Raw genomic sequence first — 55,532 nt, 5'->3', positions numbered from 1 at the left:
ATCGAGTTCAGCTCGGAGTACTCCGGAACCGCGAGGGTGAGCTTGGCGTTCTCGTAGTACTTGCCGAGGTCTTCGATGTCGTCACCGTACTTCTCCATGTAGGAGGCGTGGGTGAGTTCCGGCCACGCCGAAGGATAGATGTCGACGTCGCCCTGGGCGAGCCCGGTGTAGAGCGGGCCTGCCTCGGTGAGCGTCTTCATCTCGACCGTGTAGCCGATCTTCTCGAGCTGGTCCTGCAGCAGGTAGGCGGTGCTCAGCCCATCGGTCCACGAGGGCAGGAAGCCCAGCGTGATGGTGCCCTTGTCGTCGCCGCTGCCGTCGCCGCCGCCCGTGCCACCGGCGCCGTCGCTGCTGCAGCCCGCGAGGGTGAGCGCGGCTGCGGCGCCGAGTGCGGTGATTGCGAGGATCTTCTTCTTCATGTGATTTCTCTCTCTTGCGTTCCGTATGGGTGTTGTTCCGTAGGTGATGGGACTCAGTGCACGAGTTCCGGGTTCGCGGCGTCCTGCTGCGCGGACGTCTCGGGAGCGGGAGCGGATGCTGTTCCGCCACCGTTCCCGCGCGGGGTGCGACGCCGTGCGAGCATGCCGAGCAGCGACGAGCGGTTCTCGCCCGGAGCTCCCAGCGCCGCGGTGACCCGGTCGAGGAAGACCGCGATCAACACGACACCGAGGCCGGCCTCGACGCCCTTGGGGATGTTGATGGTCGAGATCGCCTCGACCACCATCTTCCCGAGGCCGTCAGCTCCCGCCATTCCGGCGATGACCGCCATCGACAGGGCGAGCATGATGACCTGGTTGACGCCGGCCATGATGGTCGGCATCGCGAGCGGAAGCTGGATGCCGCGGAGGATCTGGCCCGGCTTCGCGCCGAACGCCTGACCGGCCTCGACGGTCTCGGAGTCGACACCGCGGATGCCCAGCTCGGTCAGACGCACACCTGGGGGCAGGGCGAAGATCACGGTCGCCACGAGGCCGGGCACCACGCCGATGCCGAAGAACACGATCGCCGGGATCAGGTACACGAAGGCCGGCATGGTCTGCATGAAGTCGAGCACGGGCTTGAGCACGGCGCGGACGGTGGCGTTGCGCGCCGACCAGATGCCCAGCGGCACGGCGATCAGCACCGCGATGATGGCGGCGACGAGCACGAGCGCCAGGGTCTGCATCGCGGGAACCCACAGGTCCATCCCGACGATCAGTCCGAACGACACGACCGTGCCGATCGCGAGCTGCCACGAGCGCACGACCCAGGCGATGAGCGCGGCGATCACGATGATGACCACGAAGTTCGGGGCGAGCAGGATGCTCGTGAGGCCGTCGACGAGGAAGCTCATCACGAACGAGATCACGTCGAGCAGACCGTCGAGGTTGTCCTTGACCCAGTCGACGACGGACTCGATCCAGGTTCCCACGGGGATGCGGAAGCCATCCATCAGCGCACCTCCTCCGTCTCGACCTGGGCTCCTGAGCTTGTCGAGGGGCCCGGGTCGGCGGTCCACCCGTCATCGAGCACCGCATCGATCTCGGCCTGCGGCATCGGCATCAGCGGAAGCGTGATCTCCTCGGTCGCGCCGGGCCCGGGGCCGAGGGCGGCGAGCAGCGTCACTCGCGGGATCACCCCGACCAGACGGCCTTCGGCATCCGTGACCGCGAGCGGCAGGGGAGACTCGACGGCCGGCACGAACAGGTTCATGAGCACGTCGTCCTCGCGCACGCTCTGCAGCACGGGCTTGATGATCGAGTCGAGCGTGGTCGCACCGTTGCGCACGAGCTTCACCGCGTCACGGTCGGTGACGACACCGATGAGCTGCCGGTCCTTGCCGACCACGTACGTGGCCGACATGTAGGCGTCGCGCATCTGACGCAGGGCGGTGCGGGGTCCCGCGGTGTGCGGCACGACGGGGCGCGGGCGCTCCATCACGTTGGCCGCGGTGAGCACGCGGGCACGGTCGACGTCCTGCACGAACTGCTCGACGTAGTCGTTGGCCGGGTCCATCAGGATGTCTTCGGGTGTGCCGATCTGCACGATGCGGCCGTCGCGCATCACGGCGATGCGGTCACCGAGGAACATGGCCTCGTTCAGGTCGTGCGTGATGAACACGATGGTCTTCTGGAGCTTCTGCTGCAGTTCGAGCAGCTGCTCCTGCATCTCGCGCCGGATCAGAGGGTCGAGGGCGCTGAACGCCTCGTCCATCAGCAGGATGTCGCTGTCGGCGGCGAGCGCACGGGCGATGCCGACGCGCTGCTGCATGCCACCCGAGAGCTCGGACGGGAGCTTCTCACCCTGGCCCTCGAGCCCGACCAGCGAGAGGATCTCCTCCGCCTTCGCCAGGCGCTCGGCCTTCGGGGTGCCCTTGAGCTCCAGCGGGTACGCGACGTTCGCGGCGACCGTACGGTGCGGCAGCAAAGCGAAGTGCTGGAACACCATCGAGATGCGGTCACGACGGATCTCGCGAAGTCGCGACGACGGAATGCCGGTGATGGGATCGCCGTTCACGGTGACGGTGCCGTCGGTGACGTCATGCAGCCCGTTGAGCATGCGGATGATGGTGGACTTGCCGGATCCCGACAGGCCCATGATGACGAAGATCTCCCCGCGATTCACGGAGAAGCTGGCGTCGATGACCGCGGCGGTGCCGGCATCCGCGACGGCGGTTCGGCTCTCACCGGCCTTCAGCCGACGGACGGCGGCGTTCGGATTCTTACCGAAAACCTTGTACAGATTGCGCGCTTCGAGAGCGATTTCGGACACGTTTCCCCTGCGGCTCGCCTTCGGGTGGCTGAGCCTGCTTCGGTTACGCCCGGGTGATCCCCTCAAGGCCGTTCGACATGTCTGCTGTGGCGGCACGGACGGCGGATTTCGGATCCACCGCGATAGAGCATCGACCGTACGTCCACGCCTCTTCGCAGCACAGCTCATCGAAAGAAGGACGTGGTCGCGGACTGGTCTTCGGGCCGTCAGGCCCACAGACCAACGTAACGAAATGGCCGATCAGGGGCAAATCCCGGTCGCGCGGGGTGGCCTCGTTTCGGTGGCTGACCGGGGGATTGCACGGGTATTCAACAATCCCTCCCGCGGTGGTTCCGCGGTCAGGAATCCGAGGTCTGCGCGCTCCGGATGCTGCGTGTGACGGTGAATTTCGGGGTGCGTTCGACCTGCTCGGTCGACCCCACCAGCCGGGTGAGTTCAGGGCGATAGGCGAGGGAGGAGTTGTACACCGTGAAGAGTTCTCCGTCGGGCCGGAGCACACGCGCCGCGGCCTCGAACAGCCGCGTCGCCGCTCCCGTGTGCACGCTCGCGCCGAGGTGGAACGGCGGGTTCAGGAGCACCACGTCGAAGGAGGCATCGGGAAGCGCGGAGCCGGCGTCGTCGTGGGTGACCGTGACCCTGTCGGCGACTCCGTTCGCAGCCGCCGTCGCGCGGGCGGATGCCACTGCAGCGGCAGACCGGTCGGTGGCCGTCACCTGCGCTTCGGGGTGCGCGAGGGCATAGGACACGGCGAGCGCACCGGTGCCGCAGCCGAGGTCGAGCACACGTCGGGACGCAGCGTCGTGAACGACTCCGGAAGGACGTCCATCTTCCCTCCCGCTCCGGTGCGAATCGCGCCGATCCGGGGCATTCTTGCCGAGTTGCGCACCGGTCAGGCCGAGCACCTCCAGCAGCACTCGGGTTCCGATGTCGAGGCGCGGCCCCGCGAACGCGCCTCCGTGGGCGACCAGCGTCAGCCCGTCGTGCTGCGCCGCCACCGGGAACGGCCGGTCCGCGGCGGCGGGGCGCGGCTCCGCGGCCACGATCAGTCGCGACTTCCGCTCGGCGCGTTGGGCCTGCACGTGCGCGAAGCTCCGCCCCAGCACCTCGTTCTGGCCGAGGGACATGTGCTTCACGCGGCCTCCGGCGACGAGCACCACGTCGGGAGCAGCCCAGCGGGCCACGGCGTCGGCGATCTCCTCGAGTTCCGCGAGCGACTTCGGCAGCTGCAGCAGCACCAGTTTCGCGCCGGTGAGCAGGTCGGCATCGAGCTCGTGCGGGTGGAACAGTCGGCCGAAACCCAGACCATCCGTCTCACGCTCGGCGGGTTGCCCCGCGACGCGCCCTGCCCCATTGAGGTCGTCTCCGTTTCGGCCGGAAGCACCCGCAAGCCCGAGCTCTTCCGCATTGCGCTGCAGTGCCAGGCGGCCGGTCGCGAGGTCCTGATGCACCCGGATGCCGTGGCGCCCTGCCGCGGCAAGAGCGAGCGTGATCGCGCCGTACTCGTCGCCGATGACGACCGTCTCGGAGCCGTCCACGTCGAGCGCGAGCGCCCGTTCCACGAGCAGCAGGTCGGTCGCGTCATATGCCTGCAGGTTGTCCGCCTCGACGTCGGGCCAGCGGCGCAGGCGACTGTAGGGGAACTCCGGCACCAGCCCACTGTACGCGGGCGTCGTAAGGATTTCGCATGTGTTGTTTTCGCCCGATTCACAACTTTGTGAATCGGGCGTACGCTCCCGCGCATGACCACCGTCATCGCCACCCGCAATCTCACGAAGCACTACGGCCACACGCACGCACTCGACGGCCTCGATCTCACCGTCGAGCAGGGCCAGGTGCACGGGTTCCTCGGCCCGAACGGCGCGGGCAAGTCGACCACCATCCGCATCCTCCTCGGCCTCGCGCGGCGCACGGGGGGTGAGGTCGAGGTCTTCGGCGAAGACCCCTGGGAGCGCGCCGTCGACCTGCATCGACGCATCGCCTACGTGCCAGGAGACGTCAGCGTCTGGCCGAACCTGTCCGGGGGCGAGGCCGTCGACCTGCTCGCACGACTGCGCGGCGCCCGTGCGAAGGACGCCGCCTACCAGCACGAGAAGAAGCGCCTGATGGACGCGTTCCAGTTCGACCCGCGCAAGAAGGGCCGCGCCTACTCGAAGGGCAATCGGCAGAAGGTCGCTCTGATCGCGGCGTTCGCCGTGCCTGCCGACCTCTACGTCCTCGATGAGCCGACCAGCGGACTCGATCCCCTGATGGCGGTCATCTTCCAGCGTGAAGTGGCCCGCGCCCACGCGAACGGCGCGACCGTGCTGCTGTCGAGCCACATCATGAGCGAGGTCGAGCAGCTGTGCGACCGGGTGTCGATCATCCGCGCGGGCCGCGTCGTGGAGGCGGGAACCCTGGCGGAGCTGCGTCACCTCACCCGCAGCGACGTGTCGTTCGCCTCCGCCGGCGCCACCCTCGAACAGGTCGGCCGCATCCCGGACGTGCACGACCCCGTGCAGCAGGGCGACCGCATCCGCCTCTCCGTCGACAGCGATCGCACGGCGACGGTTCTCCCCACACTCGCCACCCTCGGCATCAGCGACCTCCGCGTCGCCCCGCCCTCGCTCGAGGAGCTGTTCCTGCGCCACTACGGCGATGACCTCGCCGGCCTCGAAGCGGCCGAAAACGGCGAGGCGGAGCACGAAGTGCCTTCCACCCGCCGCGCGCTGAAGGACCGTGCGTGGTGACCACGTTCGGCGTGCTGCTGAGACAGCGACTGCGCCGCGATCGGCTGCAGCTCGCGCTGTGGATCGTCGGTACGGCCCTGATGGCCTTCGCCGGATACGCCGGTGTCAGCCAGTCCTACTCGACTCTTGCCGACCGGCAGAACATCCTCGCCGCCGCGCTCGCGAATCCGGTGATCCTGATGTTCCGCGGGCTGCCGTCCGGCACGTCCGAAGGGGCGTTCCTGGCTTTCGAGGTGCTGCCGTGGCTGGCGTTCCTCGCCGCCCTCATGAGCACATTCCTCGCCGTGCGGCACACCCGGGGCGACGAGGAGGCAGGACGGGCTGAGCTCGTCTGGGCCACCCCCGCCGGGCGCCGCCTTCCGACGGTCGCGACGATCGCGCACGGGGTCCTCGCGAACGTCGCCCTGGCCCTGCTCACGGCGCTCGCGCTGGTCGCCACCGGCCTTCCGCTCGCAGGATCGGTCCTGGCGGGGGCCGCAGCGGCGTCCTGCGGCATCGCGTTCCTCGGCGTCGGCCTCCTCGCGGCGCAGCTTCTGCGCACCTCTCGAGGCGCGAACTCCCTGACGGTCTGGGCGCTCGTGGCGATGTTCCTGATCCGCGGCATCGGCAACGCGGCGGGCACCCCGAGCGACGATCTCACCCGCATCACGAGCGCGTGGCCGGCGTGGCTGTCCCCCTTCGGGTGGGTGGAGCAGTCCCGCCCCTACGACTCCGACCTGGTCTGGCCGGTGCTGCTCGGCCTGGCCTTCGGACTCGTGCTCGCCGGCGCATCCGTCGCCCTGCAGTCGATGCGAGACATCGATGCGAGTTTCGTCGCGGAGCGCCCCGGCAGGGTCTCGGCACGGCCCGCGCTCACCTCGCCGCATGCCCTGGTGTGGCGGCTCACGTCCGGGGCGATCGTGGGGTGGGCGGTCGGCGGAGCGATCACCGGCATCCTCGCCACCACCCTGAGCGGACTGGTCGACCGGATCTCGGGCGAGAACCCGGCCGTGGCCGACATCCTGACCAAGATCGGCGGAGCGACAGGCGGGCTCGACGAGGTCGTGGTCACCGTGTTCTTCACCCTTCTCGGCATCCTCGCCGCGTGCTGCGCCGTGCAGATCGTGGTGCGCGCACGGCAGGAGGAGGCGCACGGCACAGCCGAGGCCGTGCTGGCGACCCCGGTCGGTCGTGTGCGCTGGCTCGCCGACTACGTGATCGTCGGCGTGGTCGCGGTGCTGATCGTGGTCGCCGCCGCGGTGCTCGCCGGGTGGGTCGGCATCCGCGTGAACGGCGGCGCTGAATCGCTGTACCGCATCGTGGCGGTGGCGGGGCTCGGCCAGGCGTTCGCCGCATCGGTCTTCGCCGTCCTCACCGCGCTCGCCTTCGTGCTGCTCCCCCGCGCGACGACGGCCGTATCGTGGAGCCTCGTCCTGCTGGCGACCCTGTTCGGGATGTTCGGTCCGTTGTTCGGACTGCCGGAATGGACGATGAACCTCTCGCCCTTCGGGGTGACCCCGGTGGTGGACGGCAGCGGCGTGGATGTGCGCGGCCTGTGGTGGCTCGTGCTCGCCCTGGTCGCGGGAGGCGCAGGAGCCCTGACCCTGATGCGACGCCGTGAGCTCGCCCCCGGAGCCTAGGAGGAGCACGATGCCTGACGACCGCGACGCACCCTCGCCCGACTCCCACCGCGGGACGGAATCCGCCGAGCAGGCCGCCGCCATGATGACCGCCGCCGGGATGCCGCGGATGCCTGCGCGCGTGATGATGGCGCTGATCGCCGCTCCCGAGGGCGGGTACACGGCCGCGCAGCTCGGCGAGCGTCTGGGCGTCTCGGCCGCTGCCGTCTCCGGCGCGGTGCGCTACCTGCAGCAGCTGCACTTCATCCAGCGTCGATCGCGCCCCGGCGACCGGCGCGACCGCTACGAGTTCGTGCACGATCCGTTCTACAGCTCGATCATCGGGAACATGCCGGTGTACTCGCGCCTTTCCGAGTACATCGACGAGATCGCCGCGGAGCACGCCGACGATCAGGGCGCCCACGACCGCGCGATCGAGCTCGCCGAGTTCTTCCGCTTCCTCTCCACCCGCATGCTGCAGATCGTCGAGGACTGGCGCGCCCTCCGCCGCGACTCCTGACCCTCGCCCCACACCCACACCCACACCCACACCTTCCTCGCACACCCGCACCCGCGCCCGCGCACTCCTGCCAAAACGGAGACCATTCGTCCGCGCCCGGCGTGTCTCCCCGGAGGCGGATACCAACGCGCCGAGCGGGCACCGGATGGTCTGGGTTTTGGCACCAGCGACGAGCCCCTTGACACCCGCGTGAGTTATATGGTTACTTAGTCAAGTAACTAACCCACGAACCACGCGGAGGACTCGTGATCGAAGAAGGCAAGCCGCTCTTCCTCCAGATCGCCGAGCAGATCGAGGACTCGATCGTCGACGGCACACTCAGCGAGGAGGCGCAGGCTCCTTCCACCAACGAGCTCGCCGCGTTCTACCGGATCAATCCCGCCACCGCAGCGAAGGGAGTCGCCATGCTCACCGACAAGGGAGTGCTCTACAAGCGCCGAGGCATCGGCATGTTCGTCGCCGACGGTGCCAGGGAGCTGCTCCTCGGCGAGCGCCGCGCCGCGTTCGCCGATCGCTACATCGACCCGCTCCTCGCCGAAGCCCGCACGCTCGGGCTGGGCGCGGAAGATCTCGCGGCACTGCTCAGGCAGCGCGCCGCACTGACCATCGACGCAGAAGGGAAGACCCCCGCATGACCGCCGTCATCGAGGTGCAGAACCTCACCAAGCGCTACAAGGAGAAGCGAGCACTCGACAACGTGTCGCTCGCCATCGAGGGAGACGCGATCTACGGCCTCCTCGGCCGGAACGGTGCAGGCAAGACCACGCTCATGTCCATCCTCACCGCGCAGAACTTCGAATCATCCGGAACCATCAAGGTCTTCGGCGAGCACCCGTACGAGAACGCGCACGTGCTCAGTCGGATCTGCTTCGTCCGCGAGAGCCAGAAGTATCCGGACGACGCGTACCCCAAGCACGCTTTCAAGGCTGCGAGCCTGTTCTTCCCGAACTGGGACCAGGCGCTCGCCGACGAGCTCATCGCCGAGTTCCAGCTGCCGATGAAGCAGACGATCAAGAAGCTCTCGCGCGGCCAGCTGTCCGCAGTCGGGGTCATCATCGGTCTCGCCTCGCGCGCCGAGATCACCTTCTTCGACGAGCCGTATCTCGGTCTCGACGCGGTCGCCAGACAGATCTTCTACGACCGACTGGTGGAGGACTACGCGGAGCATCCGCGCACGATCATCCTGTCCTCGCACCTGATCGACGAGGTGTCGAACCTCATCGAGAAGGTCATCGTGATCGACGATGGGCGCATCCTGCTCAACGAAGACACGGATGCGGTCCGCGAACGCGCCGTGACCGTGGTGGGCGACGCCGCCAAGGTCGATGCCTGGGTGGGTGCGCGGGAGGTGCTGCACCGGGAGTCGCTCGGCCGGGTCGCGTCGGTCACCGTCCTCGGTGCCGTGTCGTCGGAGGATCGCGCCGAGATCACCGCGTCAGGACTCGACCTCGCACCCGTCTCGCTGCAGCAGCTGGTCGTGCGGCTCACGCAGAAGGTCGCGACCGATTCCACGAGAGAGAACGCAGCGAAAGAGGAGGTGCGCTGATGCGACGCACATTCAACGTCGTCCGCCTGCAGCTGATCAACAAGGGCACCTTCGTCTGGTACCCGCTGATCATCCTCGCGGCTGCCGTCGTGATCTCGATCATCATCTACGCGATGATCCCGGTCGACACCCCCAAGTACGGCGGCGGAGGCCAAGCGCCCCTCTGGTACTTCTTCGCGATCGGCATGTCGGCGATGACCCTGACCTTCCCGTTCTCGCAGGCCATGAGCATCACCCGCAGGGAGTTCTTCTTCGGCACGCTGCTGACGGCGATCCTCGGCAGTGCCCTCATGGGAATCCTGTTCCTGATCGGCGGCGGCATCGAGGTCGCCACGAACGGCTACGGCGTGAACGGCTACGTCTTCTACCTGCCGTGGCTGTGGGACGCCGGGCCCCTCGGCGCCTTCGTCGTCTACTTCACACTCGCCCTGTTCTTCTTCGTGCTCGGGTTCACGGGCGCGACGATCTACAAGAGCTGGGGGCAGCTGGTCCTGCTCATCGTGGGCATCGGGCTGGCGCTGGTGCTCATCGGCCTCGTCTTCCTGGCGACCCGGCTCGACCTGTGGAACCACGTCGGCGCCACGATCATGGACCTCGGGGCGGTGGGACTGGCGCTGTGGGGTCTCGTGCTCACCGCGGTCTTCACGGGAGTGTCGTTCCTCGCGTTCCGCAGGACCATCCCCTGATCCTCCGCGAGAGAACACGAATGCCGCGACCGCACACCCCGTGCGGTCGCGGCATCGTGGCTTTCGTCAGCGGATCCCCCTAGCTGCGGAGCACGGCGGAAGCAACCGGGTGCCGAAGAGCCGCGACGGTCACTACGCTCGGTGCGCGTGAAGATCCCTCCCCGTCTGCGGGCCCGCCGTTCGGGTATCGCCCGCTCGCTGCATGAGGCCGTGCTCCCCGCGCGGCTCCTGCTCGTCGTGAAGACGATGCTCGCGGTCGGGCTGGCCTGGGCGATCGCACCGCACATGCCCGGTGTCACCGACGAGTACCCCTACTACGCTCCGCTCGGCGCGCTGGTGAGCATGTATCCGACTCTGATGGGCTCGGCGAGATCGAGTCTGCAGACCTTGCTCGGGCTGGCCACCGGAATCGGCCTCGCGACACTCATCGTGATCACGGTGGGTCCGACCTGGTGGTCGATCCCTCTCGTCGTCGGCCTCGGCGTACTCGTGTCGGGCACGGGCTGGTTCGGCGTCGGTCGCGAGTATGTGCCGATGGCCGCCCTGTTCGTGCTGATCATCGGCGGACAGAACGCCGACGACTACTCGCTCGGGTATCTGACGCAGATGGCGGTCGGGGTGGTCGTCGGCCTGGTGGTGAACCTGGTCATCGCGCCGGCGCCGCTCACCATGGCAGCAGCAGGACGGGTGGCCGACTTCCGCGAGCAGCTGGCCGCGCATCTGCACGACATCGGCTCGGCGGTCTCGGAGTCGTGGCCTCCCGAGCACGAGCAGTGGGCTGATGACGCGGCCTCGCTGGCCGATACCTCCTCGGAGTTGAGGGCGGCCCTGACCGAAGCGGAGGAGAGTCGCCGCGGCAATCCTCGCGCCAAGGGACACCGCTCGCGGATCCAGCAGAGCCACGATGAGCTCGCCGCCCTCGATCGCATCGGCCACCTCATCCGCGACATCGCCGACGAGATCGCCGACACCATCTGGGAGCGGCCGGCAGGGCTCGCGCTCGACCCCGCCCTCCCGGGTCCGCTGTCGGCCGCGTGCCATGCGGTGGCCGAAGTGATCGCGCACGGCGATGCCTCCTCGAGCGAGGATCACCGCGTGCGCGCCGAGGCGGCGCGGGCGATCCGGCTGCTCCTCGAGACCGTCGACGACCGCACGGTCGACGTCCGACGGTCGATGGGTCCGGGAGTGCTCACCGCGATGCACCTGCGACGCATCCTGATCCTGAGCGGTACAGGCTCCCCCTCCGAGAAGAGGGAAGAGGAGGTCGAGTAGCCGCGTCAGATGGTGTCGTCGGCGGCGATCACATCCACCTGCCAATAGCGGCCATCGGGGTCGGTGTCATCGTGCGCATCGTCGGCAGCGCTCATCACGTCGTTGATCTTCACCATCAGGTCGTCGAATTCGGCCTCGGTCAACCGCATCGTGCGCTGAGTGAAGGCGGCATGCACCTCTGCCGTGCGACCGGCGACGTATTCGGGAGTCCAGGCTGTCACGCGGCGCATCAGGTCGTGGTGATCCTCGACCAGCGCGGCGATCACGGCGCTGCCGAGTTCCTCGTCGGCGACCGGACTCTCCGGGCCGCCCACATTGAGGGGACCCTTGTGCCCCGTCCAGACGCGGTCGCGTCGATCGCGGGCCTTCTCCGGCGCCTCTTCGATCAGCCCGGCATCGGCGAGCGCGCGCAGGTGGAAGCTGGCACTGTTCGCCGGCACGCCCAGTTCCGCGGCGATGTCGGCTGCGCGGAGGAAGTCCCGCCGGGCGAAGAGGCGGATCATCCGGCGCCGAAGCGGGTGCGAGTAGGCCTTCAGCATGGCCGATGTCATCCAGGCGGGGTCATCGCGCGCGCTTTTCGTGCGATCCTCCGTCATCCCCCGATCCTACCCGCACTTCCAATTGCGCAATAAGCCTTGCGCAATACTTCTTGCGCATCTAATCTCGACGCATGACCACCCTCACCGAGCCTCATCGCCTGTGGCGGAACACGCGCTACCTCACCTGGTTGGTGAGCGATACGAGCAAGGGGCTCGCCGGCGCGCTCTTCGCCTTCGCGATCCCCCTGCTCGCTCTGATCGTGACGAACGACCCCGCTCAGGCGGGCATCATCGGCGGGGTCGGGATGGCGGCCCGACTCCTCACGACCCTTGCGGGCGGCGTGCTGGCCGACCGCCATCGCCGTATCGCGCTGATGCTCCTCGGCTCGCTCATCGGCATCGTGCTGGCTGGCGGCTTCACGCTTCTCGCCCTGGGGGACGCCCTGACCTTCGGGTCGTTGCTCGTGGTCGACGTGCTGCTCGCCGCACGCAGCGGACTCTTCGACGTTGCGGGCGAGAGCGCCATCAAGGAGATCGTTCCCGACGACGCGATGGGGCGCGCACAGGCCGCGAATCAGGGGCGCGATGCCGCTCTCCAGCTGGCGGGTGGTCCGCTCGGTGGTCTGCTGCTCGGCGTCGGCGGCTGGCTCGTCGGTGTGGTCATGACCCTGTGCCACGTGATCGCGGCCCTGACCGCGTGGATGCTGGGGCGTCAGGCGCGTCGCGCCGGAGTGGTCGATGCGGGCGAAAACCCAGACCATCTGCGTGCTGCGCGGCGCGTCGAGCCCGAACACGCCGCGGACACGGCGGATGGTCTGGGTTTCGGCACCTCGACGACCCCGCCCGCGGCGAAGCCCGACGCGTGGAAGGAGCTCCGCGAGGGGTTCGGGTGGCTGCTCTCCCGTCCCGACCTCGGCGGGGTGCTGCTCATCACGACGGTCATCAACCTCGGCTTCAACGCCACGATCACCACCATCATCTACGCCCTCCAGCAGGACGGACATTCCGAGCTTCTGATCGGCACCCTGAGCGCGTCGATCGGCGCCGTGATGCTCGCGGGAGCCGTGGTGGCCCCGCTGCTCATCCCGCGCATCAAGGCCGGAATCCTGGCGATCACGGGGCTCTCCGTGATCTCGGCGGGTGCCATCGTGCTGGCGATGGTCACCGACCCGCTGATCATCGCCGTGGTGCTCGGCGTCTCGGTACTGCTGGTCCCGGCGCTCAATGCCGGCATGATGGGCTACTTCATGGTCGCGACCCCGAGCCACCTGCTGGGGCGTGCCAACAGCGCTGCCGGTGTTCTCGGCATGGGCGCGATGCCGCTGGCACCACTCATCGCCGGCTTCGGCCTCGCCTGGATCGGCCGGGAGTGGACCATCCTGGTGTGCGCAGCGCTCTGCCTCGTCGCCGTGGCGATGGCCCTCGGCAACCGGGCGCTGCGCGCTCTGCCCGTCGAGTCCCGCTGGGCCGAGCACGCGAAGCAGTACGAGAGGGCCTGAGCTCCCGGGAGAAGGCGGTCGGCGCTAGAGCGCTCCGGTCAGCGCGGCGATCCCCGCCAACAGGGACACGAGAGCCAGCACGAGCGCGACCGCGATGAGGACGGCATGCACCTTGAGGAACGCCGTGGCCTTGCCGTTCTCGTCCCGCGCGCGGGGGTCTTTGGACACGCGCTTGTAGAACTGCGGCCAGACCAGAACGTTGAAGGCGGCGTTGAGGAACAGCACGATGGCGAGGGGGATCACCCCTCAACGGTATCGACTTCTTCTATGGGCCTCCCCGCACGATCATCCGCGCGGATTCTTGGATGCAGACATGTATCAGAAAGCCCTTGCCGCGCTCCTGGTAGATGTGATCACAATGGGCTTCATGATCGACGGTGCACCCGGCACCGCTCACGATCCTGCCTCGGACGACGGGCGCGCACGCTGGGAGCGCGCCGCGGATCTGTTCGACGCATGGCGCGAGAGCGACAGCCGCGCGATGGACGAGCTCGTACGGCTGATGACGCCCGTGCTCTGGCACGTCGTGCGCGCCTATGGGCTGGAGCGCACCCTCGCCGAAGACGTCGTGCAGACCACCTGGCTGCGACTCGTCCGCGGCCACGACTCGATCAGCGACTCACGGGCCGTATCGGCCTGGCTCACGACCACCGCCCGCCGGGAGGCCTGGAAAGTCGCGAAAGCGCACGGCAAGGTCGACACGACCGAAGCGGATGACCTCGACACACTGCTGCCCGAACAGGCGTCGGCCGAAGAGCACGCCACCCTCGGCGACGAGAACCGGCGGCTGTGGGCGGCTGTGCGGCGTCTGAACGAGCGCTGCCAGAAGCTGCTGCGCGTGATCGCCTTCGAGGATCGTCCGGACTACGCCCGCATCGCCAGCGACCTCGCCATGCCCGTCGGCAGCATCGGCCCCACGCGGAACCGGTGCCTCGCCAAACTACGCGCCCTGCTGGACGCGCCACCGACAGCGCAGGCAGGGGGATTCGCATGACCGAAAACGAGGACGCCCAGGTGTTCGCCCGGCTCCGCTCCCTGTGGAGCGAGGTCGATCCGATGCCCGCCGGCCTCATCGACCGCATGGTCGCCGCAGTCGCCGCCGACGGGCTGAACCGTGAATACGCGCTGCTCACTCTTGTCGAAGGACAGTTAGGCGCGGTGCGGGGCGAGGCCGACGCGCTCACCCTGCAGTTCAGCGACGGATCGACGAGCATCCTGCTGCACGTGACGACGACGGCTTCCGGACGCCGCCGCGTCGACGGCTGGGTCGACACCGCAGCCGCCGAGATCGTCCTGACCCAGGGCGAGAAGACCAGGTCGATCACGCCGGAGGAGACCGGACGCTTCGTGTTCGACGACGTCCCGCCCGGCCTCACGCGCGTTCAGCTGACCACCGTGATCGGGGACGAGACGCGCACACTGGCGACCCCGCAGTTCGAGCTGTGACCACGGGCGCCGCCCGTCGATGAAGACGCGGGTCCACCCGCAGGAAGAGGATGACGCATGGATCAGCCCAAGGGATGGACCTGGCAGGACCGCGCGGAGGGATCGATCCGACGGGGCACGGCGCTCGACCCGAGCACGGAGCCGGTGGACGGTATCCGTGCGTTTCCGACGGCGTACCTGCCGGAACGCCTGCTGATCACCCGCGCTCTCGGCGATGAGGAGGCCTACGACCGGGAGGTGCGCACGCTCCGCGACGCGGCGGACACGTTCGGCTGGCAGCTCGAGATCGAGGACGACACCCGCTCAGCGGTCGACGGCGAACTCGTGCCGGGAGTTCCCGGTTTCCTGCGCGCACGGCTGCGCACGCCGGACGAGCCGGTGCGCGGTGAATCGCCCGTCGCACCGGATGCCTGGCGCGTACTCCAGCGCGCACGCCGCATGTCCCGCTCGACGATGCCGCGCACGAGCCTCGACCACGTGCTCTCCATCGATCCGGTCGGGCTCAATCCGTTCACCAGGACGAACCCGTTCACCCGCACCAATCCGTTCACCCGCACCAACCCGGTGCGCGGTGCGGGTGGCGCCGGCGGCAGCGACGACTACCTCGAGCCCGGACGCGGAGCACGACAGCCGGTGACCTGGTTGGGGCCTGCGCCCGTGCGCGGTCCCAGCCCCAAGCGCGGACGACGACCCGTCGTCGCTGTCCTCGACACCGGCTGCGGCGAGCACGCCTGGCTTCCCGCTGACATCGTCACCCGCACCGTCGACCTCGACGGCGTGCCGGTCGGGCTGACCGATGACGCCGATCCGGAGCGCTATCCCGACCTGTACGGGCAGCTCGACGGGGAGATCGACGCGGTCGCGGGACACGGCACCTTCATCGCGGGCATCGTCCGACAGGCGGCTCCGGACGCCGACATCCTCTCGATCCGGGTCGCGGGGGCGCTCGGCGTCGTGGACGAGAGCACGCTCCTCGAGACGGTCGCCCAGGTCGTGACGCTGCTGGCGCGCCACCGCGAGAACCCGAAGACGGGCTTCCCGATCGATGTGCTGAACCTGTCGCTCAGCTACTACCACGAGACGCCGACCGACGGACTGTTCAGCCTCACGCTCTACCAGCTGCTCGCCAAGGCACGCGAACTCGGCTGCGTCGTGGTGTGCTCCGCGGGGAACGACGCGATCGATCGCCCCTCCTTCCCGGCATCCCTGTGGCCATGGCCGGGCGCGGACAACGGCATCCGCCGGGACAAGGACGCGCCGCTCGTCTCCGTCGGAGCGTTGAATCCTTCCGGCCAGTCGGTCGCCCTGTTCTCGAACATCGGTCCGTGGGTGCAGGCCTACGCACCCGGAGCGGCGGTGGTGAGCACCTCGCCCGCGTTCGTGGGAGGCACGCAGGCGGCGACGAGGGCCGACGTCGAGGGTCTGCGCCGCGAGACGATCGACCCCGACGATTACCGCGGGGGCTTCGCGGTGTGGAGTGGTACGTCGTTCTCGGCACCGTATGTCGCGGCGCGGGTCGCCGCGCAGCTCGGTACGGTGCCGGTCGGCGGAGCGACCCCCAGCGCTGCGGCGAAGGCGGTCGCCGCCGTCCTGAAGTCGCTGCCGAGCCCGATCGATCCCGTCTGACGCACCCCCGGGACGAGCCGTCCGTACCGATACGGGCGGCTCGTCCTGGTGCCGGGCGGCTGCCCCGGGGCGCCCGGCGGTGCACCTGCAGGACGAATGCACGAATGCCGGATCAGGACGCGGCGCGTCATCCGACGAATGAACTTTCTCCCGGCGGGTGTCGCGCTCGATCCGCGCTCTTCCCCGCAGCCCTGGAGCACGGCATCCTGGAGGGATGCCCCTGTCCGCGATCGAGCTGCACCGGCGCGGAGTCGAGGCGGCGAACGCCCGGCGGTTCGCGCAGGCGCGGCGCGCCCTCGGCGCGGCGTCCGTCCGCGCCGACGACCCCGATCTCCGCGCACGCATCGACGGCACGGTCGCCTACGTCCTCGCGCAGACGGGGGAGCCGGCAGCCGCCGAACAGCTGTGCCGCGAAGCGCTCGGCCGGCCCGGTCTGCGGAGCGAGACCATCGCGGTGCTCAGCGGACAGCTCGGCACACTGCTCATGCACGGTGGTCGGCTGGCCGAGGCGGAGATCGAACTCAGCCGTGCGATCGACACGATCAGCGCGATCGGAGACGAGACCATCGAGCTCGCCAACTGCCTGATGAACCGCTCGGTGGTACGGATGCAGCAGCGCGAACTCGAGACCTGCATCGAGGATCTGCAGCGTGCGGTGGCCGTGTACGAGGCGAACGACGACGAGGAGCCACTCGCCGAGGCCAGGCACAACCTCGGGTACGCGGCCCTGCTCGGAGGAGACCTCGTCACCGCGCTCACGCTCATGACACGTTCCCGCCCGACGCTCGCCGCGATCAGCGATCTCGCTGCAGCCATCAGCGACCTCGATCGCGCGGAGGTGCTGCGCGACGCGGGACTCACGACCGAGGCCGAAGCACTCCTCGAGCAGGTCGCCGCCCAGTTCGGTACCCAACGGATGCGACAGGCCAGAGGCGAGTCGGAGTTCCATCTGGCTCGCTCTCTCCTGCGTCATGATTTTGCCGCAGCCGAACGCGCAGCACGCACCGCGGCGCGACGCTTCACCGCGCTCGCGAACGACGGGTGGGCGGCCCGGGCAGAGGCGGTGCGGCTGGAGGCGCAGCAGCGAGCGAAGCCGCATCTCCGCATCGACGACGCGGCGTTCGCGCGGACGGCGAAAGCCCTCGAACGGAGCGGCTTCCACACCGAGGCCACGGGGCTGCGGCTGAGTGCACGCCGTGATGGCTCCGGCCGCCTGCCGCGAATCGCCGACACCGCCCCGACACCGCTGCGCATCCGCGCCCAGGAGGTGCGTGCCGCGCGCGCCGCGGCTGCCGGCCGTGACCGCGACGCCCTGCGCGCCGCCGCCGACGGCCTCGAGCTGCTCACCGCCTGGCAGCAGGCGTTCGGCGCCCTCGACCTCCAGGCCTCCGTCGCGATGCACGGCAGCGATCTGATGTTCGCGGGGCTCTCCGCTGCGGCGCGATTGCGCGACCCCGCCACGCTGTTCGAGTGGTCCGAGCGTGCGCGCCACCTCAGCCAGCAGGTCGCCCCGGTGCGACCCCCACACGATGAGTCGCTCGCGGTGGACCTGGCCGAGCTGCGGATGCTGCGCGCCGAGCTGGCCGGGGGCGACTGGACGACGGATGCCAGAGTGCGGGAACTGCGCGACAGGGTACGCGAGCGGCAGTGGGCGGCGACGGGCTCCGGCGGCACCAGAGAGCGGCTCGGGCTCGCGGAGGCGACGGCGCTGCTCGCCCCCGACCTGGCGGTCCTGTCATACATCTTCACCGGATCCGACCTGCAGGCCGTGGTCGCGACATCGGCCGGCGCGACCATCGTCGACCTGTCGTGGCGGCGGGTGCAGATGGCGCTCGACGGCCTCCGCGCCGATCTCGATATGGCCGCGCTGACGCGTGGGGGACTGATGGGCGCGGTCACCGAGCGGGCGCTCACCTCACGGCTGGCGGTCCTCGACGCGGAGCTGCTCGACCCGGTGAGGTCCGCCGCGCCGTCCGCAGCTCGCTTCGCGATCACGGTGCCCGGTGTGCTCGGCGGCGTTCCCTGGGCGATGCTCCCCGGAATCTCCGGCGTCCCCTTCACCCTCGCGACGTCGGCCTCCCGCCTGCTGGGCGTCCCCTCTCGCACGACGACGGCACCGTCGATGATCGGCTTCGCCGCCGGGCCCCGGGTAGCGCGCGCCGCCGACGAGATCGAGCGCGCGGCGGCGACCTGGCGGGGAACCGGCCGCACTCCGCGAATCCTGGTGCCTTCGGACGCGACGGTCGCCGCCGTCACCGAGCTCGCAGCGGCCACCGACGTGCTCCACATCGCGGCTCACGGCAGGCACGCGGTGGACAACCCGCTGTTCTCCGGTTTCGAGCTCGCGGACGGCGTGCTGTTCGGCTACGACGTCGACCTGATCCCGAAGGTCCCGTCGACCGTGATCCTGTCGGCGTGCGAGCTCGGGCGCTCCTCGGTGCGGTGGGGCGAAGAGGCGTTGGGCATGACGCGGGTGTGGTTGCACGCGGGTGCCGACTGCGTGATCGCCGCCCCCGTCGCCGTTCCGGATGACGTCGCGGCCGAGCTCCTCAGCGCCGTGCACACCGGCCTGTCCGAAGGTGCCGCACCGGCCGTCGCGCTCGCGCGGGCATCCGCCGAGACCGGCCTGAGCGCCCCGTTCCAGTGCCACGGCAGCGGATTCTGAAACTTTTCCTCCATTCGATGTATCAGAAGGGAGGCCGCTCGCTCCTGTTCTTCGGAAGGTGCCATGCGAAGGGCCTCGAAGGGAGAGGCGCGAGGGAGGCGCAGTCGGATCTGGGGATCATGCGCACTGGGGAGCGCGAACACGACACGGACACCATCTGCTCGAGGATGATGCGGCAGGCCGCCGCGGCACCCTCAGAGGGCCTCGACGATCTGGGGACGTCGGGGCCCTTGGGGTGTGCCGGGGGAGCGACGCTCCTCAGAGCTCGAGGAAGTCACCGAGCCAGACGCGTACCGAGGCCAGGCATTCCTCCGTGACCTCACCTGCCGTCCCCGTGAGGCGGTCGCGGGAAAGCGTGCGAGGTTGCTCGGTCATGATCCACGACGGCCGGTCCAGTCCGCTCGGCCCGTCCGCGACGACGTGATTCGGCCAGCCCCGGTCGGTCGTCGTGATCGGCAGCACGATGGCCAGCGTGGTCACGGCATCCAAGTATCCAGCCGAGGCCACGGCTTCTGCAGCATGCGATTGCTTGTCGGCCGCAGCCGTCCGTTCGATCGCATGCTTCAGCGACTGCAGTCTCCGACGGCGGTCCTCCGCGTCGGCAAGGTGAGCGAGATGCGCGCCGAGAGTGAGACCGTCACGCGCGGCCTGCTCCTTCAGCCGGTCGCGCAGGTCGTCGCTCACCTTGATCGTCGTAGTCATACTTTGAGTATGACCGCGCTCCGTGCGGCGGCGTCAGGCGACCAGCACCGCGTATCCAGCCGCGCGGAGCGCTGCGAGCACCTCGGTGTCAGCCCCGGCGTCGGTGATCACGGTCGGGAAGAGCTCGACGCCGCCGACGGTCGAGAACGCCTCGACGCCGAGCTTGCTGCCGTCGGTCACCACGACCGCTCGGCGCGCGCGTTCGGCCATCATCCGGTTCACCGCGGCCTCGCGCTCGTCCTGTGTGGTCGCACCGGCGACGGCGTCCATCCCGTTCACACCGATGAAGGCGATGTCGAGCCGCACTCCGCGCAGCAGCTGCTCCACGAACGGACCGACCAGTTCGTAGCTGCGCGAGTGGATGACGCCACCGGTGACGACCACCTTGATGTCGGGGCGCGTGGCGAGCTGGGCAGCGATGTTCACGGCATTCGTGACCACGGTGATGCCACCGCTCCCCGCGAGGTCGTCCCGTGCGGCCAAGGCAGCGGCGATCGCGGTCGTGGTCGTGCCGCCGGAGAGCCCGACCACCATGCCGGGTGCGACCAGGCCGGCGGCGGTCTGCGCGATGCTGGCCTTCTCATGCGTGCGCAGGTGGCTCTTGTAGCGGATGGGCAGTTCATAGGCGACCGTCTGCGCTACCGCACCGCCATGGGTCCGGGTGAGCAGGCGCTGCTCGGCGAGCGTGTCGAGGTCGCGACGCGTGGTCGCCGACGAAGCCTCGAACTCCTCGACGAGCTCTTCGACCGTAACCTCGCCCTTCGCAGCCAGCAGGTCGAGGATCGCGTTCAGCCGGGCGGCCCGCTTCATCAGGCCACGGCTTCCGTCGTCTGCAACGCGAACAGCCGGAGCATGCGCGCGGCTTCGTCCGCGAGGGCATCGCGGGCCGGCGCGAGGTACTTGCGGGAGTCGACCAGGCGCTCGTCCGCGTCGAGCTTCTCGCGGACGGCGCGCGTGAAGTAGCCGTTCAGGTGCGTGGAGACGTTGATCTTGGTCATGCCGGCGCGCACGGCATCGGCGATCACGGCATCCGCCACACCGGATGATCCGTGCAGCACCAGCGGCACGGGGAGAGCCTCGTGAAGGCGCCCGATCAGGTCGAGGTCGAGAGAGGCGGTGCGGTCGGTCATCGCGTGCGAAGAGCCCACCGCGACCGCGAGAGCATCCACTCCCGTCGCTGCCACGAATGCCCGCGCCTCGTCGGGGTCGGTGCGCACACCGGGCGCATGGGCTCCGTCCTTGCCCCCCACCTCGCCGAGCTCACCCTCGACGTACACGCCGGCCTCGTGCGCACGCGCCGCGACCGCCGCCGTGAGCGCCACGTTGTCGTCGTAGGGCAGCGCCCCGCCGTCGAACATGACCGAGCCGAAGCCCAGCGCGATGGCCTCGTCGACGAGCTCCGGCCGCTCGGCGTGGTCGAGGTGCACAGCCACGGGGGTCTGCGCGCGCCGTGCCACCGCGAGAGTCGCCAGGGCGATGGGTTCGAGCCCACCGTGATAGTCGGCGCAGTTCTGGGAGATCTGCAGGATGACGGGGAGCTGTGCGAGCGCGGCTGCCCGAACCAAGCCCTCCGCCGTCTCGAGATGGATCACGTTGAAAGCGCCGATGCCCGTGCCGGCAGCAGATGCCGCGGAGACGAGGTCGCGAGCGGAGACGAGGGTCACGAGGGGTCCTTCCGGAAGGATTCAGGGTCGGGGCGCGAGATGCGCAAGTGCTGTTCGAGCTCGGTCCAGCGTGAGGAGATGTCGCCCGCGAGTGGCGTGAGCACCGCGGCGGCGGACCATGCCGTGGCACGGCGGAGGATCTGCTCGGGGTCGCGCACCCCGGCGGCGTACAGCACGGCGCACGCTGCGACACCGGCATCGCCCGCACCCGTCGGGTTGCCGGAGAGCGGCTCGTCCAGGCGCGCGTGCACGAGCTCGGCCGCGGTGACGGCGAGCATGCCCTCGGCGCCGAGCGAGAGCAGCACGAGCTCCGCGCCCCTGGCGATGAGGGATCGGGCTCCGTCGACCGGGTCCGCGATGCCGGTGGCCTCGACCAGCTCGGCCGCATTCGGCTTGAGCACGCTTGCTCCGGAGTCGGCGGCGAGCAGCAGAGCAAGGCCGGAGGTATCGACGATCACCGGCACGCCGGCATCCCTTCCCACCGCGATGAGCATGGGGATCAACGACTCGGGCGCACCGGGCGGCAGACTGCCGGAAACGACGAGCACCCGGGTGCCCGCGAGCCGTTCGACCACCTCGGCGAGCAGCGCCGCCCACTCCACGTCGGTCGGATTCACGCCGCGTTCGTTGATGATCGTGGTGTCGCCGAGTGCCTCATCGACCACCGCGATGCTGCGACGGGTCTCGGCGGCGACCGGCACCAGGGCGTGCGGGACGCCGCTCGCCCGCAGCTCCTCCGCGAACTCCTCGCCGACCCGACCGCCCACGGTGGTGACCGCGAGCACCTCGGTCCCTTCGGCATGGGCCACGCGGGCGACGTTGAGCCCCTTGCCACCCGCGCGCGCCGCTCCGGGGTCCGCGCGGTGCGTTCCCCCTTCGACGAGTCGGTCGACGCGCCAGGTGAGATCGAGTGCGGGGTTGGGGGTGACGGTGAGGATCACGTGAGCTCCCGAGCTCGAAGCGCGGCACCCAGCAGACCCGCGTTGCCGGAGAGCTCGGCCGGGACCAGAGCGGGGATGCGGTGGAAGCTGAGGCGCGCGGCCAAGCGCGTGCGCAGCTCGTCGAACAGGGCGCCGCCGGCACGCGACAGCCCGCCTCCGATCACCACGGCCTCCGGCGCCACGACGGCGGTCAGCTGAGCCAGCGACATCGTCAGAGCGTCGAGTGCCGAGTTCCAGATCTCCGCAGCGGTCTCATCGCCCGCGGCCGCGCGCGCGATCACGTCCTTCGCCCCCTCGGGGGAGATTCCCGTCGCCTCCTGATAGCGACGGGCGATGGCTCCGGCCGAGGCGACGGCTTCCAGGCAGCCGCGAGCGCCGCACGCGCAGATCGGCCCGTCCGCGATCGGGGAGTGCCCGATCTCGCCCGCATATCCTCCCGCGGTGTACGGGACGCCCCCGACGAGCAGGGCACCCGCGATCCCGGTTCCGATCACGAGCACCACCGCATCGGCGTAGTCACGCGCACCGCCGAGTCGTCGCTCCGCCCAGCTCGCCGCACGCACGTCGTGATCGAACGCCACGGGGAGCCCGAGACGCTCTGCGGCCAGATCGCGCAACGGGGAGTCGTGCCATCCGAGATTGCTCGCGAACACCCCCAGCCCGGCATCCGCGTCGACGATCCCCGGGACGACGAGCCCCACGGCCTGCGGCACGACGTCAGGGTGCGCGGCGCGGAGCTCTCCCGCCAGCACCTCGAGGCGGTCGAGGAGCACCTGCGTGCGATCGCCCTCGGCGATCGGCGTGGGCGTGCGGCGCAGCCCGAGAGCCGTGCCGTCGGCATCGAACAGGGCCGACTTGATGTCGGTGCCGCCCACGTCGAACGCCAGCACGGGCGCGCCGCCGCCGAGAGTCCGCACGGCGGCGAGCTTCTCCCCTGCGGCATCCCGCTCGACGTCGGGGACGTCGGTCGTCCCGTCAGCTCGGGTCATGGTCGGCTCCGGCGGCGGGTTGCGTCATGCATCCAGAATGACGGATCGCGTGAGGTTGCGGGGCTGATCGGGGTCGAGGCCTCGGGCGACGGCCCGGTCGAGTGCGGTGCGGTGCAGGCGCACGAGGTCGGCGAGCGGGTCGATCGCCCGCTGCTCGAACCGGGCACCGGTGGCCTCGACCTGCGCCGAGAGGCCCTCGGGTGCCTCGCCGAACTGCCAGGTGACGCGGCCCGGGGCCGCGATCGCGATCGGACCGTGGCGGTAGTCCATCGACGGGTACGCCTCCGTCCATGACTGCGACGACTCGCGCAGCTTCAGCGCAGCCTCGTGGGCGAGGCCGATGGTCCAGCCGCGACCGAGGAACGTGTACTGCTCCGCGTCGCGCAGCTCGTCGTCGCCGCCCTCGGCGAGCACGGCCTCGGCGTCGGCGATGGCGCCGGAGAGGTCCTCACCGAGCGAGGCGCGGAAGAGGGCGAGGGCCGTGGTGGCGAAACGCGTCTGCACCACCGACTTCTCGTCGGCGAACGGCAGCAGCACGGCGTCGTCGACCAGCGAGACCAGCGGCGAGTCCGGGTCTCCGATCACGCCGACCGTGGGGATGCACCCCTTGATGCGCTCGACGAGCTCGAGCACCTCGCTGGTGGTCCCTGAGCGGGTCAGGGCGACGACGGCGTCATACCCGCGGTCGAGGAAGGCCTCGGATGCCGCGTACGCGTCGGTCTCGCCGTGGCCGGCGGACTCGCGCAGCGCCGCGTACGACTGCGCCATGAACCACGAGGTACCGCAGCCCACGACGGCGATCCGGGCACCGGAAGCGGGGAGCAGCGCCTGCTCGGCCTTCAGGTCTGCGGCCCGAGTCCACATCTCGGGCTGGGAGTTGAGCTCTTCGCGCATGTGTGCGCCGGGCAGCGATTCAGTCATCGAGGTGCCTTTCTGGCGATATGTTGCATACTTGTGATCGTTTCAAGCTTGATTCGATCATAGTATGGCGTCGAATCGAGTCGTCAACAGCTTTACCTTGATTTGTTTGTTCTCCTGACAAATAATCGGACAAGTTCCACCCGAGCCCCGGCTTGAACGATCGCGGTTGCCTCCCGGCGAAGCGGTCACCCACGCACTGTCGCGTGATGTGCTTGCGACTGTGCACCACACCCCCTCCCGACGCGGCCCCGCCGCCGAGGGTTCGGACATCACAGTGAGGAATGCAATACACATGAAGAAGTCACTGCGGTTCGGCGCCGCCGCCATTGCGGCCGTCGCCACGCTCTCGCTCGCTTCGTGCGGGTTCGGCGGTTCTTCCGGCGACAGCGGCGACGCGGAAGGATCCACCACGCTCGACCTCCTCGTCCCGAGCTACTCCGACGGCACCAAGGCCAACTGGGAGACCGTGATCGACGGGTTCGAGAAGGCCAACCCCGACATCAAGGTCAAGCTCGAGGTGCAGTCGTGGGACAACCTCGAGAAGGTCGTCTCCACCAAGATCCAGGCCGGCGAGGCACCGGACATCTACAACGGCGGGCCTTTCGCGGGTTTCGTCGGCGATGAGCTGCTCTACCCGACGAAGGACGTCGTCTCGGACGACACCTACTCGGACTTCCAGGAGTCGTTCCTCAAGAACGCCGAGGTCGACGGCACCGCGTACGCCCTGCCGCTGATCGCCTCGGCTCGCGCCCTGTTCGTCAACAACGCGCTCCTCTCCCAGGCCGGTGTCGAGGCGCCGACCGACTGGGACTCGCTGCTCGACGCCGCGACCAAGGTCTCCGCGCTCGGGGGCGGAGTCGCCGGATACGGCATGCCGCTCGGATCGGAAGAGGCTCAGGCCGAGGCCGCCGTGTGGCTGTGGGGCGGCGGCGGATCGTTCGGCGACGCGTCGGAGATCACGATCGACACCCCGGAGAACCTGGTCGGAGCCGAGCAGATCAAGAAGATGATCGACGCCGGCGCGACCCAGGCCGACCCCGGGTCCACCCAGCGCTCCCCGCTGATGGACATCTTCATCCAGGGCAAGATCGGCATGCAGGTCGGCCTCCCGCCGACGGTCGGCCAGATCGAGGAGAACAACCCCGACCTGGACTACTCCATCGTCCCGATCCCGACGAAGGACGGCTCGCCGTTCACGCTCGGCGTCATGGACCAGCTGATGGCGTTCCAGAACGACGACGACAAGAAGGAAGCGATCACCAAGTTCTTCGACTACTACTACTCGGCAGACGTGTACGTGCCGTGGGTGCAGGCCGAGGGCTTCCTCCCCGTCACCAAGTCCGGCGCCGAGCAGCTCTCCGGCGAGGAGGCCCTCAAGCCGTTCCTCGACGTGCTGCCCGACGCGCAGTTCTACCCGTCGACGAACCCGAAGTGGTCCGCCGCCGACGGTGCGTTCAAGTCGCTGTTCGGCCAGCTGCAGTCGAAGCCGGCGCAGGACGTGCTGACCGAGATCCAGGCACAGGTCGACGCGGGCTGAGCCCGCTGATCGGAGAGGTTCGGGTACCCGAATGAGCCAGAAGACAGAGTCCTCGAACCTCGCGGGGGCGGCGAGCAGCCGCCCCCGCACTCCGAAGACCCCGGATGCCACGCGCGGCAGGCCGGGCGGAAAGGACCTCCTCCAGGCGCTGCCCTGGATCGCACCGGCGCTGCTTCTCATCTTCGGCGTGGTGCTGTTCCCCGCCGGGGTGATGTTCTTCAACTCCACGCGCGACATCTCCCTGTCCGGCCTCGACAAGGGCTCGGTGGGCTTCGACAACTTCGTGACGGTCTTCACCTTCACCGAGTTCTGGCCGATCTTCTTCCGCACGATCGTGTGGGTGGTCGCGGTGGTGACCCTCACGGTGGTGATCTCGCTCGGTCTGGCGCAGATCCTGAACAAGGCCTTCCCCGGGCGTCAGCTCGTGCGCATGGCCGTGATCGTGCCGTGGGCCGCCTCCGTCGTGATGACGACCATGGTGTTCTACTACAGCCTCGAACCGTACTTCGGCATCTTCAACAAGTTCCTCTACGACACCGGGCTCTCCGACGACGCGGTGGGCTACGGCTGGACGAAGAACCCTGCGACGGCCTTCACCTGGTCGATCGTGATCGCGATCTTCGTGTCGCTTCCCTTCACCACGTACACGATCCTCGCCGGGCTCCAGTCGGTCCCGGCCGATGCGATCGAAGCCGCGAAGATGGACGGCGCCGGCCCCGCGCGCACCTACTGGTCGATCGTGCTGCCCCAACTGCGCAGCGCCCTGGCCGTGGCGATCCTCATCAACATCATCAACGTGTTCAACTCGCTGCCGATCCTGAAGGTGATGACCGGCTCGATCCCGGGTTACGGCGCCGACACGATCATGACCCTGATCTTCAAGTACATCGAGCTGCAGAAGAAGGTCGACGTCGCGAGCGCCCTCTCCGTGGTGGCGTTCCTCATCGTCATCGTGATCGTCGCGGCGTACGTGAAGATCGTCAAGCCCATGAAGGAGGTCTGATCATGACCGTGACCGAGACCGAGCTCGTGACCACCGCGGGAGGCCGCGGCCGCCGCACCACCCCTCCGACCCCCGGACGCAAGCGCCGCTACACCGAAGACCAGGTGACGCTGCCCCGCGTGATCCTGCGCACGGTCGCCGGGTTCCTGGTGCTCGCGATCTTCGTGCTGCCGTACCTGATCATGTTCTTCGGCTCGGTGAAGACCAAGGCGCAGATCCGGTCCGTCGATCCCACCTACCTGCCGACCGAGTGGCACTGGGAGAACTACATCTCGATGTGGTCCACCCCCGAGACGCCCCTGCCGTACAACCTGATCTCGACCATCGTCATCGCCGTGTTCGCGACGCTGCTCGTGCTGCTGGTGTCACTTCCGGCGGCGTACTACACGGCACGCTTCAAGTTCCCCGGCCGCATGGTGTTCCTGTTCCTCGTGATCGTCACACAGATGCTGCAGCCGGCCGTGCTGACCTCCGGCCTGTTCCGCCAGTTCACCGTTCTCGGACTCGGCGACACCTGGATGGCGATGATCTTCATCAACGCGGCGTTCAACCTGTCGTTCGCGGTGTGGATCATGCACTCCTTCTTCGCGGGCATCCCCAAGGAGGTCGACGAGGCCGCGCAGATCGACGGAGCCGGACGCTTCACCGTGCTGTTCAAGATCAACCTGCCGCTGGTGTGGCCGGGCATCGTCACCGCGATCGTCTTCACGTTCGTCGCGTGCTGGAACGAGTTCGCCGCCTCGCTGGTGATCCTGTCGACCGACAAGAACCAGCCGTTGTCGGTCGCCCTGACCAAGTTCGTCGGTCAGTACGAGACCAGCTGGCAGTACGTGTTCGGCGTCTCGATCGTCGCGATCCTGCCGGTGGTCATCCTGTTCATGCTCATCGAGAAGCGCCTCGTCGGCGGACTGACCGCCGGCAGCGTGAAGTGACCGCTGATGCACATCAGATATGACCCCGAAGTGGATGCCGCTTACCTCACGGTCGGGCACGAAGTGCAAGCGGGGGAATCTGTTGCACAAGTACCGGAGATTCGAAACCCTCACGGAGTGGGGGAGATCATCCTTGATTTCGATGCAGATGGGCATCTTCTCGGTGTCGAGATCCTTCAGGCATCGAAACTTCTTCGATCAGATGACCTTGATCGGGCCGAACGCATCTTGAGCGAACCTTCCTGATCACGTCTAGGTAAACCGCACGCGGGTCCACAGCAGGGTCGTCGCCGCCTCACCCCGGAGGTCGCGACGGCCCTGCCCATTTCGGAACGGGTGCCCTAGCTGCGCGGCGTGGATGCGGCGCGCAGCTGCTCCGGGTTCCACCGCACACCCAAGGCCGAGGTCAGGGCGGCCTGCGCCGCCCCGGCCGCGAGCGACGCACGAGGGTCGGCATAGCGCACCGGCACCTGGGCGGTCCCGCGAGCGGGGTACTCGGTCTCGCGGCGAACGCGTTCGAGGAAGCGGGGTCCGAGTTCCGTCGCCGGGCCGCCGATGACCACCTCGATCGGATCGAGCAGCGCGCTGATGAGCTTGACCGCCCTGGCCAGCGCACGTGCGCCCTCGTCGAGCTGCTCTTCGTCGGCCTGCGCGGCGAGCGCACGGATCTCGGACGCGTCCATGGCGTCGGAGAACTCCTCGCCCAGCATCGCACCGAGGGCGGCGGCGGACTCGAGGCATCCGCGCTGACCGCATCGGCACGCACGGGCCGCCTCGCCGAACACGACCTGCACGTGCCCGATCTCCCCCGCACGGTCGCGGGGCCCCGGTGCCAGCTCGCCGTCGAGGGTGACGGCCGCACCGACGCCGCCACCGAGGTGGATGAAGAGCCGGTAGCCGGACGGCGACTCCTCCATGCCGGCTTCGGCGATGGCCTCAGCGTCGACGTCGTTGATCAGCAGCACCGGCGCACCGAGCGCCCGCTCGAACCGCTCCGCGAGGGGCACGTTCTGCCACTTCAGCTGCACGCTCTCGAGCACCACACGTCCGTCGGTGGTGCCCGGCAGCTGCACACCGGCGGCGAGGAGTCGACCGCCGAACTCCGCTGCCACGGTGGCGACGGCATCGTCGAGGGTGCGGTCGCGGTTCTCCACGGAGTAGTTCACGCGTCGGCCGTCCACTTCGGTGCCGTCGAGCGCGACGAGGGCGATGTCGGCATGACGAGGCTGGATCACCAGCACCAGGATCACGTGGTGATCCGCGTCGACGCTCAGGGTGGTCGCCCGCTTGCCGCCGGTGCTCGCCGCCTGCTCCCCCTCCACGATCAGCCGGTTCTCGATGAGCTCGGCCACCAGTGAGGACGCGGTGGCGGCCGTCAGACCGGTCGAGCGCGCGATGCCCGCGCGCGTCTGCGTTCCCGGGTTCCGGAAGACCAGCTGCAGTGCCCGCCGCAGGTTCGCACGCCGAACGGACGCCTGGGTGTCGAGGCCGTCATCCGTGCTCAGCATGTGTTCCCGTTTCCGAGGCTCGCTCCTTGCGAGCTGTTGACAGATCGCCGCGCGATCCGTAGTCTCTCCCTAAGTTTATTCATTGAACTTAGTTGGTCAATGAACCTCAAGCTCCGGACGGGCGAGTGCTGCACACACCGTCGCCCGTCCGGCACCTCCTTCTCAGCGGCTCTCGGCCGCTTCGGTGTGGTGGCGGATGACCTCCGCGACCACGAAGTTGAACCACTTCTCCGCGAACTCCGGATCCAGGTGCGCCTCCTCGGCGAGGGCACGCAGTCGTGCGACCTGCTGCTCCTCCCGGTTCGGGTCCGACGCCGGCATCTCGTGCTCCGCTTTCAGATGCCCGACCTGCTGGGTGGCGCGGAAGCGCTCCGCCAGCATGAAGATGAGTGCGGCGTCGATGTTGTCGATGGTGGCACGAAGACGGAGCAGTTCGGCCTTCGGGTCTTCGGCGGCGGTCATGCCCCCTACTCTAGAGCCGCGTGACAACCTGGTTTCGATCCGGGCCACCGCTATCGTGAGCACATGAGCAACGAAGAGTCGCCGGAAACCGCGCCGCACGACGAGGACGCACCCGCCACCGCTCCCGCCGCGCCGACCCCCGGGCGCCGTCGGCACTCCGCATCCGACCCCGCCACCGCGGTGATCGCGTCGGCGGCCGACTCGCCTCGTCCGGTCGTGATCGAGCCGACGACACCGAGCCGCTCCTTCTGGACGCGCATCGATCGTCCGTTCGTGTTCGGGTTCCTGGTGACTCTCGGCGGCCTGGGCGCGATCGTGATCGGTCTCGCGCTGTCGAACCTGTCCACGGTGCTGATCTACATCGCACTGGCGCTGTTCGGTGCGCTCGGACTCGACCCCGCCGTGCGTTTCCTGGAGCGCCGCGGTCTCTCCCGCGTGATCTCGGTCGTCATCACGATCCTCGCGCTCATCGTCGTGTTCGCCCTGGTGATCTGGATGATCGTCCCCGTGGTGATCGATCAGATCGTGAGCTTCGTGCAGTCCGTGCCCGGCATGATCAAGGACTTCACTCACAGCGACATCTACGCGACCCTGGAAGCGCAGTTCGGCGATCAGTTCCAGGACCTCGTCGCCCAGGTGCAGTCGTTCCTGACCGACTTCGGCAACCTGGCCACGATCGGCGGCGGCGCCCTCGCCGTCGGTGCCTCGATCGCCACCAGCATCTCCGGCGCCATCGTCGTGCTCGTCCTCACGCTGTACTTCCTCGCATCGCTCCCCACCATGAAGCAGGGGATGCTGCGTCTCGCCCCGGCCCGCGACCGGGCTCGCGCCGGAGACATCGCCGACCAGATCACCGACTCGGTGGGCGGTTACGTGATGGGGATGGTGATCCTGGCGTTCTGCAACGCGACGCTGGCCTTCCTCCTGTACCTTTTCCTCGGACTGCCGTTCCCGCCGCTGATGGCGGCGATCGCCTTCTGCATCACGCTGATCCCTCTGGTCGGCTCCGTGCTGTTCTGGATCCTCGGCACCTGCCTCGCGCTGTTCACCAACCCGATCGCCGCCCTGGTCTTCGCGGCGATCTACCTCGTCTACATGCAGATCGAGGCGTACGTGATCACCCCGCGTGTGATGAACAAGGCGGTGTCGGTCCCCGGTTCGCTGGTCGTGATCGGTGCCCTGGCCGGAGGCACCCTGCTCGGTCTGCTCGGCGCCCTGGTGGCGGTGCCGGTGACCGCGTCGATCCTCATCATCATCAAACAGGTCCTCGTCCCGAAACAGGACGCCCGGATCTGACCCAGCGCGAACGACGAAGCGCCCGGACCCTGTGCGGGTCCGGGCGCTTCTGTCTGTGCGACTCAGCTGAGGTCGTTGTCGGACAGCCACTTCTTGGCGATGTCCTCCGCCGACTTCTGGTCCACCGTGCTCTGCACGTTGAGGGCGACGAGCTCTTCCGCGGTGAGCTTCTTGCTGACCGCGTTGATCACGTCGGAGATCTCGTCGGCGACGTCGCTCGATGCGATCGGCACGACGTTCGAGGCCAGGATGATGTTCTCCGGGTCTTCGAGCGCGACGATGTCCTCGGTCTGGAACGCCGGGTCGGCCGAGTAGATGTCCGCCACCTGGATCTCACCGGCGAGCAGGGACTCCAGCGTGGTCGGGCCGGTCGCGGAGAAGCCGAGGTCGACGCCGTACACCTCCTTGGCCTTCGCGGGGCCGTAGGGGCGCTGCTCGAACTCCGGTGCGGCGCCGATCGTGACCGGGGTGGTCACCTTGGAGAGGTCGCCGATCGTGGTGAGGCCGTTCTCCTCGGCGAAGCTCTTCAGCACCGTGTAGGTGTCCTGGTCGGAGGCTTCGGCGTAGTCGAGAGCGGTCAGGCCGTCGGGCAGCGCGTCCTTCAGGGCCGCGTACACGTCGTCCGGGCTCGTGGCGGTCGCGTCCTTGTCGAGGTACTCGAGCAGGTTGCCCGTGTACTCCGGGAACAGGTCGATCGCACCGGACTCGACGTCGGGCATGTAGGCGTCGCGCTGGCCGATGCTGAACTGTCGGTCGACGTCGAAGCCCGCACCCTCCAGCGCCTGGGCGTAGATCTCGGCGATGATCTCGTTCGAGTAGTAGGCCTGCGAGCCGATGACGATGGTGTCGTCGCCGGAGCTCGATCCTTCGCTCGGGGCGTCGAGCGGGTTGCTGTTCGCGCAACCGCCGAGGACGAGCACCGCGGCGAGCGCGGCTCCACCGGCGAGGGCGAGACGTGACTTCCGTGCTGTGAACATGGGACTTCCTCTTCTCTGGGACAACGGGGGTGAGGCTGTGGAACGTGTTTCGGCTGTGGTGCGTGTCAGGCGGTCGTACGCGTCAGGCGGTGGCCGGTGCCGGTGTGCCGGCGGCCGCGCGGGAGCGGCGCTTCGTGGTCGGCGCGCGCAAGCCCGCGGGAACGGCGGCGTGCTGGAGGAGGGCGAAGATCAGGTCGACGACCAGCGCGAGCACGGCCACGAGGATCGCGCCGCCGAGCACCTGGTCGAACTTGCGCAGGGGAATGCCTTGGATGATCGGCCAACCGAGGCCGCCGAGGTTCACGTACGCGGCGATGGTGACCGTGGCGATCACCTGCAGCAGGGCCGCGCGGATGCCACCGACCAGCAGCGGGAGCCCGAGGGGCACCTCGACCTTCCAGAACACCTGCCACTCGGTCATGCCCATCGAGCGCGCGGAGTCGAGCACGCGACGGTCGATGGCCTCGAGCCCGGTGTAGGCCCCGGCGAGGAGGGAGGGGATCGCGAGGAGCACGAACGTGATGATCGCGGCCTCGGGCACCCGCAGCACACCCAGGATCAGCACGAGCAGCACCATCAGGCCGAACGACGGGATGGCGCGCGCCGCACCCGAGACGGCGACGGCGATCTCGCGGCCCTTGCCGGTGTGGCCGATGAGCCACCCGAGCGGTATCGCGATGACGCCGGCGATCAGCACCGAGATCAGCGTGTAGTACATGTGCTGGCCGAACAGGACCGGCAGCGAGTAGGTGCCCACCCACCGGTCGGGGGAGAAGAGCCAGGCGAAGGCTTCCGTGAAGACGTTCATGCGGCGGCCCCCAGTGCGGCGGTCTGCTTCGCCGCGGACGGCGTCTTGGCGGCGCGGGTCCAGGGCATGAGGGCGCGGCCCAGGAGCATGAGCAGCAGGTCGATGAGGAGGGCGATCACGACGACGGCGATCACTCCGGCGAAGACCTCGGCGAGGATGCGTCGCTGCAGACCGTTGGTGAAGAGGTAGCCGAGGTTGGTCACTCCGACGAGGATGCCGACCGTGGCGAGGGAGATGGTGCTCACGGCTGCCACGCGGAGACCGGCGAGCACCACGGGACCGGCGAGGGGGAAGTCGACGGTCCAGAATCGGCGGAAGCCGCCGTATCCCATCGCGGTGGCCGACTGGCGGATGGCGGGGTCGACCGAGTCGAGGCCGTCGGACACGGCCCGCACCAGGATCGCGACCGCATAGATGGTGAGGCCGATGATGAGGTTGATCGGGCTGCGAGCGGGATACCCGGCGACGGACGGGAGGAGGATCAGCAGTGCGAGCGACGGGATCGTGTAGAGCAGCCCGGTGAGGACGATGACCGGTCCCTTCACCAGCTGGTAGCGCCAGGCGAGCCACCCGAGCGGCAGCGACAGCACGAAGCCGAGCACGATCGCGATCGCACTCTGCTGCAGGTGGATCGCGGTCAGCTCGAGGATGAGGCCGAGATTGTCGACGATCCAGTTCACGGAGCGCCCTTCGTCGCGCTCTCCTCGCTCAGGAGGGCGTCGGTCACAGCATCAGGCACATCGATGATCGACCCCTGCGTGCGGCCTTCGCCGTCGACCACCACGGTGCCGTGCGGCGTCTGCTTGAGGTGCAGAGCACGGCGTCCGCGTTCGGCGCCGATGAACGCCGAGACGAAATCGTCTGCGGGGTTCTCGATGATCTCGCTGGGGCTGCCGACCTGCACGATGCGCGCGCCCTTGTCGAGGATGACGACCTGGTCTCCGAGCAGGAACGCCTCGTCGATGTCGTGCGTGACGAACACCACCGTCTTGTCGAGCTCATGCTGCAGCCGCAGGGTCTCCTGCTGCAGGTCGGCCCGCACGATGGGGTCGACCGCGCCGAAGGGCTCATCCATCAGCAGGATGTTCGGGTCGGCCGCGAGGCCGCGAGCCACACCCACGCGCTGCTGCTGACCGCCCGACAGCTGGCTCGGGTACCGCTCGGCGAGTGCCTGGTCGAGACCCACCGTGTCGAGCAACTCCCGTGCGCGCTTGTGGGCGGCAGCCTTCTTCACACCGGTCAGCCGCAGCACCGTGGCGACGTTGTCGATGACCGTGAAGTGCGGCATGAGGCCGGAGTTCTGCATCACGTAGCCGATGCGTCGGCGCAGGGCCACCGGGTCACCCTGGAGCACGCTCTCGCCGTCGATCTCGACCTCGCCGGAAGTCGGCTCGACCATGCGGTTGATCATGCGGAGCAGAGTCGTCTTGCCACAGCCGGACGAGCCGACGAACACCGTGGTCTTGCGCGAGGGCAGCACGAGGCTGAAGTCGTCGACGGCGAGGGCGCCGCCGGGGAAGCGCTTGGTGACGTTGCGGAACTCGATCATGGGCTGGTCTCCAGTCGGTCGATCGATGTGCGAGCGGACGAGTCTGTGCTCTTCTGATACTTACGGGGCTCTTCAGATGCCTACGGGGCTCTTCAGATGTCTACGGGCCGACCTCGACGCGCGGATCGAAGGCCACGAACCCGGAGAAGTCCTTGCCCACCCGATCGAAGGCGGAGGGGTAGGGGTTCGGATACGACCACGCGTAGTCGGTGTGGAGCTCACCGTCGGTCTGCACCGAGTAGTACTGAGCAGCTCCCTTCCAGGGACAGGTGTAGGGCGTGGGGCTCTCGACGAGCACGCCGGGCGTGATGGACGCCGGTGGGAAGTACCAGTTCCCCTCGATGCGGGCGAGATCGCTCTCGTCAGCTTCGGCGATGACGGTTCCTGCGAGTACAGCCTTCATGGTCCTGCCTCCTCGGATGTGGGTATGAGCGTATAAGACGGGTGCGACATCGTGGGTGAGGGTTGCGCCGCGCTCGTCAATATGAGAAACAATCCGGATCCTGTTCGACGCGATCACGCGAACGGATTGCCCCTGATCGCGAGATCAAGCCCTGACGTCCATCAGGCGGAGTCGCGACCGTACCCCTCCAGCAGTCGTAGCCAGATCTCGCTGATCGTGGGGTACGACGGCACCGCGTGCCAGAGGCGGGCGATCGGCACCTCGCCGACGATCGCCACGGTCGCCGCGTGCACCAGTTCCGCCACCTCGGGTCCGACGAACGTCGCACCGATCACGACGTCGCGGTCGGTGTCGACCACGAGTCGCGCCTGGCCTTCGAATCCGTCTTCGTAGAGGCTCGCGCCGGCGACCCAGCCCAGGTCGTAGTCGACGGCCTTCACCGCGATGCCGGCCTTCGTCGCCTGAGCCTCGGTGAGCCCCACCGATCCGACCTCGGGGATCGAGAACGTGACCTGCGGGACGGCGGCCTGGTCGGCGGTCGCGACGTGACGGCCCCACGGGGCGTCGTCGACATCTTCCCCCTTGGCGCGGGCGACGATCACATCGCCGGCGGCGCGCGCCTGGTACTTGCCCTGGTGGGTGAGGAGCACGCGACCGTTGACGTCGCCGACCGCGTAGAGCCAGTCGGATCCGGGGACGCGGAGCGTGTCGTCGACGTCGATCCAGCGACCGGGTTCCAGGCCCACGACGTCGAGGCCGATGTCACCGCTGCGGGGCGAGCGACCCGTCGCGGCCAGCACCTCGGTCGCGGTGATCTCCTCGCCGCCGTCGAGGGTGATGGTCACGCCGTCCGCGCCGCGGCGCACGGATGTGGTGCCCGTGCCGGTGCGCACGTCGACACCGAGCTCCTTGAGGCCCGCGGCGACACGTTCGCCCGCGAAGGGCTCCATCCCGCCGAGCAGACCGTTGCGGGCGATCACCGTGACCTTCGAGCCGAGTGCGGCATAGGCGGTCGCCATCTCGACGGCCACGACCCCTCCGCCGATCACCACCAGGCTGTCGGGCAGCTCCTCGGCGCTGGTGGCCTCCCGGCTCGTCCACGGTGTGGCCTCGCGGAGTCCATCGATAGGCGGGATGACGGCATCCGATCCGGTGCTGATGGCGACAGCGTGCCGCGCCGTGAGCACGCGCTCCGCGCCATCGGCATCCGTCACCGTGACTTCGCGCTCACCCGTGATGCGGCCGTGGCCGCGGGCCAGGTCGATGCCGGCCGAGTCGAGCCATTTGACCTGACCGTCGTCCGACCAGTTGCTGGTGAACGAGTCGCGGCGGTCGAACACGGCCCGCACGTCGAGCTTTCCGGTCACCGCCTGGGACGAACCGCCCACGTGCTGCGCGGCACGGAGCGCCTGCGCCGACCTCAACAATGCCTTCGACGGCATACACGCCCAGTAAGAGCATTCACCCCCGACGAGCTCGCTCTCCACGATGATCGCGGTGAGCCCGCCCTGCACGGCTCGGTCGGCGACGTTCTCGCCCACCGGACCACCGCCCAACACGATCAGGTCGTACTCGTCGGTCTTCTCCGCAGCATTCATGCGTCGCACCTCTCCGTGAGCCGGTTACGTGGCCCAGTCTCGCTCATGAGCAACGCCGAGTCACGGGTGAGTTGTTCCCTGGGGCGTGGCGCGAGGGGGTGTGGCGACGCGGATCTAGGTGAAGTGTTGAACCACTCCTATCGTCGCGCCGGTCAGCATGAGCAGCCCGATGAGCACGGTCCATGCCCCGACGACTCCCATCATGAATGGCTTCTGGCGCCCCGCGGATGCCTGAGCGATTCGCTCACCGAACATCGATCTCTGGGTCTTGAAGACGGCTTCGTTGAGCGGTCGGCGGTAGCAGATGATGAGTATCCCGAGGACCACGGCGAGTAGGCCGAAAATAAGGTTGGGCAGGATCGTTCCTGCTTGAATATCAGGCAAGGTCATTGCCCTGCGACCTGGTGCGGAATAAACCACCATCGTCAATCACGGTAGCCATCGAACTCCCACGGCCAATCTGCACCGGGCAGCGCAAGAGTTGCTGCCGCGTCGTCCCAACTGCATTCCATCACGATCACTCTTGCGCGCGAGCCAGCGCTTAGCGCAGACGAGGACATCGAACGCCCCCTCACCGACACCGCCGTCTGGCCCGATGAGCAATCGAATCCACTGTCCGTCATCGAACCGGTCTGCGGGAAGGCATGTTTCGATATCCAGATCGGCGCTGTAGACACACTTGATGATCGCTTTCATTCACAGATCTCCAGGTGTCCATTTGGCTGCACCGGCCCGATACTTCACAGCAGGCTACTCAGGTCCATGCAAGCCCGGCGCCTATGACGATGATAAGGACCGCGACTCCATAAGTAGCGACGTACTCGACGATTACTCGCCGACGCTCCACGGGCAAATTTCGCGGACGCTTTGCAACGGGTGCCTCACCTGATGACGCAGGCAGAGGGCTGTTCTCGTCGCCGTTGTCGACCGGTTCGCCGGTCGTTCCCACGCGGACCCGATTGTAGATCAGCCGGCCAACGGCTGTCAGAGCCACAGCGAGACCAAGCCCGATGAACACCGAGCCCGGCGCGCTCCAATCATCGGCGGGAAGACAGGTCTGCGCCCAACCGATCACCGAATTCTTGAAGTTGAACAGCGTCACGACACCCGTGAGCGCCGGGAGCCACAGGGGGGCTGCGTTCGCGAGACCGCGTCGGAAACCACCATCATCACGATAGACAGCCCGCATCAGCAATATCACCCAGGAGCTGAGCACTATTAGCCCAGCCCCGGCCCCAAGAGCAAAGAGATAGGACAACCCCGAAGGGACGCAGCTTGAATACATTGTTATCTTCGTAACCATGCGCTGTTCTGCCGCCATATCGAAAGCACCCTCGAGCAACGATGCTGGCGCGGTCACCGTGCCCCACACATCCGTATAGTTCACGACTCTACCAAGCAGGTCGGAGACCGTCGTGATGGTCAAGCCGTTCGACGACCCTGCGATCGCTACCCCGCCCAGCGATAGCGCAGCCAGCACCAGTAAGGGCCTTCTGGTTCAACTAGCAGTTGGAGGCGTCCGACTATTTTCTCCCTTTTGCTCGTTTCTCCGCCGGCGGCGAATCCTGAAGATGATGGCGGCGATCATGAGAACCCCCGTCGCTGCGACCACGATCAGGTCAGACGCTAGATCCCCGGGAAGCAACACAAGCAGCAACACTGATGCAATGAGGTACCAGACGAAAAGTCCAGTCTGAAAGCCTTCCCTCATGAAAGCAATCAGCCACGACGAACAGGAGGACCTACCTACCAATTCGACACCATTCTTCTGCCCCGCTTAATGACATCTCTGCCCCATAGTGCGGTGTTGAGAACTCCATACCCGGCCGCCGGGACTCCCCACACTACCTTGATCCTACGGTCCAACCTCGACCACCCTCGAGCGCTCGGAACTTTGTTGCTCAGTGCGTACCGTTTCAACGTAGTCGCAGGCATCGAGTGGAGGCCTGCCGCAGTGCGCCGAACGGATTTCACAACAGTGGTCAGTGCCTTTCCGATTCCGAGAGTAGCTGCGCTACCAATATCCAGCCAACCGCTGCTATCTCCCTGACTGACTTTGTAGATTCCGTTTGCCAACGAGATTCCCGCGGACACGATCCCGCAGACCGCGCAGCCAAACATTGCGGCAACACCCAGAACTCCCGCAGCATCGTCCGCGAACTCTGAAACATTGCACCAGAGCAGAAAGCACTTGCCGCTGAGATCGTGCGAACCGACCGGATCGAGAGGCCAAACGTAGTCGTTTGTTCCACCGCCCTCGATGGGGTCGACCTGCAGGAACCGCCCGAGGGCGGGGACATACAACCGCACCCCCATCTCCACCACCAGCGCCGAACCTGCTGACTCCGCCGGCTTCAACGCCCCCTGATGCCACAGGGTGTTCCCCGCCACCTGCCCGGTGTCATCCGACGCCACCGTCCCGATCGCGAACGTCACCGGATCCACCGGCTGACCGAACGGATCCCACAACAACAACCCGCTTGTCGTCGTCCCGGTGCGGGTCACCAAACCGTGCCCACCCAACCCGGGGAACGACCACGTCACCTCCCCCGCCTGGTTCGTCCACGACACCCCACCCGGCAGGCCCACACTCCTCGTCAAACCTGCACCGGACCTCTGCCCCCACGCCGCATCACCATCCGCTGCGTACAGGTAGCTCGTCGTCACCGCCGGCTCCGCACCTGCCGGATCGATCGTCCGCGATGCCATGCGCCCGGTCGCGTCCCGCACGATCCGCACCGTCGTGCCGTCGTCGAACGAAGCAATCGTGTGACACGGCTGTGCGCCAGCCCTGGCAGCACCACCCTTAAGAGACGACCTATCTCGGAAGTCCCAGGTGCACGCGCGTCTCACGAACTACGTTTAAAACCGTGTTGTACCGGCCAAGCGTTCCTGGCAGATACCTCATGCGCCACTTTCCGCCCTGCTGGGTTTCCACAGTGATCATTCTGATCTTCCCCACTAATGGAAGAAAGCCGGTCCCAAAACCCACTAGCAGACTAATGCACTCGCGGAAGTCAATATGAAGAACTTCGGCGCGGCTTAGACGAAATGAGCTATACCACCCTTTCACAGTGATTGCCTCGGGTGTGAATACGATACCCATAAACCACGGGCGAACAGCGAGGAAACTCGCGATGAGCGCCGCAGGAACTAGCGGCTGCCAGTAACTAAACGCGAATTTCAAGAATAGACCTGCGCTCACCACGAGCAGCGCCCAGATAGATCCCGCCACGCGTACGCCTCGCGCAGACCCAACAATAGTGTGCTTAGCACCCATAAGTCCTCTACCCTGCACTCACCGTGATTCCCCTAGAAGACCACTTTAGACGCGTACCCGGAAGGAATGGACGCACGGATGTTGTCGCTGCAAGCACGCTGGCAGAGCGTACTGCGTTGGTCTGCCACTTGAGCGTCGAGTTGACTCCCCTCGTGGTCGTACGAATCGCCGCGCGGTATCCGACTTTATTTGCGAGATGAGCAGTTCGAGTATGTACGACCGCTTTCACCGTGGACTCCAAGCCATCCATCAGGAGTCTTCCACCGACGAGGGAGGCGGCGGCACCAGCCGCTGACACTGCAGCGTTAGCGAGATCTCCTTGTGCCGCGTATGCAGCGACCTCGACCAGCCCGCACGCGGCACCAATCTATCCAGGAACGAATCCGCGTCCTGCGAGTACCGCCTGCGCCACCGGGTTGTCGGTGAGGAATTTTCCCGCGGCCTCCCACCAAGTCTCACCGCTGAGGTCGTGTCCGTTGATGGGGTCGGTGGGCCACACGTAGTCGTTCGCCCCACCGTCTTCGATGGGGTCGAATTGGAGGAAGCGTCCGAGGGCGGGGACATACAACCGCACGCCCATCTCCACCACCAGTGCCGAACCCGCCGACTCCGCGGGCTTCAACGCCCCCTGATGCCAGCGCCTCCCGCACCCGCCTCGCGAGGCGCAGCACATGGTTTCGACGACCGATGGTCGATGGCAACGGAACTCGCTTGCCATCGACACGCTCGAGCTCGATCATCCGAACCGAACCCACGAACGGGAGCCAGCCCACACCCGCTCCACCGGCTCCGTAGTAGAGCTGCATGTCGACGGCCTCGATCTCTCCTGATCTGAAGAGGCGTCTGCGAAACCAGGTGCACACGACAACCGCGCCTGGCTCCACCCACACCCCGAGGAAGAGCGATCGTACGAACGCGGCCGCCGCAAAAAAGCACACGCATGCACCGATCCACCACGACGAAGTGCCCCAACTCACGGCGACCGTCAATACACTCGCAGCGGTACCCCAGAGCAAACTACCTACTCGAGCACCTGCCGCCGAGCCCGCTACCTTTTCCAACTTCACCCATTGCTTGTCTGTGGCGACTTTTAACGGACCTGTTGGGAGGGCCGCCCTTCGCATCCCGATCAACGTCAGGTGAACTCGGCTTGAGCGCGCACGCCCCCAGACGAGCCCGCACCGGCAACTGGCAGAAGGACCATCGCGCCATGCGTGATGCATTACTCGACGATTGCTCGCCGACGCTCCACTGGCATGCTGAGTGGCGTCTAATCGCGTGCGGTCTCCAGGGGGGAAGAATCCCCCATCAGCTTCGCGAGCTCGTGAAGCTCCCGCGCCCGAGCAGGTTCACCGTTCTCGAGCATCATCACCGCAAGATTGTGAGCGCTGTGGCCATCACCGCTGGCTATACCCGCCCTGTAGGCGGCCTCAGCTGCCTCGAAGTTCCCCGGCTCCTCGGCGAGGAGATTGCCAAGCAGAAGCGCTGCTCCGTACACGTCCGCGCGAACCAACCGCTCCAAGAGCTCGCGCGCTTCTGCCACCTTTTGCTGAGCAAGGAGAAGCTTCGCCAGCGGTACCCCAAACTCTTCGGACTCCGCAAGGCCACGCTTGAGCAGATGCTCAGCCTCACTGAACCCAACTGAGTCCCCCGCGCTTAATAGACTCTCGCCCAGGAGCCCTGCCAGGCGTGCGGCATCTCCGGCGTTCGCAGAGATCGCCTTTCGTAACCAGAGCGTGGCTTCTTCGTGGTCACCGATCCAATTGAGACCTTCGCCGAGCGCTGCGAGCGCTGCACTCGAGCCGCCGCTCGCGGCTTCGCGGAACATCGAGATCGCGAGAAGTTCGTCTACGTCCCAAACAGCGGCCGCCAGTTCGAACAGAGTGTTCGGGGTAGTCCCCGCGCTGAAATCGACTTCCTCAAGATCGACTGAGGGAATCAATGCTCGCATGACCGTCTGATCGAAGTCGCCTTTATCGCTTCTGACGGCTCGCAGGAAATCCAAGTACTGTCCCGCGGCGAAAGCATCTTCTGCCGCACGTCGATCCGGCTCCATCGTCGCCTCCTTAAGCGATTTCAATTCTCCGACCGCCAAAGACGATCATGTTGTTTCTCTTGTTCTGATTCGGCTTGAAGTTGGGTTTCGGCTTGCCTCCGTGACTTTGAGCGTTCTCATGCTTGTTGGTCGCCTTGCCCTGCTTGCGCGAGCCATGACCGACTCGGTCGTTGTTGCGCGTGTTGTCGCGCTTACGGTGTGCCATCTGCATGATCCCACCGATCGCCAGGGGGACCGCCATCGTCAGCACGACGTTGACTGTGGCCATCTGCCGTGAAAAGTACCCGAACTGCTCCTGCACCCAGGGGTTCGTGGCGACAATGATGCCAGCAACGACCAGCGCTGCGCCTATCAGGAACGCGGGGCTCGTTACGACAGCGGCAAGCCCAAGCAAAATAGGGATTGCTTCACCGCTGAGATCGTTCATGGAGATGGGATCAACGGGCCAGACGTAGTCATTATGACTTCCGCCCTCGATCGGGTCGACCTGCAGGAACCGCCCGAGAGCGGGGACATACAACCGCACCCCCATCTCCACCACCAGCGCCGAACCCGCCGACTCCGCGGGCTTCAACGCCCCCTGATGCCAGAGGGTGTTCCCCGCGACCTGCCCGGTGCCATCCGACGCGACCGTCCCGATCGCGAACGTGACCGGGTCCACCGGCTGACCGAACGGATCCCACAACAACAACCCGCTTGTCGTCGTGCCGGTGCGCGTCACCAAGCCGTGCCCACCCAACCCGGGGAACGACCACGTCACCTCCCCCGCCTGGTTCGTCCACGACACCCCACCCGGCAGGCCCACACTCCGCGTCAAACCCGCACCAGACCTCTGCCCCCACGCCGCATCACCACCCGCCGCATACAGGTAGCTCGTCGTCACCGCCGGCTCCGCACCCGCCGGATCGATCGTCCGCGATGCCATGCGCCCGGTCGCGTCCCGCACGATCCGCACCGTCGTCCCATCGTCATACGTCGTCCCGATGTGCCGGTTCGCGGCATCGTACGAGAACTGCATGTCACCCAGACGAACCGTGTTCCCCCGCCCGTCGTACACGATCTCCGACGCCGACAGACCATCCGCGACAGTCGTCGCACCCGGGACCGCCCCCGTGACTGTCGAGGACAGTAGCCTGTCCGCCCAGTCGAAACAGGACGTCGTCGTGGTGGTCACGGCCGCCTGACCCGGCGCCGTCCACACATCCGTCGAACCCGTCCGGTTGCCGGACATGCCCGCCGCCGCATTCGGACCACACCCACCCGACGACCCGAACCCATAGGTGAGCTTGTGCCCAGGAATGGTCGCCGACACCAGCCGCCCCGCGGTGTCATACCCGTACGTCGACGAATACGACGTCGAACCCGTCGACGATTGCTGCTTCACCACACGGCCCGACTGCGAACGCACAACGGCGTCCGACACGACCTGACCGCCGACCAGCCACTCCTGGCCGATCACCCGCTCCGCCGCATCACGGCTGACGCTGTTCAACGCCGAACCATCCGGATACGCGATCTGCTTCAACCGCTGCAAAGCGTCATACGTCACCGACGCGAGCTGCTGCCCATCGACCGTGACCGTCTTCACCTTGCCGTCGGCGTCATACGTGTACGCCGTCACCGATGCCGCACCATTGGCTGGGGTCGTCGAGATCTGCGTCACACGCCCGGAAGCGGGATCGTATGTGGGCGTGGTCACCGTGCCCCACACGTCCGTGTAGCTCACGACCCGACCGAGCAGGTCTGAGACGGTCGTGATGGTCGAGCCGTTCGGCGACCCTGCGACCGCTACCCCGCTCGTGACGGTGGTGTATCCACCGTTCGTCACCCGTCTCGACTCCGTTGTCGTGCTCGAGATCGTCGCCACGCCCGAAGGGCCGGCGACCGTCGTGGAGATCACCTTGCCCCGGCCGTCGTACCCGGTGCACGACCACGCTGTGTCGCCGCTGGTCTTCGTCCCCACCGTGCGACCCCACGCGTCATACGCGTACTCCGTGGTGATCGGCGTGCCCGTGGCCGGAGTCGGTCCCGTCGTGGACTTCAGGAGACCGAACTGTTTGGTCCCCGCCGGAAGGCCGCACACCGCCGGGGCGCTGTTGATATCGCCGTAGTAGGTGCTGGTGCTCTTGGCCGTCGCCGGTGCGCCTGCTGCCCCACCGGCGGGGAGCGTGCGGGTCAGACGCCTGAGCCACCCGGCCGCACCGGGCTGCTCGAACGTCGTCGACGTCGTCAGCGCGAGGCCGTCGGGGTCGGAGCCTTCACCCCTCCGCGAGCGGCCGGTACGCGGCGGTGACGCCTACGCCACCGCTCTCGCAGGCTCCCGCACCCGCACACCGTCGGCGAAGGCCCGCGGGTAGGCGCGCCGGAGCGCGACGACGACGAGCGTGGCCGCGGTCACCTTGATCAGATCGCCGGGCAGGAACGCGAGGCTCGACAGCGCCGTGGGTCCGAGGGGCACGCCGGTCACGAGAGCCTGCACGGGGATGCCGAACGCGTAGACGACGAACACACCGCCGACCAGTGCCGCGATCGCGGAGCGCCACCAGGTGAAGCGCCCCGTGCGCATGAGCAGGCCGATCACGACGACGCCGGCGATCCAACCGATGAGGTACCCGGCGCTCGGGCCGACGAACACTCCGAGTCCTCCACGACCGCCCGCCAACACGGGCAGCCCGACGGCGGCGAGCACGAGCACGAGGAGGATGGCGAGAGGCGCGAGGCGCGGACCCAGCACGAGCCCTGCGAGCATGACACCGAGGGTCTGCGCGGTGATGGGCACCCCGGCGGGCAGAGGCACGATCACCGCGCCGAGCACGATGATCAGTGCGGCGAACACCGCGATGCGTCCGAGCGATGCGCTGGCGTCTGTGGCGCGCGACGTTGTCATGGATCCTCCTGAACACCGTTCACCTGAACGGTGTTCATTACAATAGGGACGCCATCCTCTCCACGCAAACCCGCCCCAGGAGCCATCACGTCCTTCTCCCCGATGCTGCGCCGTGTCGCAGTCGAAGACCCCGCTCGGCCGGCCATCGTCGACCACGACGCCGGCGTGACCTATGGCGAGCTCCTCACCGAGTCGCGGCGGATTTCGGCGACTCTCGAGCGCATGCTCCCAGCCCACTCGGCGCGGGCGGATTCACCCGGTCTTTCGACGCCGCCGCCCGTCGTCGCCATCTGTCTGAGCCGGGCTTTCGACACCGCACGCACCGTCGTCGCGATGGAGGCGGGGGATCGCATCCTCAGCGTCGTGGATGCGCACTGGCCGGTGTCACTGCAGACGCAGCTGATCACATCCACCGGCGCGGTGGCGGTGATCACTGATGTCGCTGCGCTGCGAACCGCGCTGGATGCGAGCGGCTGGCCGGGTCTGATCCTCGGGCTCGCTGACCTCGAGAACTCCGGATCACTCGCCTATGCCGACCCCGATGATCCTGCCGACGATGCCCCATTCCTGCTGCTCACCTCATCCGGTACGACAGGACGACCGAAGCCCTTCCTCAAGACCCGCGCGCAGTACACCGCGAACATCGATGTCTCGCGCACATATCTGGGTGCGAGCAACCGCGTCGCGACCTTCGCACCGGGCCCGATGTCGTACAGCCTGACTCTCTACACACTGTTCGAGGTTCTCGCCTCCGGCGGCGAGCTGCACGTCGCCGACCGTCTCGACGACCTGTGGCTCACCCCCCGCGCGCGGGACGAACGCATCACGCGAGTGGTCACTGTTCCGGCGGCGGCTGCCGCCCTCGCCGACGCCGCGAGGCGCAACCCGGGAAGGTACGACGGCATCGAGCTGATCGTCACGGGAGGTGCCGCGCTCTCGGCGTCGGCTCGAGCCAGAGTGTCCGACGCGCTCCCCCGCACCCGGACGCTCAGTTACTTCGGCACCGGCGAACTCGGCTTCATCGGCGACGACCGCGCCGGCGACGGACGCATCCGGCTCTACCCGCAGGTGGAAGCCCGGGTGCGCGACGACGACGGCGACGATGTGGCACCCGGCGAGCTCGGCACGCTCTGGGTGCGCTCCCCCTCGTGCTCGACCGGCTACCTGCCGGGAACGACTTCCGCGTCGTTGACGGATGCCGACGGCTGGGCGAGCGTGCACGATCAGGGGCGGCTGCGTGGCCGGGACTTCTCGTTCGCCGGCAGAAGCGGAGATATCGTCACCACCGGCGGGCACACCGTCGCCCTCGACGAAGTGGAACGTGCATTCGACGGGATGCCGGGCCTCGGCGACATCTGCGTGATCGCCGAGAGTGACGATCACCTCGGCACGCGGATCACCCTGGTCGTCGAAGGCGATGCGCCACCGGCAGCGACATTGCGCACGTGGGCGAGGGACCGACTCCCTCCGGCATCCGTGCCACGCCGCTGGCACCGCCTACCGGAGTTCCCACGAACCTCCGGCGGCAAGATTCGTCGCACCGCGGTCGCCGATCTCGTGGCGTTCGGGCGGAGGCCATCGTGAGCGTCGAGAGGTCTGTCGTCGTCACCGGGATCGGCGCCATCACCCCGAGTGGTCTCACCGCGCCGAGCATGTGGGCGTCAGTCCGCGCCGGACGAAGCGGCATCACGCGGCTTCCGCCTGAGCTCGAAGGTTCCGGGCCGGTGCAGGTCTGCGGAGTCGTCGGCGGGTTCACCGCCCCCGCCGACCTGCCGACACCACTCGTCCGCCACCTCACTCCGATGCAGCAGTGGGCGATCACCGCCGCTGATGAGGCGATGGATGATGCGGGCACAGGTGACCTGCCGTGGAACGCGGATGCCGCGCAGGTGATCATCGCCACGGGATCAGGGCCGGTCGACGCGGTGACGGAGGCAGCCGGCACGTTGCGAGAGGCCGGTCGGCGCCGGGTGCCGCCGAGCCTCGCCGTCTATGGAACCGCGGATGCCGTCGCCGGGATCCTCAGCCGTCGATACGGATTCCTCGGACAGACCCACGCCATCACAGCGGCATGCGCGAGCGGCGCCATCGCGATCGGCGAAGGCCTGCGTCGCATCCGTCACGGATACGCCGATGCGGTGCTGGTCGTCGGGATGGACGACTGCCTCGGTCCGCTGCATCTCGCGGCGCATGCGAACCTGCGCTCGGTCGTCACCGGATTCGGCGATGACCCCTCATCGGCCTCCCGCCCCTTCGACCGTGCGCGGAGCGGTTTCGTCATGGCCCAGGGCGCCGCCGCGGTTCTGCTCGAGGCTGCCGACCTCGCCAGCGAACGCGGCGCACGCCCTCTCGCGACGGTCGCCGGGTTCGGTGCGACCAGCGACGCCCACCGCGCCACGGCACCGGATCCGGCCGCCGCGGGAGCGACCAGGGCGATCAACGCCTGTCTCGCCGATGCCCGCGCGACCGCATCCGCAGTCGATCATGTCAACACCCACGGCACGGGCACGGTGCTCGGCGACGCGGCCGAGCTCATCGCACTCGAGCAGGCGCTGGGAGCGAGGGCACCGTCGGTTCCGCTCACGGCGACGAAGTCCACCACCGGGCATCTGCTCGGCGCAGCAGGCGTCGTCGAGACAGCGATCGCTGCGATGACCCTGCGCGACCAGGTGCTGCCTCCGACGATCAACCTGACCGACCCCGACGCGGAGGGCTGGGACTTCGTGCGCGACCAGGAGCGACGGCATCCGGTCCGCACAGTGCTGTCGACATCGTTCGGCTTCGGGGGTCACAACGCGGCGCTGCTGCTCAGGCTTCCGAGGTGAACTGCGCCCGTGCGGCTCCGTTCGCCTCTCCCCCGCGGCGAGGTCACCGCGGAGACGGCACCAGCACGACCTTCCCTCGCTGCCGGCGCCGTTCGATGGCTTCGTGGGCGGCGGCGGCATCCTCGAGGCGATACTCGTCCACAGGCGGAGCCGTGCGGCCTTCCGCCAGCGCGGCGAGCGCTCTGGACTCGAGAGCACGCAGGTCGGCGATGGACCGCCCGAGCGGGACGGCGACCGTGAGGGAGCGCTGCAGGATGTCGTCGGTGTCGAGCCGGAGCGCCTCTCCACTCGACCATCCGATGATCACGACGCGGGCACCGCTGGCGAGAGTCTCGAGTGCCGTCCGGCCCGTCGCACCTCCGACCCCATCGATCAGAACCGACGGCTGCGCGCCGTCGAGACGTTCGGCCATCTGCTCCGGCCACGTCTCGACCGTCACGTCGAGCGGCAGCAGCCGGCCGTCGGCGAACCTCTCACCGTGCGCGAGCCGCTCCACCACAGGGCGCTTCACCTCGCCGCCGTAGAGGGCGACGACAGTCGCCCCGACCGAAAGCGCCAGCTGGACGAGCTGACTTCCCAGGCCGCCCGATGCACCGGGGATGAGGACGACGTCGTCTGGGCGGATGTTCGCGGATTCCCAGACGAGCTGGGCCGTTCGACCGGTACCGATGGTCGCGACCGCTTGGGAGAAGGATGCTCCGGCGTCGACAGAGTGCAGAGACTGCGCGGACGCGAGCGCGAACTCGGCGTATCCGCCGCTGCGGAAGCCGAGGTGGGCGACCACGCGCGTTCCGAGGAGGGCCGCGTCGACCCCGGGCCCTACGGCGTCGACGAACCCGGCGACCTCGCGCCCCGGCGTCATCGGAAGTGTCGGCTTCGGCATCGACGCCGGTGCGGTGCCTCGACGGATGTCGGTGTCGACGGCATGCACACCCGCCGCGGCGACCCGGATCCGCACCTCGCCCTCGGCGGGAATGGGCACGGCCACCTCCTCGGCTCTCAGCACCCCGGCCTCTCCGAAGTCGCGCTGCACGACCGCGAGCATGGTGCCCCGCTCCGTCGCCTCCGCGCTGCCCGCCTCCGCGCTGCCCGCTTCCCCGCTCACGCTTCTCCCCCTGGCGGTGTCCCGAGCCGTTCAACGGCCGCGCTCACCCGTGGAGCGAGCACCGCCGCCGCGATCGCGATCACCGCAGCCAGGGCGAACACTCCCAGGAACGGGTCCGCGGTGGCCAACGCCGTGAACAGCGTCCCCGTGATGGCGAGCGCCATGGCACTGCCGAACGAATCGGCGACCGTCATCGCGCCGCTGTTGAAGCCTTGATTCTCCGGTGTCGACATCGCGAGCGTCAGCGCGCTGGTACGTGGGCTCATGAGCCCCATCCCCAGACCCGCCACGATCCAGGCGACGGCGAGCAGTGCGGCGTCCGCCCTGATGGCTGTGATCGCGACGGTCAGCACGATGCCGACGAAGACCAGGATCGTGCCGATGCGCACCGCCGTCACGCTCGAGAGGCGAACGCCCATCCGCCCCTGGACCGTCGCCGCGACCGACCACGAGAGCGCACCTCCGGTCAGGGCGAGCCCCGCGAGGGTCGGTGACAGGTCATAGCGATCGGTGAGCAGGTACGGCAGGTAGATCTGCGCGCCGAAGAACGCGGCAGCTGCGAGCCCGCGGACGAGGATGACCGAGGGCAGCCCCCGCTGCGCGCGGAAGGTTCCGCGGGGAACCAGCGGGCGAACCGCGATCAGGGCGACGATCACAGCGACGACCGCCAGCACCGGGCCGACACCGGGGATGTCGCCGACCAGGTTCAGCGTCAGCACCGCGGCCGCCGCCAGAATCGACCAACCGAGGCGGCCGTATGCCCACGGTGTCGTCGCATCGCCGTCGCTCGAGAGACCGCGAAGGGCTGGAATCACCATCAGCAGCGCCACGAGCACCAGGATCACCACACCGAGGAAGACCCAGTGCCAGCTCCAGAGCTCGGTCACGGCTCCCGCGACCGTTGGTCCGATCAGCGAGGGGATGACCCACGCAGCCGCGAATCCGGCGAAGATCGCGGGGTGCAGCTCCTGCGGGTAGACCCGGGCGACGACGACGTACAGTGCCACCATCAGGCCGCCGCTGCCGAGACCCTGCGCGAACCGGCCGGCGACGAGGACCTCCATGCTCGGGGCGAGACCGGCGATGAGCAGCCCCACGATGAACATCGCGACCGCGGTGTACAGCGGGGCGACCGGCCCCCGACGATCGGCCCAGTTTCCCGCGATCACCATGCCGATGACCCCGGTGGCGAGAGGACCGGCGAACGCCAGCGCGTATAGCCGTTCGCCGCCGAGGTCGGCACTCACGGTCGGCATCACCGTCGTGACCGCCAGGGACTCGAACGCCCCCAGGAACACGAGCGCGCACGCGCCGATCGTGATCCACACGTATTGGCTGCTCATGATGCGAGCTGCGGCTGCATCCGGCGTCGCCGCCTGCTCGGTCTCCGAAGTCATGATGACGACAGTAGAACCTCAAGTGAGGTTGAGGTCAAGAACGGATCTCGCGATGCCTCAGCGCACCGGAAGGAAGTGCGTCGGCGTCGGGACCTGCGCTTCGTGGCGGATACCGAGCGGCGCGCCCGTGCGCTCGTCGAGGTCGATCAGAGTGATGGTGTCGGAGCGCTGCCCCGCGACGAGCATCTTGCCCTCGTGGACGAGGTGGTGACGCGGCCAGTCGACGCCCGAATCGGCGAGCGCCACCGACTCCAAGGCCTCGCCTCCGCCGCGCACCCGCAACGCCGCGATCGTGTTGCTTCCACGCAGGGCCGTGTAGAGGAACTGCCCGTCGCGAGTGCGGGCGAGCTCGGCGGGGAAGTCTGTGCCCACTTCGGCGATCGGGCTCGTCAGCGCCACCGACACGACGCTCCAGGTGCCGTCGGCCGCGCGCGCGAGCGTGAACACCTCGCACGAGTACTCGGTGACCACGTGCAGGTGCCCGCTGGGGTGCAGCACCATGTGCCGCGGTCCGGTGCCGAGAGGCAGAACCACCTCGTGGTCGAGCACCAGCCCGCTGCCGCTCTGCCGCCAGAACCGCACGAGGTCGAACCCGAGGTCGGTCGTGGCGACGCGTCCGTCGGGGAGGAACACCGCGGCGTGCGCATGCGAGACACGGTCGCCGCCCATGCCGTACGGGTCCACCGCCGCGACGCCGTCTCCGGGAGGGGTGGGAGCGGGAGCATCGGGATCCGCGTCGTCCCCGAACAGGGCCGCGCGGAGTGCCGCCGCCGCATCCGCCTTCGCGGGGACGATGCGCCCCTCCGCGTCCAGCCCGAGTCTCACGACACGACCGTCGCCGTAGCAGCTGGCGATCAGCGCCGAGCCGTTCGGGGCGACCGCCACATGACACACGTACTGGCCGACCGGCGCGGGCGCACCCAGCGGGGCCAGCACACCCTCACCCGCACGGACGAACGCCTGCACCGCGGAGTCACCCTCCAGTGCCGCGTAGACGATGTCGAGGGTCGGATGCTGCGCCAGCCAGGACGGCGACGGAACCTCCACCGCAGTGCCACGGTAGGCGAGGGTGGATGCCTCGCGGCCCTCGTCCCCCGCGAGCAGGCCGATGCCCTCGGCCGAACCGTCCATCGCGGGGCCGTAGCCGCCGAGCCAGAAGCGCGTCATCGGGTGCGGATCAGTCGAGCAGGTCGTGACGGACGATGACCTGGTCGCGCTCCGGGCCGACACCGATCACCGAGATGCGCGTGTTGCTCATCTTCTCGAGCGCCAGCACGTAGTCCTGCGCCGTCTGCGGCAGGTCCTCGAAGGTCCGAGCGACCGAGATGTCCTCACTCCAGCCGGGGAAGTACTCCAGGATCGGCTTCGCGTGGTGGAAGTCGGTCTGGTTGACCGGCACCTCGTCGAATCGCTCGCCATCGACGTCGTAGGCGACGCACACGGGGATCTGCTCCAGGCCCGTGAGGATGTCGAGCTTCGTGAGCACGAGGTCGGTGATGCCGTTGATGCGCGTGGCGTAGCGCGTGATGGGGGCGTCGTACCAGCCCACCCGGCGCGGGCGGCCGGTCGTGGTGCCGAACTCGAAGCCCTGCTTGCGCAGCCACTCGCCCTGCTCGTCGAACAGCTCGGTCGGGAACGGACCCGAGCCCACGCGGGTCGTGTAGGCCTTGACGATGCCGACGATGCGGTCGAGCGCACCGGGACCGACGCCGGAGCCCGTCGCCGCTCCTCCGGCTGTCGCCGAAGACGAGGTCACGAACGGGTAGGTGCCGTGGTCGATGTCGAGCATCGTGGCCTGGCCACCCTCGAACACCACGACCTCATCGCGGTCGAGCGCCTCGGCGATCAGGTAGCCCGTGTCGGCGACCATCGGCCGCAGCCGCTCGGCGTAGGAGAGCAGGTCTTCCACGATCTCGTCGCACGTGACCGCACGGCGGTTGAAGACCTTCACCAGCAGGTGGTTCTTCTGGTCGAGAGCGCCCTCGACCTTCTGGCGCAGGATGTTCTCGTCGAACAGATCCTGCACCCGGATGCCGACACGGTTGATCTTGTCGGCGTACGCCGGGCCGATGCCGCGGCCGGTCGTGCCGATGTTGCGCTTGCCGAGGAACCGCTCCGTCACCTTGTCGAGCGTGCGGTGGTACTGCGTGATGATGTGCGCGTTGGCGCTGACCTTCAGCCGCGAGACGTCGATGCCACGGGCGGCGAGCGCCTCCAGCTCGGAGAACAGCACCTCGAGGTCGATGACCACGCCGTTGCCGATCACCGGAGTGACGCCGGGCGACAGGATGCCGGAGGGCAGCAGGTGCAGCGCGTACTTCTCGTCGCCGACGACGACGGTGTGTCCGGCGTTGTTGCCGCCGTTGAACTTCACCACCCAGTCGGTGCGCTCACCGAGCAGATCGGTGGCCTTGCCCTTTCCTTCGTCGCCCCACTGCACGCCGACGATAACGATTCCTGGCATGGGTAACCCCCTGGCTTTCGCCGGGTTTGCACCGGCCGATGAGCTGGCCCTCTTCGGGCCGTCCCATCCTATCGAAGGGTTCCTCGACGGCCCTCCGGCCGCTCGACCGCTCCGGTCGCGATATGACAGCCTCGGCGGCCGTTGAAGATGGAATATCGCGACCGGAGCGGTCGTCGTCCGAAATACGACGGGGGATGGCACTCGCGCGGCTCGCTCGATGTCGGACACCCCTGCCAGGATCGGAGGATGCCAGCAGCCGCATCCGGCGACCCCGAGATCACCTCCGACGGGATCCGTGCCGACGACGGAGCACCCGAGAAGCCCCGGATGCCCGCGAACCCCGGGACGCCGAAGAAGCAGGGTGCGCTCGTCCTCATCGCCGCACTGGTCACAGTGGTGCTGTGGGCGTCGGCGTTCATCGGCATCCGCGGAGCGGGTCCGCACTACGACCCGGGCGCTCTGGCGCTGCTCCGCATGGCCGTCGGCACGGCCGTGCTGACGATCATCGCGATCCGACACGGCATCCGCATCCCCGCCCGACGCCACTGGCTACTCATCGCGGTCTGGGGCATCGGCTGGTTCTGCGTCTACAACCTCGCGCTCAACAGCGCGGAACTGACCCTCGATGCGGGCACCGCTGCGATGGTCGTTAACCTCGCACCCCTCATGGTCGTGGTGTTCAGCGGACTGTTCCTGCGTGAGGGATTCCCGAAGCCGCTCGTGATCGGCGCACCCATCGCCTTCCTCGGGGTCGTGCTCATCGGCATGAACTCCACCTCCGGCGCCGGCCCCGACATCACGGGACTCCTGCTCGCCCTCCTCGCCGCTGTCATGTACGCCGGCTGCACGCTCGTGCAGAAGCGTCTGCTCACCTCGGGCGTCGACGCCACCACCCTCACGTGGCTCGGCGCGGGGGTCGGCACCGTCGCACTGCTGCCCTGGACCGGTAACCTCATCGGCTCTCTCCAGACGGCACCGCTCGATGCGACGCTCTGGGTCGTCTACCTCGGCATCTTCCCCACGGCGATCGCCTTCACGACGTGGGCGTACGTTCTGCAGCGCAGCACTGCGGGGCAGACGTCGGCCACCACCTATGTCGTGCCGGCAATCGCGATCCTGATGTCGTGGGCGATCCTGGGGGAGGTGCCGACGCCGCTGATGTTCCTCGGCGGCGCGCTCTGTCTGCTGGGCGTGCTGATCACGCGTCTGCGGTGGCGGCGACGCGCCTGAGTCATCGCCCCCCACCGCCGCGGCCCGCGAGTGACGCTACAGTTTCGCTCGGAGGCGAAATGACGACCTGGTGGCCCTACGTACGACTGGCAGCATCGGTTCTGGCCGTGGCGGCGATCGTCGCCCAGCTGGTGCGCACTCTCGAGATCGCCCTCAGCTCGGAGACCGCGTGGGGCTCGCATCTGCCCACGGTCGTGGCGAACTTCTTCAGCTTCTTCACGATCCTCTCCAACGTGCTGGCGGCCGTGGTCCTCGCCATCGGCGGCATCTGGACTCTCGCGAACCGGAAGACCACGTCGGCCGAACCGCGGTGGCTGGCGGTGCTCCTGGTGTGCGCCAGCACCTACATGATCGTCACCGGCGTCGTCTACAACACGCTGCTGCGCGGGATCGAGCTGCCCCAGGGCTCGACCGTCCTCTGGTCGAACGAGGTGCTGCACGTGGTCATCCCGGTCATCATGCTCGTCGACCTGCTCTTCGCGCCTCGCCGTCGGGCGCTCGGCTGGAGTGCGGTCGGGATCGCCGCGATCTTCCCGATCGTGTGGGTCGCCTACACGCTGATCCGGGCGAACCTCGTGATCGCTCCCGCGACAGGAAAGCACTGGTGGTATCCGTATCCGTTCCTCGATCCGCACCTCAACGGCGGCTACGGGGGCGTGGCGCTCTGGGTGCTGCTGATCGCGGCGATCATCATCGCCACCGCCGCCTTCGTGGTCTGGGTCGGCCGGTTTCGGGGCACGCGCGACACCGCGTGACGATGCCCCTCCCCTCCACAGACGGAGGGAAGGGGCATAGACCGAGAGGCTCAGACTGCGGCGAGCGCCTCGCGGTCATCATCACGCGGCTGACCCGCGATGATCCGTGTCGTCTGGGTGGCGTCCGGATCGACGTCGAGATAGCGCTCGAGCGAATCGTCGAGCTCTTCGAGCCACGGCGTGTGGTGCACGACGGCGATCGTGCCCGTCATGACCGACTCGTAAGTGCGGTCGCGATAGCCCATGATGTCTTCCTTCTTGTCGTGCTTCCACGCGAGGAAGATCTCCACGACCCGGTCGATGTCGAACTCCGGGTAGTCGGTGAGCTGGAGGAGATCACGGATGTAGTCGGCCTGGAAGCGGATCTCCGCCGCGGCCGAGTCGATGCGGTCGAAACGGGCGCGCCACTCGGCGATGGAGGCCGCGCGCTCCTGCTCGTCGGGCAGTTCGAGACGGCCGAGGATGAGGTCGCGCACGTACCAGGCCTGCACGTCGAACATGTTGAACGTGAACCACTGGTCCTGCGCGCCCAGGTAGGTCAGACGCGGATTCCCCTGCCACACGACACCCCGGTACAGCCCTTCGGGGTAGACGTTGTTGGGCGACGACAGGGCCAGGTCATCGGGCAGGAACGGGTACTTGTGCAGATATCCGGTACACAGGATGACCGCGTCGACATGCTTCGAGGTCCCGTCGGCGAAGAATGCCGTGCTGCCCTCGAAGCGCTCGACGACCGGACGCTCCTCGATGCCTTCGGGCCAGTCATAGCCCATCGGTGCCGAACGGAAGCTCGCCGTGACCGAACGGGCACCCATCTTGAACGCCTGGCTGCCGATGTCCTCCGCCGAGTAGCTCGACCCGATCACGAGCACGTCGCGATCTGCGAAGGCCTCTGCGCCTCGGAAGTCGTGGGCGTGGCTGATGTAGCCGGGGAAGGTCTCGATCCCGGGGAAGTCCGGCACATTCGGGAAGGAGAAGTGCCCGGTGGCGACGATGACGCGATCGAACTCCTCGACGTGCGACCGGCCGCTCGGCAGATCCTCACTGGTGAGGGTGAAGACCTCGCGCTCCTCGTCGAACTCGATCCAGCGCACCACGGTCTGGAAGCGGATCAGCTTCCGCACATCGCTCTTCTCCAAGCGTCCGGCGATGTAGTCCCACAGCACGGGGCGCGGCGGGTACGAGGAGATGGGACGGCCGAAGTGCTCGTCGAAGCTGTAGTCGGCGAACTCCAACGCCTCCTTCGGGCCGTTCGACCACAGGTTCCGGTACATGCTCGAATGCACGGGTTCCCCGAACTCATCGAGTCCTGTGCGCCAGGTGTAGTTCCACTGTCCGCCCCAGTCGGCCTGCTTCTCGAAGCAGACCA

General features: G+C 67.9%; 56 protein-coding genes (2 of these 56 only partly in view). 23 read left to right on the top strand and 33 right to left on the bottom strand.

The annotated features are described in order from the left end of the window. From ABRP18_RS00830 to ABRP18_RS00815, 4 genes are all read right to left on the bottom strand, one after another. Nucleotides 1-419: the 5' end (the start) of a glycine betaine ABC transporter substrate-binding protein gene (locus tag ABRP18_RS00830; protein ID WP_046748102.1), read on the bottom strand. The gene continues 490 nt to the left of window position 1, outside the view; only the first 419 of its 909 coding nucleotides appear in the window; it begins with the start codon at nt 417-419; the stop codon falls past the left edge of the window. Between the two features lie 53 nt (nt 420-472). After that, nucleotides 473-1,432, bottom strand: coding sequence for a proline/glycine betaine ABC transporter permease (locus tag ABRP18_RS00825; protein WP_046748101.1), 960 nt, complete (start codon nt 1,430-1,432; stop codon nt 473-475). Next, nucleotides 1,432-2,751, bottom strand: a complete 1,320-nt coding sequence (locus ABRP18_RS00820; protein ID WP_058630835.1) for a glycine betaine/L-proline ABC transporter ATP-binding protein — start codon at nt 2,749-2,751, stop codon at nt 1,432-1,434. Before ABRP18_RS00820 ends, ABRP18_RS00825 begins: the two co-directional genes overlap by 1 nt. Before the next feature lie 338 nt (nt 2,752-3,089). Beyond that, complete coding sequence (locus ABRP18_RS00815) at nt 3,090-4,400, bottom strand: methyltransferase (RefSeq protein ID WP_349885261.1); 1,311 nt, start codon at nt 4,398-4,400, stop codon at nt 3,090-3,092. A 90-nt stretch (nt 4,401-4,490) separates the two neighbouring features. Between ABRP18_RS00815 and ABRP18_RS00810 the strand changes: the two genes are divergently transcribed. The 7 genes from ABRP18_RS00810 to ABRP18_RS00780 all read left to right on the top strand — a co-directional run bounded on the left by ABRP18_RS00810 (nt 4,491) and on the right by ABRP18_RS00780 (nt 11,099). After that, the gene (locus ABRP18_RS00810; RefSeq protein ID WP_349885260.1) at nt 4,491-5,477 is read left to right on the top strand and encodes an ABC transporter ATP-binding protein; all 987 of its coding nucleotides are present in this window, start codon (nt 4,491-4,493) and stop codon (nt 5,475-5,477) included. After that, complete coding sequence (locus ABRP18_RS00805; RefSeq protein ID WP_349885259.1) at nt 5,471-7,096, top strand: polyketide antibiotic transporter; 1,626 nt, start codon at nt 5,471-5,473, stop codon at nt 7,094-7,096. Before ABRP18_RS00810 ends, ABRP18_RS00805 begins: the two co-directional genes overlap by 7 nt. Nucleotides 7,097-7,106: 10 nt before the next feature. Continuing rightward, on the top strand, nt 7,107-7,595 hold the full coding sequence (locus tag ABRP18_RS00800) for a helix-turn-helix domain-containing protein (RefSeq protein WP_349885258.1): 489 nt from the start codon (nt 7,107-7,109) through the stop codon (nt 7,593-7,595). 245 nt (nt 7,596-7,840) lie between these two features. Beyond that, nucleotides 7,841-8,230: a GntR family transcriptional regulator gene (locus tag ABRP18_RS00795; protein ID WP_046748097.1), complete on the top strand. Its 390-nt coding sequence runs from the start codon at nt 7,841-7,843 to the stop codon at nt 8,228-8,230. Then, nucleotides 8,227-9,141 (top strand): ABC transporter ATP-binding protein, encoded by a 915-nt coding sequence (locus tag ABRP18_RS00790; RefSeq protein WP_061015282.1) that lies wholly within the window; start codon nt 8,227-8,229, stop codon nt 9,139-9,141. The genes ABRP18_RS00795 and ABRP18_RS00790 overlap by 4 nt, the downstream gene beginning before the upstream one ends. Further along, on the top strand, nt 9,141-9,827 hold the full coding sequence (locus ABRP18_RS00785; RefSeq protein WP_349885257.1) for a hypothetical protein: 687 nt from the start codon (nt 9,141-9,143) through the stop codon (nt 9,825-9,827). The genes ABRP18_RS00790 and ABRP18_RS00785 overlap by 1 nt, the downstream gene beginning before the upstream one ends. Nucleotides 9,828-9,974: 147 nt before the next feature. After that, nucleotides 9,975-11,099, top strand: a complete 1,125-nt coding sequence (locus tag ABRP18_RS00780; protein WP_113681128.1) for an aromatic acid exporter family protein — start codon at nt 9,975-9,977, stop codon at nt 11,097-11,099. Nucleotides 11,100-11,104: 5 nt separating this feature from the next. On the opposite strand, the gene ABRP18_RS00775 is transcribed toward ABRP18_RS00780, so the two are convergent. Further along, entirely contained in the window at nt 11,105-11,695 is a 591-nt protein-coding gene (locus ABRP18_RS00775) for a helix-turn-helix domain-containing protein (protein ID WP_046748094.1), read from the bottom strand. Nucleotides 11,696-11,769: 74 nt separating this feature from the next. Here ABRP18_RS00775 and ABRP18_RS00770 point away from each other — a divergent pair, with 74 nt between their 5' ends. Next, nucleotides 11,770-13,137: an MFS transporter gene (locus ABRP18_RS00770; protein ID WP_349885256.1), complete on the top strand. Its 1,368-nt coding sequence runs from the start codon at nt 11,770-11,772 to the stop codon at nt 13,135-13,137. Between the two features lie 24 nt (nt 13,138-13,161). Here the strand turns inward: ABRP18_RS00770 and ABRP18_RS00765 are convergent, their stop codons facing one another. After that, complete coding sequence (locus ABRP18_RS00765) at nt 13,162-13,380, bottom strand: SCO4848 family membrane protein (protein WP_113681125.1); 219 nt, start codon at nt 13,378-13,380, stop codon at nt 13,162-13,164. A 70-nt stretch (nt 13,381-13,450) separates the two neighbouring features. Between ABRP18_RS00765 and ABRP18_RS00760 the strand changes: the two genes are divergently transcribed. From ABRP18_RS00760 to ABRP18_RS00745, 4 genes are all read left to right on the top strand, one after another. Further along, nucleotides 13,451-14,131, top strand: a complete 681-nt coding sequence (locus tag ABRP18_RS00760; RefSeq protein WP_231589697.1) for an RNA polymerase sigma factor — start codon at nt 13,451-13,453, stop codon at nt 14,129-14,131. Continuing rightward, the gene (locus ABRP18_RS00755) at nt 14,128-14,583 is read left to right on the top strand and encodes a hypothetical protein (RefSeq protein ID WP_113681124.1); all 456 of its coding nucleotides are present in this window, start codon (nt 14,128-14,130) and stop codon (nt 14,581-14,583) included. Before ABRP18_RS00760 ends, ABRP18_RS00755 begins: the two co-directional genes overlap by 4 nt. A 57-nt stretch (nt 14,584-14,640) precedes the next feature. Beyond that, nucleotides 14,641-16,209, top strand: a complete 1,569-nt coding sequence (locus ABRP18_RS00750) for a S8/S53 family peptidase (RefSeq protein WP_349885255.1) — start codon at nt 14,641-14,643, stop codon at nt 16,207-16,209. A 214-nt stretch (nt 16,210-16,423) separates the two neighbouring features. Beyond that, nucleotides 16,424-18,874: a CHAT domain-containing protein gene (locus ABRP18_RS00745; protein WP_349885254.1), complete on the top strand. Its 2,451-nt coding sequence runs from the start codon at nt 16,424-16,426 to the stop codon at nt 18,872-18,874. 258 nt (nt 18,875-19,132) lie between these two features. Here the strand turns inward: ABRP18_RS00745 and ABRP18_RS00740 are convergent, their stop codons facing one another. Genes ABRP18_RS00740 through ABRP18_RS00715 form a run of 6 tightly spaced genes read right to left on the bottom strand, consistent with a single transcriptional unit; the run spans nt 19,133 to nt 24,091 of the window. Then, nucleotides 19,133-19,576, bottom strand: a complete 444-nt coding sequence (locus ABRP18_RS00740) for a type II toxin-antitoxin system PemK/MazF family toxin (protein WP_349885253.1) — start codon at nt 19,574-19,576, stop codon at nt 19,133-19,135. Between the two features lie 33 nt (nt 19,577-19,609). After that, on the bottom strand, nt 19,610-20,386 hold the full coding sequence (locus ABRP18_RS00735; protein WP_058630848.1) for a DeoR/GlpR family DNA-binding transcription regulator: 777 nt from the start codon (nt 20,384-20,386) through the stop codon (nt 19,610-19,612). Continuing rightward, complete coding sequence (locus ABRP18_RS00730) at nt 20,386-21,240, bottom strand: class II fructose-bisphosphate aldolase (protein WP_113681734.1); 855 nt, start codon at nt 21,238-21,240, stop codon at nt 20,386-20,388. Before ABRP18_RS00730 ends, ABRP18_RS00735 begins: the two co-directional genes overlap by 1 nt. Beyond that, the gene (locus ABRP18_RS00725) at nt 21,237-22,181 is read right to left on the bottom strand and encodes a 1-phosphofructokinase family hexose kinase (RefSeq protein WP_179516407.1); all 945 of its coding nucleotides are present in this window, start codon (nt 22,179-22,181) and stop codon (nt 21,237-21,239) included. The genes ABRP18_RS00730 and ABRP18_RS00725 overlap by 4 nt, the downstream gene beginning before the upstream one ends. Then, nucleotides 22,178-23,170 carry an ROK family protein gene (locus ABRP18_RS00720; protein ID WP_197429162.1) on the bottom strand — a complete coding sequence of 331 codons (993 nt, stop codon included), beginning with the start codon at nt 23,168-23,170 and terminating at the stop codon, nt 22,178-22,180. The genes ABRP18_RS00725 and ABRP18_RS00720 overlap by 4 nt, the downstream gene beginning before the upstream one ends. A gap of 24 nt (nt 23,171-23,194) precedes the next feature. Beyond that, nucleotides 23,195-24,091 (bottom strand): sugar isomerase, encoded by an 897-nt coding sequence (locus ABRP18_RS00715; RefSeq protein WP_349885252.1) that lies wholly within the window; start codon nt 24,089-24,091, stop codon nt 23,195-23,197. Between the two features lie 292 nt (nt 24,092-24,383). Here ABRP18_RS00715 and ABRP18_RS00710 point away from each other — a divergent pair, with 292 nt between their 5' ends. The 4 genes from ABRP18_RS00710 to ABRP18_RS00695 are packed head-to-tail and all read left to right on the top strand — an operon-like array spanning nt 24,384 to nt 27,809. Beyond that, nucleotides 24,384-25,628: an extracellular solute-binding protein gene (locus ABRP18_RS00710; RefSeq protein ID WP_061015807.1), complete on the top strand. Its 1,245-nt coding sequence runs from the start codon at nt 24,384-24,386 to the stop codon at nt 25,626-25,628. Between the two features lie 31 nt (nt 25,629-25,659). Beyond that, nucleotides 25,660-26,631, top strand: coding sequence for a sugar ABC transporter permease (locus ABRP18_RS00705; protein ID WP_349885251.1), 972 nt, complete (start codon nt 25,660-25,662; stop codon nt 26,629-26,631). A gap of 2 nt (nt 26,632-26,633) precedes the next feature. Then, on the top strand, nt 26,634-27,563 hold the full coding sequence (locus tag ABRP18_RS00700) for a carbohydrate ABC transporter permease (protein ID WP_171011063.1): 930 nt from the start codon (nt 26,634-26,636) through the stop codon (nt 27,561-27,563). A 6-nt stretch (nt 27,564-27,569) separates the two neighbouring features. Beyond that, nucleotides 27,570-27,809: a DUF2283 domain-containing protein gene (locus ABRP18_RS00695; RefSeq protein ID WP_082108642.1), complete on the top strand. Its 240-nt coding sequence runs from the start codon at nt 27,570-27,572 to the stop codon at nt 27,807-27,809. Nucleotides 27,810-27,904: 95 nt separating this feature from the next. Here ABRP18_RS00695 and ABRP18_RS00690 read toward each other — a convergent pair whose 3' ends face one another. Beyond that, nucleotides 27,905-29,071 carry an ROK family protein gene (locus tag ABRP18_RS00690; RefSeq protein ID WP_349885250.1) on the bottom strand — a complete coding sequence of 389 codons (1,167 nt, stop codon included), beginning with the start codon at nt 29,069-29,071 and terminating at the stop codon, nt 27,905-27,907. Between the two features lie 162 nt (nt 29,072-29,233). Beyond that, a complete protein-coding gene (locus tag ABRP18_RS00685) occupies nt 29,234-29,533 on the bottom strand; it encodes a chorismate mutase (protein WP_021200128.1) in 300 nt (99 codons plus the stop codon). A 63-nt stretch (nt 29,534-29,596) separates the two neighbouring features. Here ABRP18_RS00685 and ABRP18_RS00680 point away from each other — a divergent pair, with 63 nt between their 5' ends. Continuing rightward, on the top strand, nt 29,597-30,829 hold the full coding sequence (locus ABRP18_RS00680; RefSeq protein WP_141368077.1) for an AI-2E family transporter: 1,233 nt from the start codon (nt 29,597-29,599) through the stop codon (nt 30,827-30,829). 62 nt (nt 30,830-30,891) lie between these two features. Here ABRP18_RS00680 and ABRP18_RS00675 read toward each other — a convergent pair whose 3' ends face one another. From ABRP18_RS00675 to ABRP18_RS00625, 11 genes are all read right to left on the bottom strand, one after another. Beyond that, nucleotides 30,892-31,806 carry an ABC transporter substrate-binding protein gene (locus tag ABRP18_RS00675; RefSeq protein ID WP_113681708.1) on the bottom strand — a complete coding sequence of 305 codons (915 nt, stop codon included), beginning with the start codon at nt 31,804-31,806 and terminating at the stop codon, nt 30,892-30,894. An 82-nt stretch (nt 31,807-31,888) separates the two neighbouring features. Continuing rightward, nucleotides 31,889-32,614, bottom strand: coding sequence for an ABC transporter permease (locus ABRP18_RS00670; RefSeq protein ID WP_141368079.1), 726 nt, complete (start codon nt 32,612-32,614; stop codon nt 31,889-31,891). Then, nucleotides 32,611-33,294: an ABC transporter permease gene (locus tag ABRP18_RS00665; RefSeq protein WP_061015815.1), complete on the bottom strand. Its 684-nt coding sequence runs from the start codon at nt 33,292-33,294 to the stop codon at nt 32,611-32,613. The genes ABRP18_RS00670 and ABRP18_RS00665 overlap by 4 nt, the downstream gene beginning before the upstream one ends. Continuing rightward, on the bottom strand, nt 33,291-34,163 hold the full coding sequence (locus tag ABRP18_RS00660; protein ID WP_349885249.1) for an ATP-binding cassette domain-containing protein: 873 nt from the start codon (nt 34,161-34,163) through the stop codon (nt 33,291-33,293). Before ABRP18_RS00660 ends, ABRP18_RS00665 begins: the two co-directional genes overlap by 4 nt. Nucleotides 34,164-34,263: 100 nt before the next feature. Beyond that, complete coding sequence (locus ABRP18_RS00655) at nt 34,264-34,566, bottom strand: DUF427 domain-containing protein (RefSeq protein ID WP_061015819.1); 303 nt, start codon at nt 34,564-34,566, stop codon at nt 34,264-34,266. Nucleotides 34,567-34,727: 161 nt separating this feature from the next. Further along, a complete protein-coding gene (locus ABRP18_RS00650; protein ID WP_349885248.1) occupies nt 34,728-36,164 on the bottom strand; it encodes an NAD(P)/FAD-dependent oxidoreductase in 1,437 nt (478 codons plus the stop codon). 114 nt (nt 36,165-36,278) lie between these two features. Continuing rightward, nucleotides 36,279-36,554: a hypothetical protein gene (locus ABRP18_RS00645; protein ID WP_374168959.1), complete on the bottom strand. Its 276-nt coding sequence runs from the start codon at nt 36,552-36,554 to the stop codon at nt 36,279-36,281. A 39-nt stretch (nt 36,555-36,593) separates the two neighbouring features. Then, nucleotides 36,594-36,860 carry an Imm8 family immunity protein gene (locus ABRP18_RS00640; RefSeq protein WP_349885246.1) on the bottom strand — a complete coding sequence of 89 codons (267 nt, stop codon included), beginning with the start codon at nt 36,858-36,860 and terminating at the stop codon, nt 36,594-36,596. 58 nt (nt 36,861-36,918) lie between these two features. Beyond that, nucleotides 36,919-37,590, bottom strand: coding sequence for a hypothetical protein (locus tag ABRP18_RS00635; RefSeq protein ID WP_349885245.1), 672 nt, complete (start codon nt 37,588-37,590; stop codon nt 36,919-36,921). Between the two features lie 320 nt (nt 37,591-37,910). Beyond that, complete coding sequence (locus tag ABRP18_RS00630) at nt 37,911-38,873, bottom strand: RHS repeat-associated core domain-containing protein (protein WP_349885374.1); 963 nt, start codon at nt 38,871-38,873, stop codon at nt 37,911-37,913. Nucleotides 38,874-39,811: 938 nt separating this feature from the next. Beyond that, nucleotides 39,812-40,024: an RHS repeat-associated core domain-containing protein gene (locus ABRP18_RS00625; protein ID WP_349885373.1), complete on the bottom strand. Its 213-nt coding sequence runs from the start codon at nt 40,022-40,024 to the stop codon at nt 39,812-39,814. Between the two features lie 91 nt (nt 40,025-40,115). Here ABRP18_RS00625 and ABRP18_RS00620 point away from each other — a divergent pair, with 91 nt between their 5' ends. Continuing rightward, nucleotides 40,116-40,274, top strand: coding sequence for a hypothetical protein (locus tag ABRP18_RS00620; RefSeq protein WP_349885244.1), 159 nt, complete (start codon nt 40,116-40,118; stop codon nt 40,272-40,274). 440 nt (nt 40,275-40,714) lie between these two features. Here the strand turns inward: ABRP18_RS00620 and ABRP18_RS00615 are convergent, their stop codons facing one another. Then, entirely contained in the window at nt 40,715-41,500 is a 786-nt protein-coding gene (locus ABRP18_RS00615; protein ID WP_052748720.1) for a hypothetical protein, read from the bottom strand. A gap of 10 nt (nt 41,501-41,510) precedes the next feature. Further along, nucleotides 41,511-43,121, bottom strand: coding sequence for a hypothetical protein (locus ABRP18_RS00610; RefSeq protein ID WP_374168958.1), 1,611 nt, complete (start codon nt 43,119-43,121; stop codon nt 41,511-41,513). Between the two features lie 136 nt (nt 43,122-43,257). On the opposite strand from ABRP18_RS00610, the gene ABRP18_RS00605 reads away from it, so the two are divergent. Continuing rightward, complete coding sequence (locus ABRP18_RS00605; protein WP_349885242.1) at nt 43,258-43,611, top strand: hypothetical protein; 354 nt, start codon at nt 43,258-43,260, stop codon at nt 43,609-43,611. A 185-nt stretch (nt 43,612-43,796) separates the two neighbouring features. On the opposite strand, the gene ABRP18_RS00600 is transcribed toward ABRP18_RS00605, so the two are convergent. Then, on the bottom strand, nt 43,797-44,387 hold the full coding sequence (locus ABRP18_RS00600; protein ID WP_058630866.1) for a biotin transporter BioY: 591 nt from the start codon (nt 44,385-44,387) through the stop codon (nt 43,797-43,799). 102 nt (nt 44,388-44,489) lie between these two features. Here ABRP18_RS00600 and ABRP18_RS00595 point away from each other — a divergent pair, with 102 nt between their 5' ends. Continuing rightward, nucleotides 44,490-45,971: a class I adenylate-forming enzyme family protein gene (locus ABRP18_RS00595; protein ID WP_349885241.1), complete on the top strand. Its 1,482-nt coding sequence runs from the start codon at nt 44,490-44,492 to the stop codon at nt 45,969-45,971. Continuing rightward, nucleotides 45,968-47,212 carry a beta-ketoacyl-[acyl-carrier-protein] synthase family protein gene (locus tag ABRP18_RS00590; protein ID WP_349885240.1) on the top strand — a complete coding sequence of 415 codons (1,245 nt, stop codon included), beginning with the start codon at nt 45,968-45,970 and terminating at the stop codon, nt 47,210-47,212. Before ABRP18_RS00595 ends, ABRP18_RS00590 begins: the two co-directional genes overlap by 4 nt. Nucleotides 47,213-47,255: 43 nt before the next feature. Here the strand turns inward: ABRP18_RS00590 and ABRP18_RS00585 are convergent, their stop codons facing one another. From ABRP18_RS00585 to ABRP18_RS00570, 4 genes are read right to left on the bottom strand one after another with little or no spacing between them, the layout of a single operon-like run. After that, nucleotides 47,256-48,317: an alcohol dehydrogenase catalytic domain-containing protein gene (locus ABRP18_RS00585; RefSeq protein WP_308431936.1), complete on the bottom strand. Its 1,062-nt coding sequence runs from the start codon at nt 48,315-48,317 to the stop codon at nt 47,256-47,258. Then, entirely contained in the window at nt 48,314-49,714 is a 1,401-nt protein-coding gene (locus ABRP18_RS00580; protein WP_374168957.1) for an MFS transporter, read from the bottom strand. The genes ABRP18_RS00585 and ABRP18_RS00580 overlap by 4 nt, the downstream gene beginning before the upstream one ends. 57 nt (nt 49,715-49,771) lie before the next feature. Next, nucleotides 49,772-50,881, bottom strand: a complete 1,110-nt coding sequence (locus ABRP18_RS00575) for a beta-propeller fold lactonase family protein (protein WP_349885239.1) — start codon at nt 50,879-50,881, stop codon at nt 49,772-49,774. 10 nt (nt 50,882-50,891) lie between these two features. Then, complete coding sequence (locus ABRP18_RS00570; RefSeq protein ID WP_058630871.1) at nt 50,892-52,178, bottom strand: adenylosuccinate synthase; 1,287 nt, start codon at nt 52,176-52,178, stop codon at nt 50,892-50,894. A gap of 246 nt (nt 52,179-52,424) precedes the next feature. Between ABRP18_RS00570 and ABRP18_RS00565 the strand changes: the two genes are divergently transcribed. Together ABRP18_RS00565 and ABRP18_RS00560 are read left to right on the top strand one after the other, a co-directional pair. After that, nucleotides 52,425-53,408 (top strand): DMT family transporter, encoded by a 984-nt coding sequence (locus ABRP18_RS00565; protein ID WP_349885238.1) that lies wholly within the window; start codon nt 52,425-52,427, stop codon nt 53,406-53,408. A gap of 59 nt (nt 53,409-53,467) precedes the next feature. After that, nucleotides 53,468-54,163: a Pr6Pr family membrane protein gene (locus ABRP18_RS00560; protein ID WP_349885237.1), complete on the top strand. Its 696-nt coding sequence runs from the start codon at nt 53,468-53,470 to the stop codon at nt 54,161-54,163. A gap of 50 nt (nt 54,164-54,213) precedes the next feature. On the opposite strand, the gene ABRP18_RS00555 is transcribed toward ABRP18_RS00560, so the two are convergent. Further along, nucleotides 54,214-55,532, bottom strand: the 3' portion of a protein-coding gene (locus ABRP18_RS00555) for an NAD(P)/FAD-dependent oxidoreductase (protein ID WP_349885236.1). It continues 106 nt past the right edge of the window; the window shows 1,319 of its 1,425 coding nt (coding positions 107-1,425); its start codon lies off the right edge, out of view — the gene reads right to left on this strand; it ends in the stop codon at nt 54,214-54,216.

The sequence above is a fragment of the Microbacterium sp. WHRI 7836 genome (assembly GCF_040223885.2).
GTDB lineage: Bacteria > Actinomycetota > Actinomycetes > Actinomycetales > Microbacteriaceae > Microbacterium > Microbacterium oxydans.
The sequence above is the reverse complement of the archived record's forward strand: the minus strand, read 5'-3'. Positions and strand labels throughout refer to the sequence as shown.

What these genes read in the sequence shown, in the direction of transcription:
- ABRP18_RS00750 (WP_349885255.1), top strand. Translation starts at nt 14,641, where the DNA reads ATGGATCAGCCCAAGGGATGGACCTGGCAGGACCGCGCGGAGGGATCG.
- ABRP18_RS00715 (WP_349885252.1), bottom strand. Translation starts at nt 24,091, where the DNA reads ATGACTGAATCGCTGCCCGGCGCACACATGCGCGAAGAGCTCAACTCC.
- ABRP18_RS00655 (WP_061015819.1), bottom strand. Translation starts at nt 34,566, where the DNA reads ATGAAGGCTGTACTCGCAGGAACCGTCATCGCCGAAGCTGACGAGAGC.
- ABRP18_RS00700 (WP_171011063.1), top strand. Translation starts at nt 26,634, where the DNA reads ATGACCGTGACCGAGACCGAGCTCGTGACCACCGCGGGAGGCCGCGGC.
- ABRP18_RS00720 (WP_197429162.1), bottom strand. Translation starts at nt 23,170, where the DNA reads ATGACCCGAGCTGACGGGACGACCGACGTCCCCGACGTCGAGCGGGAT.
- ABRP18_RS00745 (WP_349885254.1), top strand. Translation starts at nt 16,424, where the DNA reads ATGCCCCTGTCCGCGATCGAGCTGCACCGGCGCGGAGTCGAGGCGGCG.
- ABRP18_RS00735 (WP_058630848.1), bottom strand. Translation starts at nt 20,386, where the DNA reads ATGAAGCGGGCCGCCCGGCTGAACGCGATCCTCGACCTGCTGGCTGCG.
- ABRP18_RS00800 (WP_349885258.1), top strand. Translation starts at nt 7,107, where the DNA reads ATGCCTGACGACCGCGACGCACCCTCGCCCGACTCCCACCGCGGGACG.
- ABRP18_RS00695 (WP_082108642.1), top strand. Translation starts at nt 27,570, where the DNA reads ATGCACATCAGATATGACCCCGAAGTGGATGCCGCTTACCTCACGGTC.
- ABRP18_RS00660 (WP_349885249.1), bottom strand. Translation starts at nt 34,163, where the DNA reads ATGATCGAGTTCCGCAACGTCACCAAGCGCTTCCCCGGCGGCGCCCTC.
- ABRP18_RS00680 (WP_141368077.1), top strand. Translation starts at nt 29,597, where the DNA reads ATGAGCAACGAAGAGTCGCCGGAAACCGCGCCGCACGACGAGGACGCA.
- ABRP18_RS00565 (WP_349885238.1), top strand. Translation starts at nt 52,425, where the DNA reads ATGCCAGCAGCCGCATCCGGCGACCCCGAGATCACCTCCGACGGGATC.
- ABRP18_RS00785 (WP_349885257.1), top strand. Translation starts at nt 9,141, where the DNA reads ATGCGACGCACATTCAACGTCGTCCGCCTGCAGCTGATCAACAAGGGC.
- ABRP18_RS00595 (WP_349885241.1), top strand. Translation starts at nt 44,490, where the DNA reads ATGCTGCGCCGTGTCGCAGTCGAAGACCCCGCTCGGCCGGCCATCGTC.
- ABRP18_RS00810 (WP_349885260.1), top strand. Translation starts at nt 4,491, where the DNA reads ATGACCACCGTCATCGCCACCCGCAATCTCACGAAGCACTACGGCCAC.
- ABRP18_RS00760 (WP_231589697.1), top strand. Translation starts at nt 13,451, where the DNA reads ATGTATCAGAAAGCCCTTGCCGCGCTCCTGGTAGATGTGATCACAATG.
- ABRP18_RS00710 (WP_061015807.1), top strand. Translation starts at nt 24,384, where the DNA reads ATGAAGAAGTCACTGCGGTTCGGCGCCGCCGCCATTGCGGCCGTCGCC.
- ABRP18_RS00630 (WP_349885374.1), bottom strand. Translation starts at nt 38,873, where the DNA reads ATGGCATCGCGGACGATCGATCCGGCAGGTGCGGAGCCGGCGGTGACG.
- ABRP18_RS00770 (WP_349885256.1), top strand. Translation starts at nt 11,770, where the DNA reads ATGACCACCCTCACCGAGCCTCATCGCCTGTGGCGGAACACGCGCTAC.
- ABRP18_RS00690 (WP_349885250.1), bottom strand. Translation starts at nt 29,071, where the DNA reads ATGCTGAGCACGGATGACGGCCTCGACACCCAGGCGTCCGTTCGGCGT.
- ABRP18_RS00675 (WP_113681708.1), bottom strand. Translation starts at nt 31,806, where the DNA reads ATGTTCACAGCACGGAAGTCACGTCTCGCCCTCGCCGGTGGAGCCGCG.
- ABRP18_RS00705 (WP_349885251.1), top strand. Translation starts at nt 25,660, where the DNA reads ATGAGCCAGAAGACAGAGTCCTCGAACCTCGCGGGGGCGGCGAGCAGC.
- ABRP18_RS00625 (WP_349885373.1), bottom strand. Translation starts at nt 40,024, where the DNA reads ATGGGCGTGCGGTTGTATGTCCCCGCCCTCGGACGCTTCCTCCAATTC.
- ABRP18_RS00640 (WP_349885246.1), bottom strand. Translation starts at nt 36,860, where the DNA reads ATGAAAGCGATCATCAAGTGTGTCTACAGCGCCGATCTGGATATCGAA.
- ABRP18_RS00775 (WP_046748094.1), bottom strand. Translation starts at nt 11,695, where the DNA reads ATGACGGAGGATCGCACGAAAAGCGCGCGCGATGACCCCGCCTGGATG.
- ABRP18_RS00560 (WP_349885237.1), top strand. Translation starts at nt 53,468, where the DNA reads ATGACGACCTGGTGGCCCTACGTACGACTGGCAGCATCGGTTCTGGCC.
- ABRP18_RS00575 (WP_349885239.1), bottom strand. Translation starts at nt 50,881, where the DNA reads ATGACGCGCTTCTGGCTCGGCGGCTACGGCCCCGCGATGGACGGTTCG.
- ABRP18_RS00580 (WP_374168957.1), bottom strand. Translation starts at nt 49,714, where the DNA reads ATGACTTCGGAGACCGAGCAGGCGGCGACGCCGGATGCAGCCGCAGCT.
- ABRP18_RS00740 (WP_349885253.1), bottom strand. Translation starts at nt 19,576, where the DNA reads ATGACTACGACGATCAAGGTGAGCGACGACCTGCGCGACCGGCTGAAG.
- ABRP18_RS00755 (WP_113681124.1), top strand. Translation starts at nt 14,128, where the DNA reads ATGACCGAAAACGAGGACGCCCAGGTGTTCGCCCGGCTCCGCTCCCTG.
- ABRP18_RS00645 (WP_374168959.1), bottom strand. Translation starts at nt 36,554, where the DNA reads ATGACCTTGCCTGATATTCAAGCAGGAACGATCCTGCCCAACCTTATT.
- ABRP18_RS00605 (WP_349885242.1), top strand. Translation starts at nt 43,258, where the DNA reads ATGGTCGAGCCGTTCGGCGACCCTGCGACCGCTACCCCGCTCGTGACG.
- ABRP18_RS00670 (WP_141368079.1), bottom strand. Translation starts at nt 32,614, where the DNA reads ATGAACGTCTTCACGGAAGCCTTCGCCTGGCTCTTCTCCCCCGACCGG.
- ABRP18_RS00620 (WP_349885244.1), top strand. Translation starts at nt 40,116, where the DNA reads ATGGTTTCGACGACCGATGGTCGATGGCAACGGAACTCGCTTGCCATC.
- ABRP18_RS00600 (WP_058630866.1), bottom strand. Translation starts at nt 44,387, where the DNA reads ATGACAACGTCGCGCGCCACAGACGCCAGCGCATCGCTCGGACGCATC.
- ABRP18_RS00790 (WP_061015282.1), top strand. Translation starts at nt 8,227, where the DNA reads ATGACCGCCGTCATCGAGGTGCAGAACCTCACCAAGCGCTACAAGGAG.
- ABRP18_RS00685 (WP_021200128.1), bottom strand. Translation starts at nt 29,533, where the DNA reads ATGACCGCCGCCGAAGACCCGAAGGCCGAACTGCTCCGTCTTCGTGCC.
- ABRP18_RS00615 (WP_052748720.1), bottom strand. Translation starts at nt 41,500, where the DNA reads ATGGAGCCGGATCGACGTGCGGCAGAAGATGCTTTCGCCGCGGGACAG.
- ABRP18_RS00825 (WP_046748101.1), bottom strand. Translation starts at nt 1,432, where the DNA reads ATGGATGGCTTCCGCATCCCCGTGGGAACCTGGATCGAGTCCGTCGTC.
- ABRP18_RS00570 (WP_058630871.1), bottom strand. Translation starts at nt 52,178, where the DNA reads ATGCCAGGAATCGTTATCGTCGGCGTGCAGTGGGGCGACGAAGGAAAG.
- ABRP18_RS00650 (WP_349885248.1), bottom strand. Translation starts at nt 36,164, where the DNA reads ATGAATGCTGCGGAGAAGACCGACGAGTACGACCTGATCGTGTTGGGC.